Source organism: Streptosporangium sp. LJ11 (genome assembly GCF_051918945.1).
Classification (GTDB): domain Bacteria; phylum Actinomycetota; class Actinomycetes; order Streptosporangiales; family Streptosporangiaceae; genus Streptosporangium.
In genome coordinates, this window is the sequence record NZ_JBPXMB010000025.1 from 57,672 (window position 1) to 115,342 (window position 57,671).

Below are 57,671 nucleotides of genomic sequence, written 5' to 3' on the forward strand. Positions count from 1 at the left end.
TTTGAATTCAGGAAATCCTGTACTTTGGAGGTGTGCTGACGATCGCCTCCGAGATCGAGGTCTTGACGCGTTTCGGCCGCGCGCTGGCCGATCCGATTCGCTGCCGGATCCTGCTCGCGCTGCGCGAGGCTCCCGCCCACCCCGCCAACCTGGCCGACCTCCTGGGCATCTCCCGCACCCGGCTGAGCAACCACCTGGCCTGCCTGCGTGACTGCGGCCTGGTCGTCGCCGTCCCGGTCGGCCGCCGCACCCGCTACGAGCTGGCCGACCCCCGGCTCGGCCACGCCTTGGCCGACCTGAGCAGCGCCGTCATCGCGGTCGCCGCCGACGCCGAGCGCACCTGCGCCGACGCTGATGAGAAGGGCTGCTGCTGATGACCGCCATCACGCTCGGCCCCACCCCGGCCCGCCGCGCCGCGCTGGCGCGCCGCATCCGGCTGCTGGTGGCCGCGACCATCGCCTACAACGTCATCGAAGCCGCCGTGGCCATCACCGCCGGCACCGTCGCCTCCTCGAGCGCCTTGATCGGCTTCGGCCTGGACTCCATCGTCGAGGTCGCCTCCGCCGCCGCGGTCGCCTGGCAGTTCTCCGCCACCGACCACGAACGCCGAGAGAAGACTGCGCTGCGGGTCATCGCCTTGTCGTTCTTCGCGCTGGCCGCCTACGTCACCTTCGACGCCGTCCGGGCCCTGCTCGGCACCGGCGAGGCCGAGCACTCCACCCCCGGCCTGATCCTGGCCGCCCTGAGCCTGGTCGTCATGCCGTTCCTGTCAGCCGCCCAACGCCGCGCCGGCCGCGAGCTCGGCTCCGCCTCCGCGGTCGCCGACTCCAAGCAGACCCTGCTGTGCACCTACCTGTCAGCCGTGCTGCTGGTGGGCCTGGCGCTCAACAGCGCCTTCGGCTGGTCCTGGGCCGACCCGATCGCCGCCCTGGTCATCGCCGCCGTGGCGGTCAAGGAAGGCCGCCAGGCCTGGCGCGGGGACGCCTGCTGCGCTGTCCCCTCCGCCACCCTGTCCGGCGGCACGGTGTCCGGCGGCACGGTGTCGGAGACCGACGGCTGCGCGGACGGCTGCTGCTCATCCATCCAGGACACGCCGAAGGGCACGTGATGATCGGCCGTCTGATGCCCGTACCGGTGCGGGCCGCCTACCGCGCCGAGATGCGCGCCGCCCGCACCACCACCAACCCCGACGACCGGTGGCGGCATCCGGAGCGGGGCATCTCATCTCCCAGCCCTGGCCCTGGCCGCACACGGCCGACCACATCGCCATGTTCGCCCTCGCCGTGCGCCGGCGCGACCGTCGCGAAGCGTTCGGCCAGGTCGTGCGCATCATCGTCGCCGCGCCCGGCCCGGCGCTGGGCCACTACCCGCAAGGCGACACCGGCCGCGCCCGCGCCGGCCTGACCCGGCCCATGCCCGTCCCCGGAGATTCGGCCACGCCGCCGCGGGCCGGCCTGTGGGCGGCCACCGTAAGCCGTAACAGAGCACCCATGCCATGACCTCCGCCTCTCCACCGGGAGGCGTTCACCTCCATCCTCACTGTCAGACGAGCTTCCAGTCGTGGCGTTCCAGGAAGGCGCGCCCGCCGGTGGCGTACTCGGTGAAGGCCTCCTGGACCGCCCCCAGGTCCGGGACGTGCGTGCGGAACATCCGGTTCCTGACGCTGTCCTTGTACTCCAGCTCGTAGCCCGAGATCTCCGGGGAGCTCTGGACGAAGTGCTCGCCGAAGACGACCAGGGCCGTGAACGGGTTCTGCGGGGACATGGTGGCGAGCGCGTCGGAGATGAGCCGGAGGTCGGGGCCGACCACGATCATCCCGTCGCCCGTCCGCATCTCCATGCTCGGGTAGACGCCTCGCGGAGACAGGTTGTGCACCAGACCGCGCTGCGGGTCGTAGCAGACCAGTCCGCACTCGGCGGCCAGGGCGAAGACCTCGGCGGACACCTCGTCGGCCCGCTCCGGGTCCACGCTGACCAGGACGTGGTCGGGGGAGAGCCACTCGGCCCCGGGCAGCCGATCGGCGAACGCCGTCACCCCCGGGTGCGCCTCGGCGTCCTCCCGCTCCTCGGGACGGGGATCCTCGCCATGCGGGAGCGTCGTCTCCGGCTCCCCGGGGGGAGGCGTTCCAGGGTCCTCCGAAGCCCCGCGGTGGAGGGACCGGAAGACCTTCTCCGCGTGTTCCCTGGTGATCGGTTTGGGCTCGTACCAGACGGCCAGTTCGAAACTCACGGCTCCATTGTCCTCCGGGTGCCTCTCCCGGTGGAAAGGGCCGGATCGATCGGGTGATCGACCCGGAGGACGCGCCGGTGGTCTGAGGGCTCACGATGCGCGGGAAGGGTCAGCCCCTGTGTGACCCTGCCAGAGATGAGCCCGCCGTACCCGCTCATCCTCGTACGGATCGTGAAGCCTCGAACGACCACATGATCTCCTGCCATCCGGACGCTACGGAGCCGCTGCATATTTTCCGCATATGCCGGACAAGCCGATCAGGGGCAGCCGGTGATCGACGACCCGAGGAGTCCGGCCAGGTCGTCCGCCTTCGTCCCGTCCCCGATGACGGTGAAGAGCTCGTGGGCCTCACGCCAGCATCTGAGGGCCCTCTCCCTGTCGCCGGCCGCCGCGTGGGCGAGGCCGAGGCTGCGGAGCGCGCCTCCCAGGTACGTCGTCCAGCTGCGGGTCCGCCACAGCGCCACGGACTCCGTCAGGCGCTCGACCGCCCGCGCGTGGTCGCCGTCGGCACGGTCGAGGTCGCCCAGGATCCAGAGGGCGTCGGCCAGGTGGTGGGTGAGGTTGTAGCGGCGGCTGAGCTCCTCCACGGTGACGGCCGTGGGGCGCGCCCGCTCGTCGCCCTCGCCGCTGTAGAGCTTCGCCAGCGTGACCAGGGTCATCGTCTCGGACGCCGGGTCCCGCGCCACCCGGGACATGACGAGGGAGCGGTTGAGACACCGCTCCGCGGGTTCCGGCTGGCCGGTCTCGACGTACGCGAGGCCGAGGAACTGCAGGGACGTCGCCTCGAAGCGCGGGTTTCCCATGGTCTCCGCCACTTCCAGCGCGCTCACCAGGTGCGGGATCGCCGAGTGGACGTCCCGCTGGCCGTGCGTGATACCGAGCGCCAGGTGGGCGCGCGCCCGGCCGCCGAGGTGGCCGGTCTCCTCCGCGAGGCGCAGCGCCGTCTCCGCGGACTCCACGGCCGGTTCGACGAATCCCTGCGCGGCCAGGCCCCAGGCGCACATCACGTGGGCGTCCGACAGCCCGCGCAACTCGCCGGCCTCGGTGAACATCTCCGTGAGCCGGACGGCGTTGGTGTGCAGCGCCACCATGGCGCCGCCCTCGTGCTCGACACCGGTCCAGGTGGTCACGTCGAGCAGCCCGCGCAGCATGACGGCCTCGCCGAGCAGGTTCCCGGCCGTACGGCAGGCCAGCATGGCCCGCTCGTTGAGGCGCCGGCACTCGGAGAAGAACCCGTGGGAGTCGAAGTAGCGTTCGAGGCATCCGGCGAGGTCCCAGGCGAAGTCGTCGAGCTCCAGGACGCAGGCCTGCTCGACGAGACCGGCCAGCGCGGTCCGCTCGGCGTTGAACCAGGCGAGGGGGTCGCGCAGGAGGGACGCGGCGACGTCGCCGGGCAGTGCCCGGCGTGGCGCCGGGCCGTGGAGCACGGCGTAGCAGGCGCCGTGGACGTGCTCCATGGCCTGTTCCGCCAGCCAGAGCCACGCGCCGAACGCCCGGGTCGTCGCGAGCAGGAGTTCGGCCGGTTCCTCCTCGGCCTCCGCGCGCTCGCGGGCGTACAGCCGGACGAGGTCGTGGAAGCGGTAGCGGGCCTGCCCGGTGGCGTCGACCCCGGAGATGGTGACGAGCTGTGCGTCCACCAGCGACTCCAGGTATGTCTCCCCCTCCTCGTGCGGGCGGTCGAGCAGCGTGGCGGGGACCCAGCTCGCGAAGCCGGGGACGTCGAGAAGGCCGAGCAGCCGGAAGGCGCGCCGCGCGTCCGCGGGGAGACCGACGTAGCTCAGGGCCAGGCTCGCCCTGACCGCGCGGTCGCCGACGACCAGCTGGTCGAGGCGCCCGCGCTCGTCGCCGAGCCGCCCGACGAGCCAGGCGATGCTCTGCCGCGGGCGGGCGGCCAGCCGCGCGCCCGCGACGCGCACGGCGAGCGGGATGCGGTCGCACAGCCAGACGAGTTCGGTGGCGGCGGAGAGCTGCGCGGCGACGCGGTCGTGTCCGATCAGCCGCGAGAGCAGCTCCACGGCCTCCTGGGTGCTCAGGACGTCCAGCTCGACCGCTCGCACGCCCTCCAGGCCGGAGAGCCTCGCGCGGCTCGTGACGATCACCGCGCAGCCGGAGACGCCCGGGAGCAGGGGTCTCACCTGCTGCTCGGACGCCGCGTTGTCGAGGACGATCAGGACGTTCGCGCGGGCCAGGCGGCTGCGGTACAGCGCGGCACGGGCCTCGACCGACTCCGGGACGCTCGACCCGGGTACGCCCAGCGCGACGAGGAACCGCCCGAGCACGTCGCCGGGGTGCTCCTGCTCCTCTTCGTGCGCGCCGTGCAGGTCGACGTAGAGCTGTCCCCCGGGAAACCTGTCGGCCAGTTGGTGCGCCACGCGCACCGCCAGGGCCGTCTTGCCGATGCCGCCCATTCCGGTGATGACCGAGACGGTCGTCGCGGAACGGTCGTCCAGCCGCGCGACGAGTTCCCTGACGTGCTGCTCGCGCCCCGCGAAGTCGGCGATGTTCATCGGCAGCTCCGCGGGAGGCTCGCGCGGCTCGGCCGGCCCCCGCTTCGTTCTCGGCTGCTCGTCCCGGTCGTCCTTCGCGAGCACGCTCGCGACGTGCCCGGGGCTCGCCCGCTCCCCGGCCAGGATCAGCCGGTGCAGGTCGCGCAGCCGGTCCCCGGGTTCGACGCCCAGTTCCTCGTTCAGCAGGCGCCGGGTGTCGGCGTACACCGTCAGCGCCTCGGAACTCCGGCCGGCGCGGGTGAGCGCCACCATCAGGTGCGCCCGCAGGCGCTCGCGGAGCGGGTGCGCGTTCACGTGACCGGTGAGCTCGGCGACGAGTTCCGGCTGGAACCTCACCGCGAGGTCGGCCTCGACGCGGTTCTCCAGCGTGGTGAGCCGCAGCTCCTCCAGGCGCGCCGCCTCGCCCGACAGGTCCTCGACGAACCGCAGATCGCCGTAGGCGGGGCCGCGCCACAGCCGCAGGGCCTGGTGGAGGAAGTCCGCGGCCTCGTGGTGGTCACCGTGCAGGAACGCGTCGCGGCCGTTCTTCGCCAGTGACTGGAATCGATGGAAGTCCAGCTCACCGGGGTGCACGACCAGCAGGTAGCCGCCGTGCCGGCGCAGGACCCGCTCGTGGCCCAGGCACTGGCGGAGGCGGGAGGCGTACAGGCGCAGGTTGTTGTCGGCCGTCTTCGGCGGGTGCTCGCTCCAGAGCGCGTCCACGAGCAGGTCGTCGGCCACGGACCGGTTGGCGTGGTGGAGCAGCATCGCGAGCAGGGCCCGCTGCTTGCGTCCGCCCAGGGGAAGCGGCTGGTGGTCGGCTCTCACTTCGACCGGCCCCAGGACGGAGAAGTCCATACCACTCCCCTGGAAGGTTTCGCAGTGGCCAAGTTTGCCCGACCTCCCCCCGACCGTCAATGATCGTTAACGATTCCCGGGGGTCGGAACGGGCCGCGGAACCCGGGAATCCAGGGGGATCCCGCTAGGCGGGCGCTAGGCGGGCGGCCGGTCGGCGGCGGCGACCCGCGACAGCTCCACGGTGCAGAACGCGCAGCGCTTGGCGTCGATCGGGATGTCGCTCAGGCACTCCGGGCATTCCTTCTCGGTGGCCTTCTTGTTCCTGTCGAAGAAACCGATCAGCCGGGTCATCGGCATCACGACCAGCCAGTAGATGACCGCGGCGATGATCAGGAAGCTCAGCAGGTGGTTGATGAAGTCGCCGTACATGAACCGGGAGCCGTTGATCGTGAACACGTACTGCGAGAAGTCCGGATTCCTGCCGCCCGTGATCGCTCCGATCAACGGTGTGATGAGGTCCTTGACCAGTGCCTGCACCAGCCCGCTGAAGGTCGCCCCGACCACGACGGCCACGGCGAGCTCGACGAGGTTGCCCCTCAGCAGGAACTTCTTGAATCCGCCCATCACTCATGTCCTCCACTCGTGAGGACGGTCGGACTACCCCCCTGTCGACGGCCAAACTTCCGTATTTTCCGGGTGTTCCGCAGAAAAGGGACAGTGCCGGAACGTCGCCGCGCGGGGGTGGACGGGCCGGGCGGGGCGGTGAACGCGGAAGGCTACCATCGGCTCAGTTCGTGAGCGAGGCGGTCGGATGGACTTTCGTGTGCTGGGCCCCGTCGGGGTGTTCGCCGACGGAGGGGCGGCGCTGGACATCGGCCCCTACCAGCAGCGGCTGGTGCTGGCCATGTGCGTCCTCGCCGCCCCTCGGCCGGTCGGCCCGAACCGGATGATCGACGCGCTCTGGGAGGGCGACCCTCCTCCGGGGGCGCTCAACACCGTGCAGGCGTACGTCTCCAAGCTCCGCCGCGTCTTCGAGCCGGGCAGGACGAGGAACGTGCCCCCGGTGGTCCTGGTCAGCAGGCCGGGGGGCTACGCGCTGGACGTTCCCGGCGGCGCAATCGACCTGGGCAGGGCGCGGGGGCACGCGGCCGGAGGCAGGAGCCTGGGGGCCGGGGGCGACCACGAGGGAGCGGTCAGGGAGCTACGGCTGGCGCTGGGGGAGTGGAACGGGGAGCCGCTCGCGGACCTGCCGGACACCTCCTGGGCGGTGGAGGAGAGCGCGCGCCTGGCCGAGCTGCGGCTGACGATCGAGGAGGACCTGGCCGAGGCGGAACTCGCGCTCGGCCGGGGGGCGGCGCTGACGGGCGGGCTGGTCCACCTGGTCGGCGCCCATCCGTTCAGGGAGAGGCTGCGCGTGCTCGCCGCCCACGCGCTCTACCAGGCGGGACGGCAGGCCGACGCGCTCGGCGTGCTCGCCGAGGGGCGCCGGCTGCTGATGGAGGACATGGGGCTGGACCCTGATCCCCGGTCGAGGGAGATGGAACGGCGCATCCTCGGCCAGGATCCCGCGCTGGCGCCCCGCCTCGCGGCGGGGGAGGGACGGACGGCGGCGCGGGAGGAAGAGGAGGAGAAGGGCACCGGGCTGGTGGGCAGGGACGCCGAGGCGGAGGTGCTGGAACGGGCGGTCGCCGGTGACGGGCACCGGGTGGTGCTGCTCGCCGGGGAGCCCGGCATCGGCAAGACCAGCCTGGCCGAGCACGCCGCCGAGGCCGCGCGGGCCCGCGGCCACCGGGTGGTGTGGGGCCGCTGCTGGGGCGGCACCGGCGCGCCGCCCTTCTGGCCCTGGACGCAGGCCGCGCGGGACCTGGTCGGCAGGGACGGTGAGCTGGCGCGGCTGGCCGGAGCCGGACCCGGACCCGCTGGGCAGGCTGGGCAGGCTGGGCAGTTCGCGTTGTACGAGGCGTTCGCCCGGCTGCTGAACGAGCACGGCCGGGTCCTGGTGGTCCTCGACGACCTCCAGTGGGCGGACACCTCGTCGCTGCGCCTGCTGGAGTTCCTGGCCTCCACCCGGCTCTGTCCCGAGCTGACCGTCGTGGCCACGTACCGCGACACCGACGTACGCCCCGGCGAACCGCTGGAGCACGCCCTCGGCGCGCTGCTGCGGCTGCCGCACGTGCGGCGACTCCTGCTGCGCGGCCTGGCGGAGGAGGAGATCCGCGAGTATCTGGGACGTGCGGGCGCCGACCCCGCGCTGGCCGCGGAGATGGGCAGGCTGACCGCGGGCAACCCGTTCTTCCTGGGGGAGGTGCTGCGGCTGGGGGAGACCCCCGAGGCGCTGTCGGACGTCGTGCGCGGCCGGATGGCCGGTCTGCCGCCCGGCACCGAGGAGGTGCTGACCGTCGCGGCGCTGCTCGGCAGGGAGGCGGCGACCGACGTCCTCACGCGCGTGGCGGGACTGCCCGAGGAGCGGGTCCTCGACATCGTCGACGCCGCCGTGGGGGCCCGGCTGCTGGTCGAGGGGGACGGGCCGAGCTGCCGCTTCGTCCACGACATCGTCCGCGACGTGCTGCGCGAGGCGCTGCCGCCGCTGCGGCGCAGGAGGCTGCACGCGCGGATCGCGGAGGTGCTGGAGGAACGGAGCGGGACGCGCCTGACCGAGATCGCCCACCACTGTCGCGAGGGCCTGCTGAACTCCCGGATGGCGGGCAGGGCCATCGGCTACACCCGGCGCGCGGCGGCCCAGGCGAGCGCGCAGTTCGCCCACGAGGACGCGGTGGAGGGCCTGGAGAGGGCGATCGCGATGATCGACCGGCTGCCGGAGCCCGACGACGCGCTCCGCTGCGACCTCCTGCTCGACCTGGCCGAGGCGCAGGCCGCGGCGGGGATGAGCGCCGCGGCCCACGCCTCGCTGGAGGCCACCGCGGAGATCGCCGAACGGCTCGGCGACGACAACCGGCTGGCCAGGGCGGTGCTGGGGTTCTCCGACCCGATCTCTCTGGCCATGTACGAGGAGATGACCGGCATCGACCGGCTCGCCGGGCGCATCGACCGGGTCCTCGCCTCGGACCTGGCCGCGGACTCGCCGTGGCGGGCCCGGTTGCTCGCCGCCGCCGCGCTGACCGGCTCCACCGTACGGCCCGTCGAGCGGAGCGTGGAGACGGCGGGGGAGGCGGTGCGGCTGGCCCGGCTCGCCGGTGACGAGCCCACCCTGGCCAGGACGCTGATCGTCCTGGAGATCCTGCTGCGCTCCGGCCACGACCACGAGCGCCGCGAGGCGGTCGCCGGCGAGATCGTGGAGATCGGCCGCCGCACCGGTGACCCGGCCGTCGAGTGGATCGGCAGGGAGAACGAGTACGTCGAGCTGACCGCCAGGGGAGCCGCCGGGCGGGCCGCGGAACTGCTGGACCGGCTGCGGGAGACCGCGGAGCGGCTCAGGCTTCCCTCGATGGTCAGCCTGGCCGCCTGGCAGGCCGCGGTCCGGGCCTACCTGTCCGGGAGCTTCGCCGACGCGCTCGCCGCGGCCGACGCGTCCGGCGCGGCCCATCCCGAGGGGGCGCTGGGCCGGGACGACGCGTCGCTGCGGCGGGAGGTGTTCCGCTTCCTGTCCCTGCGGGCGGCGGGCAGGGGCCACGAGCCGGATGCTCTTCATGAGCCGGGTGGGGTTCACGAGCAGGGCAGGGCGGGGGAGGCGCTCGCGCTGGCCGACGAGATGCTGGCCCGCCGTCCGGGCCAGAAGCCCTGGCGGATCCTGCGCTGCCTCGCCCTGATCGACCTGGGCAGGACGGCCGAGGCGCGCGACGCCTTCGCCGAACTCGCCCGCGACGGCTTCGCGGCGATAGGTCCCGAGCTGGCCTACCGGTTCGTCCCGGACGCCGTCAGCGAGATCTGCGCGGCGCTCGGCGACGAGGCGGCGGGGAGCGTCCTGTACGGCAGGCTCGCCCCGCACGCGGGCCGGTTGCTGGGCTGGTCGCTGACCGACCTGTGCCTGGCCAGGCTGGCCCTGCTCGGCGGCGACGCGGACCGGGCGCAGGCCCATCTGTGGGCGGCCGAGGCGTTCGCCGCCGGGGCGGGGCTGCGCGTCTACGGGCCCGCGCTCCGCGCGCTGGGCGAGACGCTCCGCCCGCCGGGGGCGTGATCGGCCGCGACGCCCCGCGGCCCGCGCACCGGCGGGCACGTTTCGCCTGCGACGAGAGGGTTAGGTGGTAAAGGCCTGAGGGCGTCCGTGGCCGGGGGGCCAGGAGGAGCGAGGAGCGTGCATGGCCGTCAATCGTGTGGTGACCGACATCCTGTCCGGCGGTCCGGCCGGGACCACGGTCGTCGCGCCCCCGCGCGACCGGTTCCGTGGCCGGCGCGGCCGCCCGCCGCTCGACCCCGGCGGGCCGGTGGTGGACATCTCCACCCCGGTCTGATCTACGCTCGGTCGACGCACGTCATCGCCAGGATCTGAGATCACCGTCACAGGAGTGGGAATGTGCGCATGGCCACGCGAGCACGGGGCATATTCCTGCACCGCTGGAAGGCGGCGCGTTGACATCCTCCCCCCATCGGCCGAGTTCGCTCAGACTTTCGAGAGAAATCCGCAGTACGGCGTCGTGCCGTGTTCTCTCCTCCGCCTCAAGGCGGAGGTCTCCACGTTCAAGAGGGACTGATGATCGAGATTTGGCCGGGTGACCCCTATCCTCTCGGGGCCACTTACGACGGCGCGGGAACCAACTTCGCGCTTTTCACCGAGGCCGCGGAACGCGTCGAGCTGTGCCTGTTCGACGAGGAGAACAAGGAGACCAGGGTCACCTTCACCGAGTGTGAGGGCTTCGTCTGGCACGGATACCTGCCGGGCGTCGGCCCGGGGCAGCGGTACGGCTACCGCGTGCACGGCCCGTACGACCCGCCCAGAGGGCAGCGGTGCAATCCCGCCAAGCTCCTGCTCGACCCGTACGCCAAGGCGGTCGAGGGGGACGTGAAATGGGACGAGGCGGTGTACGGCTACCGCTTCGGCCATCCGGACAGCCGCAACGACGCCGACTCCGCCGAGTTCGTGCCGCGCTCCATCGTGATCAACCCGTTCTTCGGGTGGGGGCACGACCGGCCGCCGAGCACGCCGTACCACAACACGGTGATCTACGAGGCGCACGTCAAGGGCCTGACGATCAACCACCCGAAGATCCCCGAGCGGATCCGCGGCACGTACGCCGCGATCGGCCACCCGGAGATCATCGATCACCTGACCGCGCTCGGGGTGACGGCGATCGAGCTCATGCCGGTGCACCAGTTCGTCACCGACCACGTCCTCGCCGAGCGGGGGCTGACGAACTACTGGGGCTACAACAGCATCGGGTTCTTCGCGCCGCACAACGCCTACTCCAGCACGGGGCAGCGCGGCGGGCAGGTGCTGGAGTTCAAGGCCATGGTCAAGGCCCTGCACGAGGCGAACATCGAGGTCATCCTCGACGTGGTCTACAACCACACGGCCGAGGGCAACCACCTGGGTCCGACGCTGAGCATGCGCGGCATCGACAACGCCGACTACTACCGCCTGGTCGACAGCGACAAGCGCTACTACATGGACACCACCGGCACCGGCAACAGCCTGTTCATGCGCTCCCCGCACGTGCTTCAGATGATCATGGACTCGCTCCGCTACTGGGTCATCGAGATGCACGTCGACGGCTTCAGGTTCGACCTGGCCTCGACGCTGGCGCGCGAGCTGCACGAGGTCGACCGGCTGAGCGCCTTCTTCGACCTGGTCCAGCAGGACCCGGTGCTGTCGCAGGTCAAGCTGATCGCCGAGCCGTGGGACGTCGGCCCCGGCGGCTACCAGGTGGGCAACTTCCCCGCCAGGTGGACCGAGTGGAACGGCATGTACCGCGACACGATCCGCGACCTGTGGCGGGGCGAGCCCGCCTCGCTGCCCGAGTTCGCGTCCAGGCTGACCGGCTCCAGCGACCTCTACCAGGACGACAGCCGCCGTCCCGCCGCCTCCATCAACTTCGTCACCTGCCACGACGGCTTCAGCCTGCAGGACCTCGTCTCGTACAACAACAAGCACAACGAGGCCAACGGCGAGGACAACCGGGACGGCGCCGACGACAACCGCTCCTGGAACTGCGGCGAGGAGGGGCCCGCCTCGCTGGCGATCGAGTCCCTGCGCGAGCAGCAGAAACGCAACTTCCTGACCACGCTGTTCCTGTCCCAGGGCGTTCCGATGATCTCCCACGGCGACGAGTTGGGCCGTACCCAGCGGGGCAACAACAACGTGTACTGCCAGGACAACGAGCTGAGCTGGGTCGACTGGTCCGACATCAGGGAGAACTGGCTGCTGCTGGAGTTCACCCGGCGGCTGGCCAAGCTCCGTGCCGACCATCCGGTCTTCCGGCGGCGCCGGTTCTTCTACGGGCGGCCGGTACGCGGCTCGGAGGAGAACCTCAGCGACATCGCCTGGCTCACTCCGAGGGGGGAGAAGATGACCGACGCCGACTGGAACGTGGGGTACGCCAAGTCGCTCGCCGTCTTCCTGAACGGTGAGGCCATCACCGAGCCCGACCGCCGGGGCCGGCAGATCGTCGACGACTCGTTCCTGCTGCTGTTCAACGCCCACCACGACGTCATCAAGTTCACGCTGCCCAAGGACTACGGTGAGATGTGGCTGACGGAGATCGACACGGCCATGCCGATCACGGTCGACACCCGGGTCTGCCGGGCCGGAGAGAGCGTGCCGGTCGTCGGCCGCTCGGTGAGGGTGCTGCGCCGTGTCTGATCCCGTGACCCAGCCCGTCCCCGAGCCCGCCCCCGAGCCCGTTCCGCTGGAGCCCGCGCCCGGGATCGTCCCCCCGGAGTCGGTGCCCGAGCCGGGCCCCGCGCCGGGACCCGGGCCCGGCATGCCGCCGGACCCGCTGCCGGAGATCTCGCCCGAGACCCCGCCCGGTGTCGTCCCGCCGCAGGTCGCCCATGAGGAGATCCTGCCGGAGTCCGTTCCCGGGACGAGGACCGGCGTGGACGTCCCCGACCCCCGGGCCCTTCCCGAGGAGGTGCCCGCGCCCCCGCCGCCGCCGGGTTCGTACGCGGTGCCGGTCTCGACCTACCGCTTCCAGCTCACCCCCGACTTCGGGTTCGAGAAGGTGGCCGAGCTGGCCCCGTACCTGCGGGACCTGGGCGTCAGCCACGTCTACCTGTCACCGATCCTGCAGGCCGTGCCGGAGTCGCGGCACGGCTACGACGTGACCGACCACTCGCGCGTCCGCGAGGAGTTCGGCGGCGTCGAGGGGCTGCGGGAGCTGTCGGCGACGCTGACCCAGCACGGGATCGGCATCGTCGTCGACATCGTGCCCAACCACATGACGATCCCGGTGCCCGAGTCGGGCAACGCGCAGCTGTGGTCGGTGCTCAGGGACGGGCGGGACTCGCCGTACGCGTCGTGGTTCGACATCGACTGGTCCGTCGAGGACGGCGAGGACGATGACGTCGGCGGTGTCGGCGGCGGCAAGGTGAACATGCCGGTGCTCGGCGACTCGGGCGAGGTGGTGGCCGACGGCGACGTGCTGCGCTACCACGACCACGAGTTCCCGCTGCCCGACACGCACTACCGGCTCGTCGACTGGCGGCGCGGGCCCGGCTACCGCCGGTTCTTCGACGTGTCCTCGCTGATCGGGGTGCGCGTGGAGGACCCGGAGGTGTTCGACGCCACGCACGCCGTCATCCTCTCGCTCGTCAAGGAGGGGGTCATCCAGGGGCTGCGGGTGGACCACCCCGACGGGCTCGCCGAGCCGCGCGGCTACCTGTCGCGGCTGCGCGAGAAGTCGGGCGTGTGGACCGTGGCGGAGAAGATCCTGGTCGGCTCCGAGCGGTTTCCCGCCGACTGGGAGTGCGACGGCACCACCGGCTACGAGACGCTCAACCGGATCACCGGGCTGTTCGTCGACCCGGCGGGCAGGGAGCCGCTGGTCGAGCTGTTCGCCCAGCAGACCGGGGTGCGGGACGACTACGCCACCGTGGTCCGCGAGTCCAAGGCGGAGGTGCTGAACCTGTTCTTCGGCGCGGAGATCGACCGGCTGCACGCCGTCGTCGGCTCCGACCGGCAGACGCTGGTGGAGCTGCTCGCCGCGATGCCGGTCTACCGGGCCTACGCGGTGCCGGGCGAGCCGGTGCCCGAGACCTCGATCAGGATCGTCGAGGAGGCCGGGCGGGTCGCCGCCGGGCGGCTGCCCGAGGGCGCCCCGGTGGCGGAGGTCGTCGAACGGGTCCTGAACGGGCCCGCCGAGGCGGTCACCCGCTTCCAGCAGACCTGCGGCCCGGTGATGGCCAAGGGGGTCGAGGACACCGCCCTCTACCGCTGGTACCCCCTGTCCTGCCTCAACGAGGTGGGCGGCGAGCCCGACCGGTTCGGCGGGTCGGTCGAGGAGTTCCACGCGTTCTGCCGGGAGATGTCGCCGGGCACGATGACGACGCTCTCCACGCACGACACCAAGCGCTCCGAGGACGTACGGGCCCGGCTCGCCGTGCTGTCCGAGCTGCCGGGGGAGTGGGCGGCGGCGGTCGGCGAGTGGTCCTCGAAGGTCTCCTTCGACCCGGCCCTCGACTACCTGGCCTGGCAGAACCTGATGGCCTCCTGGCCGATCGGGCCCGGCAGGTTCTTCGACTACCTGTTCAAGGCCGCCCGCGAGGCCAAGACCTCGATCTCCTGGGCCACCCCCGACCCGGCCTACGAGCGCGGCATCCGCGACTTCGTCGGCCGGGCCGTCGAGGAGTGCGGCGCCTCGGTCGCGGAGTTCGCCGCGAGGATCGAGCCGTACGCCAGGTCCAACTCGCTGAGCCAGAAGCTCGTCCAGCTCATGATGCCCGGCGTGCCCGACCTGTACTGGGGCAACGAGATCACCGACTTCTCCCTGGTCGACCCGGACAACCGGCGCCCGGTCGACTTCCCGCTGCGCCGCCGGATGCTCTCGTCGGCCCAGGCCCACGCGAGCCAGGCCCACCCGGACGAGCCCCACCCGAGCCCCGCCGCCACCGGCAGCCTGTCGTGGGACGAGGCCAAGCTGGTGGTCACCGCCCAGGCCCTGGACCTGCGGCGGAGGCTGGACCCCGAGGCGCCGTACGTCCCGATCGAGGCCGGGGAGCACGCGATCGCCTTCGCCAGGGGGGAGCGGGCCGTGGCGGTGGCCACCCGGTTGCCCGTCGGCCTGGAGCGGCGCGGCTGGGGGAGCACCACGCTCACCCTGCCGCACGGCACGTGGCGGGACCTGCTGTCGGGTGCCGAGTACACCGGCCGGATCCCGCTGGCCCACCTGCTGTCCATCCACCCTGTCGCGCTGCTGGAAAGGGGCTGACCGATGTTCGAGGTATGGGCACCGCGGGCGACGGCGGTGGATGTGGAGATCGGCGAGGTCCGCTACCCGATGTCGTCCGCCGGAGGCGGCTGGTGGACGGCGGAGGTGCCCGGCGCCGGGCACGGGACCGACTACCGGTTCCGGCTGGACGGGGGCGAGGCGCTGCCCGACCCCAGGACCCGCCGGCAGCCCGAGGGGATCTTCGGGCCGAGCCGGGTCTACGACCACGACCGCTTCGAGTGGGGCGACGCCCTGTGGAAGGGCCGTGACCTGCCGGGTTCGGTCATCTACGAGCTGCACATCGGCACCTTCACCCCCGAGGGCACCTTCGACGCGGCGATCGGCAAGCTGGAGCACCTGGTGGAGCTCGGCGTCGACTTCGTGGAGATCATGCCGGTGCCGCCGGTGCCCGGCGGGCGCAACTGGGGCTACGACGGCGTGGACCTGTGGGCCGTCACCGAGAACTACGGCGGCCCCGACGGGCTCAAGCGCCTGGTGAACGCCTGCCACCGGCGCGGGCTCGGCGTGATCCTCGACGTCGTCTACAACCACCTCGGCCCCTCGGGCAACTTCCTCGCCCCCTTCGGCCCGTACTTCCACTCCAGCGCCTCCTCCTTCTGGGGGCAGGCCGTCAACCTGGACGGTCCCGGCTCCGACGAGGTGCGCGCCTACTTCGTCGGCAACGCGCTGCAGTGGCTGCGCGACTACCACATCGACGGCCTGCGACTGGACGCCGTGCACGCGCTGCACGACGACCGGGCCGTGCACCTGCTGGAGGAGATCGCCGTCGAGACGGAGGCGCTGTCGGCGGCGGTGGGCAGACCGCTCACGCTCATCGCCGAGTCCGACCTCAACGACCCCCGGCTGATGACCCCGCGTGAGGCCGGCGGGTTCGGCCTCGCGGCGGCCTGGAACGACGACGTCCACCACGCCCTGCACGTGGCGGCGACCGGTGAGCGGCACGGCTACTACGACGACTTCTACGGCGCCCTGCCCAAGGTGCTGACCCGCGCCTACTACCACGACGGGACCTACTCGTCCTTCCGGGGGCGTTCCCACGGCCGCCCGGCGTCCCACGTGCCCGGCTACCGCTTCGTCTGCTGCGCGCAGAACCACGACCAGATCGGCAACCGGGCCGAGGGCGACCGGATGGCGCCCGAGGCGCTGCGGCTGGCCGCGGGGCTCCTGCTGACCTCGCCGTTCACGCCCATGCTGTTCATGGGGGAGGAGTGGGGGACGCGGGCGCCGTTCCTGTTCTTCACCGACCACGTCGAGCCGCAGCTGCGCGAGGGCGAGGGCGAGCGGCGGCGGCGGGAGTTCGTCGGCTTCGGCTACGACGACTGGGCGGACAAGGCTCCCGATCCGGGCGAGGAGCTGACGTTCCTGCGCTCCAAGCTCGACTGGAGCGAGCTGGACGACGACGCCCACCGGGCCCACCTCGACTGGTACCGCGCCCTGATCGCGCTGCGCCGCGCCCACCCCGAGCTGACGGACCCGAGGCTGGATCGGGTACGGGTCGACCACGGCGAGTCCTGGCTGGTCGTGCACCGGGGAGGGCTCAGGGTTGCGGCCAACCTCGGCCCGGTCGCGCTCACGGTCAAGCTGGGGACGGGCCGGTTCGCGCCCGGCCACATCCTGCTCGCCTCCGACCCGTCGGCGACCGTGGAGGGGGAGGAGCTGTTCCTGCCTCCTCGCTCGCTCGCGGTGGTGAGGCTGGATCCGGCCCTCTGAGCTTTCCCCGGCCGCTCCCTCGCGGCGGTGAGGGGGCGGCCGTCCGCGGGGAGCCTGTCGTCCGGGCCGGCCGCGGGCTCAGGCCGGCACGTGGTTGCGCAGCCGGAGGTCCTCGGGGTACGGGGAGAAGTACGTCTGGTCCCGCACGTAGCCGGCGGCCAGGCCCTGGGCGTGGTGGCGGATCAGGGTCGCCGGTACGCTCAGCGCCACCCGCCCGGCCTGGTAGGAGGCGATGACCTCGGCCAGGTCGGCCCGGCGCACCGGGTCGAGCGCGTCGCCCACCATGCCCACGCAGTGCTGCAGGACGTTGACGTGCCGGCCGATGCTGGCCTTGGCGGCGAGCGCCGTGCCGAAGACGCGGGCGTAGTCGGCGGCCAGCTCCTCACGGGGCCTCGTGCCCGCCTGGGCCACCACCCTGCCCGCCTCCCGGAAGGCCGCGGGGTTGTGGGCCAGCAGTTGCATCTTGTGCCGGGCGTGGAAGGACACCAGGTCACGAGGGCGCCAGTCGCTCTCCAGCAGCGCGCGGAGCCGGGCACGGGCGAAGACCCGTTCCACGAAGGTCTCGCGGAGCAGGGCGTCGTTGAGCCGTCCCTCGTCCTCGACGGGCAGCAGCGGATGGGTGCCGAGCACCGCGGCCGCGAACACCCCCGTGCCCTTGTGGTCCACGGTCGTGCCCCCGGCGTGGACGGGGATGCCGTGCACCCCGCAGCTGGGGCTCCTGGACTTGAGGACGTAGCCGTCCACCTCGCGCAGGGCCGGAGCACGTTCTTCGGCGAGGGCGGTCATCCTGTCGGTGAGGTCCACCCGGCTCTTCCTGGAGACCAGCCGCGTACCGTCCGGTGAGAGCTCCAGGCGGAGGGTCTCGCGCGGGCTGCCGAGGCCGATCTCCATCTCCGGGCAGATGTGCACCCACTCGACGTGTCTGTCGAGCTCGCCGTTGAGGAACCGGTTGCGGCTGTGCCCGCCGTCGAACCGGACCGGCTCGCCCATCAGGCAGCTGGACACCGCGATTCTCGGTCTGACGACCTGCTCGCCCGTCTCGTCGATCCGGCCGGTTCCGTGCATGGTGCCCACCTTGTCCATCGCGCCGATCGCGCCCGTACCGTCCGCGCCACGCGCGGCGGCCACTTCACCCCGGCGGGGTCCGGCGTGCAGGCCGCCCGTCGAGGCCGTGCCGAGGATGCCGGACAGGCGGCGCAGGCCGCGTGCCGTACGTGCCTTGATCGTGCCGAGCGGGACGCTCAGCCTCTCGGCGATCTCCCGCTGGGTCAGGTCGCCGTAGTAGGCGAGCTCGATCGCCTGGCGCTGCGGTGCGGGCAGCTCGGCCAGCGCCCGCTGCACCTGGTCGCGCTCCGCCAGCCCGTCACCGTCGGTCCGGCCGTCGGCTCCGGTGCGGTCCGCGACGACGTCCAGCGGCACCGTTTGCAGGGTGCGGATCCGCAGCTGGTCGACCGCCCGCTTGTGGGCGATGCCGAGCATCCAGGCGGGGAGGCTGCGCGCCGGGTCGAAGCGGTGCCTGGAACGCCAGACCTCCACGAACACGATCTGCTGAAGATCGTCGACATCCTGCGGGCGAACGAACCGCCGCAGGTAGGAACGGACGAGGGGTCCGTGGACCTGGAAGCACTCGACCAGCGCCGCCTCGTCGCCCGCGGCGAACCGGGTGTTCAGGGGGTCTGTCATGATGCCTCCTCTTACCGAGAAAAGCTACTCAAAACTTATTCATACTCGCTCAACGGCCGTGATCGCAAGCGAGCGGCACGGAGGTGCCCGCAGGTGCGTGGGCGGGGAGAGGTGGCGCGAGACGGCCTGGGACGGCCTGAGGCGGCGGGGGCCGGGCAGGCGGAACGGCGGGGGGAGCGGGCCCGGGGGCCGGTGGTGCGCCTGGCCGATCGGGAGAGGAGGAGGCGCCCTTCAGGAGGGTCGGAGGTGTGCCGGGAGGGGCGAGGCGTGCCGGGAAAGGATCAGGCCAGGGCGGCGGCCGTGACGCGGGTGATCGCGTCCTGGAACGACGCGACGCGCGGGATGGACGCGGGCAGGCCCTCCCGCCAGCCCGTGCCGCCGGCGACGACCAGGCTCGGCGGGCGGAGCACGGGCAGCGACACGAGCGGGGCGGGGTCCCCGGTCTCGGGCAGCTGGGACCAGACGAAGACCACCGAGGGCCCCAGCCGCCGCATCGCGTCCGCCAGCGCCGGGTACGGGGTCCGGGCGCCCAGCACCCGGGTCTCCACCTGATGTTCGATGGTCAGCGCGGCGGCGAGCGCGTAGATCGGCAGGCTGTGCAGGTCGTTCTCGGCGCAGGCGAGCAGCACGGGACGCGGGCCGGCCGGCCGGGCGGGACGTTCGGTGAGCCCGATCAGCGCGGCCATCAGCCGGTCGGAGAACAGGTGCTCGACCTCGATGCTCGCCCCGCTCTCGGACTGGCGCCTGCAGATCGTCTCGAAGACCGGCATCACCAGGCGCTCCCAGGTCCACAGCACGCCGTGCCTGGCCAGCGCCGCGCCGATCCAGTCGTGCACGGCCCCGCTGTCCAGCATCATCGCCGCCCGCGCCAGCATCGCCACCGTCGGCACGCCCGGCCGCCGATCGGCCGTGAGGGACGGGATCCCCTTCGGGGTCGGCCACTCGGGTTCCCGCTCCCGCTCCCGCTCCGCAGGAGGCGCGGGGGGGACGACCTCGATCCGCAGGACCCTCCGTGCCGCGTCGGAGGCCGGAATCCCGCTCCTGATGAGCCGGTTCATCTCCTCCAGACGCCACAGGTCACGGGCGTCGTAGCGCCGGTGTCCCCCCGGGCTCCGGCGGCTCGGGCCCACGCCGTAACGTAGGTTCCAGGTCCGCAGCGTGGGGGCGGGTACTCCGAGGCGCCGTGCGACGGCTCCGATGCCGTATCCGGGCTCCTCGTCGGCTACCACTTGACGCTGCTCGTCCATCTCATCCCATTTCGAGCCTGCTATGTGCGGTACCAGCGTGACAGGCGAGGGGAGCGGTCGCTCCCTGAACGTTCTTTCGAGTTCCGGGCCTTTGGCGGACGCAACCGACGGAGCGTTACCGGGCGAAGGAAAAACGTGACCGATACTGTGATCGTTTTGTTCAGCCGCGACCTCCGGGTGCACGACCACCCGGCGCTCGCCGCGGCGTGCGAGCGCGCACGTCATGTCATACCGCTCTTCGTCTCCGACCCCGCCATTCCCTCGGGAAACCGCGGGGGGTTCCTCGCCGAATGTCTCGCCGACCTGCGTGGATCGCTCCGCGAGCGGGGTGGCGAGCTGGTCGTGCGCCACGGCGACCCGGTCGCCGAGACGATGCGCCTGGCGGAGGAGACGAAGGCCCAGGCCGTCCACACCAGCCTGGACGTCAGCACCCTCGCGCGACGCAGGCAACGGCGCCTGGCCGAGGAGTGCGAGCGCCTCAGGACGGCGTTCCGGATGTTCCCCGGCCTGACGATCGTACCCCCCGACGCCCTGAGACCGACGGGCGGAGGTGACCACTACCGGGTCTTCACGCCCTACCTGCGGGCCTGGGCCCGGCAGCCGCGCAGGGAGGTGCTCAAGGCCCCCGACATGGTGCACGTCCCCGGCGGCCTGAGGGCCGGGAAGCTGCCCGAGCCGGGGCGTGAGCCGTACGAGCTGTTCAGGGGCGGCGAGAAGGCCGGGCGCCGGAGGATGGAGCAGTGGCTGAAGCACTGCGTGGAGGACTACGCCGACGGCCACGACGACATGGCGGGCAACCGCACCTCCAGGCTCAGCCCCTACCTGCGCTTCGGCTGCGTCTCGCCGCTGGAGCTGGAGGCGCTCGCCAGGGAGGCGGGGGGCGCGGGTGACGCGAGGGACGTGGGGGAGGTGGAAGAGGAGGGCGAGGACCGCAGGGGGGCCGACGAGTTCGTCAGGCAGCTGTGCTGGCGTGACTTCTTCTACCAGGTGACACGGGCCTTCCCGCGCGTCAACCGGGACGACTACCGGCCGCGCGGGCACGAGTGGCGCGACGACGACCACGCGGCGCAGGCGTGGAAGGCCGGCATGACCGGGGTTCCGATCGTGGACGCCGGGATGCGGCAGTTGCTCACCGAGGGCTGGATGCACAACCGTGCGCGCCTGATCGTGGGCTCGTTCCTCGTCCGGCGGCTGGGCGTCGACTGGCGCGTCGGCGCCGACCACTTCTTCGACCTGCTGCTCGACGGCGACGTCGCCAACAACTACGGCAACTGGCAGTGGGTGGCGGGGACCGGCAACGACACCCGGCCCAACCGGCCCGTCAACCACATCCGGCAGGCCAAGAGGTACGACCCGGACGGCGAGTACGTCCGCCGTCACGTCCCCGAACTCGACGCCGTGCCCACGCGGATGATCCACGAGCCCTGGAGGCTCCCCTCGGGCGTCCCGGGCTATCCGGCGCCCCTGGTGTCCATGGGCTGAGCCCGGCCGGGCGGGGGCCGTGAGCGATGATCCGGGGAGGTTCGGAACGAATCGTCCTCCCCGCGCGTCGCACAGGTGTGACCCCCTATGACAACGCCGCCGACGCCCTGCTCGCCGCCCGCGAACGGGTGCGCCGGCTCGAACAACTGACCAGCAGGCGCGAGGCGGTGGCCGTGCAGCTCGACGAGGTCGGGGCGCTCCTGGGCGACCTTGAGGAGCAGCTCGCCAAGGAGGAGCGGGACGTCTCCAAACTGGAGGGCGGCGGCTTCGCGGCCCTCCTGTCCGGGCTCACCGGGTCCAGGGAGGAGCGGCTCGCCAGGGAGCGCGCCGAGGCGCTGGCCGTACGGCAACGCCTGGACGGCCAGCGCAACCGCCTCGAATGGCTGAACGCCGACCGGGCGGCCGTCGACGAGGGGCTCGCCGGGCTGGGGACGGCGCGGGAGGAGTACGACGCGCTGCTGGAGCGGGAGGAGCGCCGGCTGGTCGCCTCCGGCGCCCACGAGGGTCGTGAGCTGGTCGAGATCGGCAACCGCCTCGCCGACACCCGCGCCGGCCTCGTGGAGCATCAGGAGGCCCACCAGGCCGGGGTCGACGCGCTCCACGGGGTCGGCGAGGTCCTGCGCTGCCTCGGCGGCGCCCGTGGCGCCTCCAGGTGGGACATGCTGGCCGGGGGCGGCTTCGCGGACATGGTGGAGCACGGCCACCTGCGCAACGCGGACGAGGCCGCCTGGCACGCCCAGCAGCTGCTGGACACCTTCTCCAGGGAGCTCGTCGACATCGGCGTGCACGTCACCCCGAAGCTTCCCAAGGTGGACACCCGCTGGTTCGCCGACATGTTCTTCGACAACATCATCACCGACGCGATCAAGCACCACCGGATCGCGGAGACCGGCGCGGCCGTCGCGGACGTCGCCGAGTGGGTGAGGCGCACGGTCGACGGTCTGGACCTTCGCCTCGAAGAGCTGGCCCGGCAGCGGGACGCCCTGGTGGCCCGCCGCGAGAAGGTCATCGTCACCGGCTGAGGCGCGGGCCTTCCCGGTGGGCCCCGGCGGTGAAGAGCCCCGGCAGTGAAAAGCCCCGGCGGTGATCGTCTCAGTGCCGTGGTCTCAGTGCCTGTGGTCGTGACCCGCGTGGTCGTGGCCCGCGTGGTCGTCGTCCTCATCCTCGTCCGAGGGGCCGTCGGAGGGCTCGACGCCCAGCACGGCCTCACGGGGCTCGATCTGGTCGACGTGCTCGATCAGGCCCAGGACGTGGTCCGGCTCGATCAGCCACTGCAGCGCGCTGGCGCCGGTGTCGTCGGCCGAGACCAGCTCGGCCTGCTCCTTACGCTCGTCGTCGTCCAGATCGGCGTCAGGGTGGTTGATCTCCTTCAGCGCGGCGGTTTGCAGGGCGGCGAGGTCCTGCACCTCCACGGTCAGCTCAACGGTCAGACGCAGATAGCGTTCGGTGCCCGATACATCACTCATGGTGTAAATCCTAGTGCCTGGGTGGGGTGAGAACTGCCTAGGGGAGCTTCCACTCCACGGGGCCCGCGCCCTGCTGCTCGAGAAGCTCGTTCGTCCTGCTGAACGGGCGGGAGCCGAAGAAGCCGCTGCGGGCCGACAGGGGGCTGGGGTGGGCCGACTCGATGGCCGGGGTGGATCCGAGCATCGGGCGCAGATTGCGGGCGTCGCGCCCCCACAGGATCGCCACCATCGGCTTGTCGCGGGCGACGAGGGCCTTGATGGCCTGCTCGGTGACCTCTTCCCAGCCCTTGCCTCGGTGCGAGGCGGGCTTGCCCGGCATGACGGTGAGCACCCTGTTGAGCAGGAGCACGCCCTGCTCGGTCCAGGGGGTCAGGTCGCCGTTGCTCGGCATCGGCAGCCCGAGGTCCTCGGTGAGCTCCTTGTAGATGTTGCGCAGGCTGCCCGGGATCGGGCGCACGTCCGCGGCCACGGAGAAGCTCAGGCCGATCGGGTGCCCCGGCGTGGGGTACGGGTCCTGGCCCACGATCAACACTTTGACCTGGTCGAAGGGCTGCTGGAAGGCCCGGAGCACGTTGGCGCCCGCGGGGAGGTACTGCCGGCCTTCCGCCACCTCCTTCCGGAGGAACTCGCCCATCTCGGCGATCTTCTCGGCGACGGGTTCGAGGGCCTTGGCCCACCCGGCTTCCACGACTTCGTTCAAGGGGCGTGCGGCCATGTGCAGGACCCTATCGAGGTTTTAGGCCCGGTACGGCGCGTGCTGGAAAGTGTTGGAAATCAGCGTGTCGCACCGGGCCTGCCCCTGTGACTCACTTCACCGAACCGGCCATCATCCCCTGGACGAAATACCGCTGGAAGGCGAAGAAGAGGATCAACGGGATGATCAGCGACAGGAAAGCTCCTGGCGCAAGAATGTCCACGTTGGTCCCAAACTGCCGCATCTGGGACTGCAGGGCCTTGGTCATCGGCTGGTTCTCGGTGTTGGCGAAGACCAGCGAGACGAGCAGGTCGTTCCAGACCCAGAGGAACTGGAAGATCCCGAGTGAGGCGACCGCCGGCTTGGCCAGCGGGAACACCACGGTGGAGAAGATCTTCCATTCCCCCGCGCCGTCCATCCGCGCCGCCTCCAGCAGCGAGCGTGAGATGCCCGCGAAGAAGTTGCGGAGCAGGAAGATGGCGAAGGGGAGTCCGAAGGCGACGTGGAAGAGCACCACGCTCACGATGGAGCCGAAGATCCCGGCGGAGCCGTACAGCTTCGCGATCGGGATGAGCGCGATCTGGGTCGGCACCACCAGCAGGCCGACCACCACCAGGAACAGCGCGTCCCTGCCGGGAAACTCCATCCAGGCGAACGCGTACGCCGCCATGGCGGCGATGCCGATCACCAGGACGGTCGAGGGCACCGTGATGAACACGGTGTTCCAGAACGACGCGGTGAACCCGGTGGCCAGCAGGTCGGAGTAGTTCTTGAAGGTCAGCTCGGCCGGCTTGGTGAGGACCGTCCACCAGCCGGTGGAGTTGTTGGCCGTCTCGTCGCGGATCGAGACCACGAACAGGCCCAGGGTGGGAACCAGCCAGAACAGGCCGATCACCACCAGTACCGCCTGGACCAGGCCGCCGCCCAGCCGGTCCACGATCCTGCCGAGGGCGCTGCGGGGCGGGGCGCCAAGGGTGGAGGTCGTCACTGGTTGTCCCTCCTGAACCGGCGGATGTTGATGATCATGAAGGGCAGGACGAGGACCAGCAGGAAGATGGCGAGCGCGCTGCCCAGCCCCTGGTTGCTGCCCCCGCCGAACGAGACCCGCCACATCTCCAGCGCGATCACGTTGGCCTGCGGCTGCACCGATCCCGGCGCGATGACGAAGACCAGGTCGAAGACCTTCAGGGTGTTGATGATCATTGTGACGAACACGACGAGCAGCACCGGGGCGAGCAGCGGAACGGTGATCTTGCGGAACACCTGCCACTCGGTGGCGCCGTCGATGCGGGCCGCCTCCAGCGCGTCCCGCGGGATGGCCGCGAGCCCGGCCGCGATCAGCACCATGGCGAACCCGGCCCACACCCAGATGAACGCGCCGATGATCGCCGGGGTGATCAGCGTCGGGCCCAGCCAGGGGATACCGCCGAAGGCCGCGTCGAAGTTCGACTGCGGCAGCCGCACCTGGTACTCGCCGGGAGCGAGCCCGGTGAAGCGGAAGGTGCCGTCGGCCCCGCTGGTGGCGGTGGCCTTGACGGCGCCGTTCTGCACCGCCTCGACCGTCATCCCGGCCAGGGCCTTCTCGGTGCCGTCCACCTGGTTGGGCGCGCCGCCGCCGCCCTGGGTGAAGTCGAACCAGACGGTCCCGGCCAGCTCGCCGGGGCCCGGCTGGGCCGCCTTCGCCGTCGAGGCCGAGGCGAGGGTGGCGGGCTTCACGCCCACGAGCGGCAGGAGCACCGCCTGCCCGGGCTGCGCGGGCCGCTTGGCCACCACCCCGCCGCCCTGCCCGGGGGCGACCGGGGACTGGTCGTTCTCCCTGGGACGGGCGTCCGGATAGCCCTGGTCCGAGCCGAAGAGACCGGTCACCGAGGTGATCACGGCGTTGGCCACGCCCCGGTCGGGGGCCTGCTCGTAGACCAGGCGGAAGATGACGCCGGAGGCCATCAGCGAGACGGCCATCGGCATGAACACGACCAGCTTGAACGCGGTCGCCCAGCGGATCCGCTCGGTCAGCACCGCGAAGATGAGACCGATCACGGTGACCAGGGCGGGAGCCACCGCGACCCAGATCAGGTTGTTCCTGATCGTGGTCAGGGTGGAGGAGTCGCTGAAGATCGTCGCGTAGTTGTCCGCCCCGACGAAGGTGCCGCCGCTGGCGTCGTAGAGGCTCCGGAAGATCGAGTAGATGATCGGGTAGATCACCATCACGCCGAGCACGAGCGCGCCCGGCAGCAGGAACCAGAGCGCCAGCGTCGGCGGAGGCCCCAGCCGGGAGGCCCCGGCGGGTATCACCGCCGGCGCCGCCGCGGGCGCCGCGGCCCCGGCGGTCGCGAGCTCCGGCTCGGCGACGGGCTCGGCGACCGGCGCGGCGGGGTCGTCCGACCTGACGTCGGCCAGGGCCGGGTGGCCGTCCCCCTCGCCGGAGGCCGTCGCCCCGGAGGGCTCAGGGGCCTCCGGGGCCGCGGCGGCTGGAGTGCCGGTCGTACGGGGCTCCGGGGTGGGTTCCGGAGTGTGGGCGGGGCCGGCGTCCTGCGCCGGCCGCTGGGTGTCGTCCGGTCCGGAGGAGGGGTCGCGGGCGGCGTCGCCGCCACGCGAGCCCTGCGGGCCGTCTAACCGATCGGTCACGGCCGCTCCCCCTTACTTCCAGGCCTGCTTGGCGGCGTCTTCGAGCTTGGCCTGGATGCCCTTGACGTCCGAGGGATCGCGGACGAAGTCCTGCAGGTACTTCCACTCGGCCTTGCCGTCGGTCCCGCCGAAGGCGCTGGGCGCGAGGTCGGACATGTCATAGCGGACGGCGTCGCCGGCGGCGATGATCGTCTCGGCGAGCTTCTTGGTCAGCTCGTCCGGGTAGTTGTCGGGCGAGACGTTGCGGTTGGGAGAGAGGTAGCCGGGGAGCTTCGCCCAGACCTCGCCGCCCTCCTTGGAGGCGAGGAACTCCAGCAGCGCCATCGCGCCCTTGGAGTCCTTCAGCGCCACCGCGATGTCGCCGCCCAGCACGACCGGCTCGGTCTCACCGGCCTTCGGGAACGGGAAGTACTTGGCCTCCTCGCCGAGCTTCGCGCCCGACTGCTCGGCCGTGACGCCCACGAAGTCGGCCTCGATGACCATCGCCGACTTGTCCTGGCCGTAGACCTGGGTCACGCAGGTCGGGAAGTCGGTCTGCAGGGCGCCGGCGGAGCCGCCGAGCAGGAACTCCTTCTTGCCGACGAGCTGCGCGATCTTCTCCAGCGCGGTGGTCACGCTGGGGTCGGTCCACGGGATCTCGTGCTTGGAGAGCTTGGTGTAGTTCTCCGGGCCCGCGGTGGACAGGTAGACGTTCTCGAACAGGTCGGTCAGGGTCCAGCCGGAGGCGCCGCAGAGGGAGAACGGCGGGGTGCCGGAGTCGGCGACCGTCTGGGCGGTCTTGATCAGGTCGTCCCAGGTGGCCGGCGGCGTCGCGCCGGCGTCCTGGAAGGCCTGGTCGCGGTACCAGATGAGCGACTTGTGGGCCGCCTTCACCAGCACGCCGTAGGACTGGCCGTCGGCGGAGCCGAGTTCCTTCCAGTACGGGGTGTAGTTGTCGTCGATCTGCTTCAGGACCTCGGCGGTGAGCGGCTTGAGCGCCTTCTGGTCCGCGTACTGCTGGACCAGGCCGGGCTGGGGCAGGATCGCGACGTCCGGCGGGTTGCCGCCCTCGATGCGCGGGCCGAGGTAGGCGCCGGTGTCCTCGCCGGTGGAGGCGTAGGTGACCTTGGCGCCGGTCTTCGCCTGGAACGCCTTGAGCACCGCCTCGAAGTTGGCCTGCTCGGCGCCGGTCCACTTGGCGGCGACCTCGACGGTCACCCCTTCGAGGGTCTTGGCGGCGGCCGGCGCCGACGCGGACGCGCCGCCGCTCGTGGTCGGTGCCGGGGTGGCCGACTCGCCGCCGCCACACGCGGCGAGTGCCAGAGCGAGTCCCGCCGTCGTCACCGCGGCAATGGTTCTGCGCATGCTGAACAGACCTCCTGAGACGTTGAGGCAGACAATGGAGCGATATATGGGACGAACAAGCAGCCGAAATGGGGATGACGGCTTGTGCCGGGGGCCGGCCCGGCGTCATTGAGCCCGGATGATCTCTTCGAGTTGGCCCTTCATGGAGGAGACGACGTCCTCGCTGTCGTGCTCGGTGAAGGGCGGTGTGAGGGCGTTGGAGACCGCGCTGGCGATCACCAGACTCACCTGGTCGTAGTTGGCGCTGGCGGGCCTGGGCCGGGCGGAGAGAATGCTCTGCTTCAGGACCGGCAGGTAGGGAAAACGCTTGATCAGGCCGGGGTCGTCGTACAGCTCGGCCCACACGGGCGGGAACGAGCCGTCGGCGAGCACCCGCCGCTGGTTCTCCAGGCTGGTGAAGTAGCGGATGAACTCGGTGGCCGACTTCTGCCGCTTGGAGAAGGCGCTCACCGCGAGGTTGTAGCCGCCGAGCGAGCCGGTGCCGGGGCCGTCGAGACCTGGCAGCCGGGTCACCCCGAACTTGCGGGCGACCGCCGAGGTGGTGGCCGGTCCGTAGGCGTGCGGCCAGTTGCGGGCGAAGGCCAGCCGCCCCTCCTCGAAGGCGAGCTGCGCCTCGTCCTCCTTGAAGGAGAGCGACTCCTGCGGGATCCACCCCTCCCGGAACCCGTCCACCAGGAAGTCCAGGCCGGCCTTCGCCCTGGCCACGTCCATGGTCACCTTGGTGCCGTCCGGGCTGAGGATCTGCCCGCCCGCCGACTGCACGGCCTCGGCGAAGTTCACGGTCAGGCCCTCGTAGGCCAGGAACTGCCCCGCGTAGCCGCCGATGCCGTACTTGTCGTGCAGGACGCGCGCCTGGGCGCGCAGTTCCTCCCAGGTCCTCGGCGGCCTGAAGCCCTCCTTGGCCAGCAGGTCCTTGCGGTAGTAGAGGAGGCCGGCGTTGCTGGTGTACGGGACCGCCCAGAGCTTGCCCCGGTAGACCGCCGTGTCGACGACCGGCGGCAGGAACCGGCCGAGCGGGAACATCGCGCGCTCCAGCGGCAGGATCCAGCCGGCCTCGGCGAACTCGGCGGTCCAGATCACGTCCAGCCCGATCACGTCGTACCGGTCGCTTCTGGCCTGGAGGTTGGCGACCATCTGGGCCCGCTGCTCGTCGGCCGCCTCGGGGAGTTCGAGCAGGGTCGCCCGCTCCCCGGGGTGGGTCTGGTTCCACCGGTCGAGCAGCGGCTGCAGGTAGGCGGTCGCGGGGCGTCCGATCACCAGGGTGAACGGACCGGTCCCGCCGAACCGTTCGCCCTCCCGCTCGCCGGCCGCCGAACACCCCGCCCCGAGAAGCCCGAGAAGCACGGTGAGCGCGACGGGGATGAGTCGGCGCACCATGACCTCCCGGTTTCCAGTTGGTTACATACGTGTTAGGTAGATGCATGCATGTTATGCATAGCGATAACATCACCGTCAACGGATAACCCCGTAACGCTCACGTAACGAGCTCTCCGAGGAGGTGGGGCGTGCGGCTGACGCTGCTGGCGCTCCTCGCGAAGGAACCTGCCCACGGCTACGAGCTCAAACAGGCACTTGAACAGATCTTCGGCAGCGCCTACCCTTCACCGAACATCGGGCAGATCTACGTCACGCTCGGCCGTCTGGAGAAGGACGGCCTGGTGCGTGCCGTGGACGTCGAGCAGTCCAACCGGCCGAACAAGAAGGTCTACTATCTGACGGCCGCCGGCCGCGAGATCCTCGACACGTGGGTGGACGAGCCCACCGAGGGGCCCAGGGTCCGGGACGAGTTCTTCATGAAACTCGTGCTGGCCCCGATGACCGGCATCGCCGACAGGATGGCGATGATCAACCGCCAGCGCCGTCACTACCTCGGACTCATGCGTGACCTCAACGAGCTCGCCGAGCGGACCGACCCGGACAACCGCGTCGCGCTCCTGCTGGTCGAGGGGGCCATGCTGCACCTCCAGGCCGACCTCGACTGGCTCGAACGCTGCCAGGAGGAGCTGAGTTGACGTCTCCCGTGGTTCCCGTGGTCGAAACCGTCAACCTCGTCAAGATCTACCAGGACGGCGGGATTCCGGTGCCCGCGGTGCGGGGGGTCGACCTGCGGGTGAGCCCGGGGGAGTTCGTGGCGGTCATGGGCCCGTCCGGCTCCGGCAAGTCCACCCTGGTCCACATGATCGGCGGCCTCGAGGCCAGGACCAGCGGCGAGATCTGGCTCGACGGGCAGCGGGCCGACACGCTCAACGAGAGCGCCTGGGCGCTGCTGCGCCGCCGGAAGATCGGTTTCGTCTTCCAGTTCTTCAACCTCGTCGCCAACATGACGGTGGCCGACAACGTCGAGCTGCCCGCGCTGCTGGCCGGCGCCTCCACGCGCGAGGCCCGCCGGCGCCGCGAGTACCTCCTCGGCGAGCTCGGCCTGACCGCCCGCGCCGACGCCGCCCCCTCCCAGCTCGCCGGGGGCGAGCAGCAGCGGGTCGCGCTGGCCCGCGCGCTGGCCAACGAACCGAGCCTGCTGCTCGCCGACGAGCCCACCGGGAACCTCGACAGCCGCAACACCCGCGACGTCCTGCGCCTGCTCGGCGAGGTCCACCGCGAGGGCCAGGCCGTCATCCTGGTCACCCACGACGCCAGGGTGGCCAGCCTGGCCGACCGGGTGGTCTCCCTCCTGGACGGCCAGATCGTCGACGACGGCGGCGCCGGGCTGGCCCGCCGCCGTCCCAAGGGCAGCGCGGGCGACGTCGTCGAGCTGAGAGGCTGACGGTGCGCTTCCTGCCTTCCCCGCCCGCGACCGCGCGAATTCCCCGGCCCGCGGCCGCGCGGGCCTCACGGGTTTCACGAGCCGTGCGGGGAGCGTCGCGGTGAGCACCGTACGCGCCTCCGTCAGGTGGATCCGGGCCGACCTCAGGGCCCGCAGGGTCCAGGCGCTGCTGACGGTGCTGGCCGTGGCCGGGATCGTCACCGCGCTGATCACCTCCGCGACCCTGCTGGAGGACGGCACCAACCCGTGGCGCGGGCTGTTCGCCGAGTCCAGGGGCGCGCACGTGTGGATACACACCAAGGACGCCCCCGACCGGACCGCGCTGTCGAGACTCCCGGGCGTGGTCCAGGTCGCCGGACCCTACCGGTCGGCCCCGGTCACCCTCACGCTGGACGGGAAGAAGTCACCGGTCGCGCTGAGGGAGATGTCCGCGACGCCGCCGCGGGTCGCCGTCCCCCTGATCCGCGAGGGGCGCCCGCTGCGCCCCGGCGACACCGACGGCGTGGTCGTCGAGCGCTCCTTCGCCAGGGCGCTCAGCCTGCGGGTGGGCGGCACCTTCCCGGTGACCGCGCTCAACGGCGCCACCCACCCGCTCGTCGTGGTCGGCCTGGCCGACACCGCCGACCAGGGTTTCTACCCCGAGTGGACGCCCGGCCTGGCCTGGACGCTCGCGCCCGTCCTGGCCAGGGTCGAGCCCGCGCTGGGCCGCAGCGAGTCGGTCACCGGGCTGCGCCTGTCCGACGGCGAGGCCACGCTGCCCGCCGTCCACGGCGCCGTCACCCTCCTGGAGGGGCAGATCCAGCGGATGTCCACCTGGCGCGAGGTCCGCGCCTCGATGGAGCTGGACAACCGGCTGCTCGGCCTGCTGCTCGCGCTGTTCGGGATCACCGGGCTGGTCGCCGCCGCGCTCGCCATCGCCAACGCGGTGGGCGGCCGGGTGCTGAGCCAGACGCGCGACATCGCCACCCTCAAGTCCCTCGGCTACACCCGGGGCCAGGTCTTCGGCGTGCTCATGGCCGAGCACGGGGCGCTCGGGCTGCTCGGCATCGTCATCGGGCTGGTCTGCGGCCAGGTCGCCGCCTCGTTCGTCCTGGACGGGGTTCCGATCCTGCCGCTCTCCCCGGTCCCGCTGCTCGCCATCGCCGGCGGCACCGCCGCCGTGGTCCTGGTGGCGGTGGCCCTGCCCGCCTGGCGGGGCGGCCGCACCCCGCCCGTTCCCGCGGCCCCCGCGGCGCCGCCCAGGGGGCACCTGTCGCGGCTGGCGCGCCTGGCGCTGCTCGTACGGCTGCCTCCGGCCCTGGTCCTGGGCACCCGCGACGCCTTCACCCGGCGCGCGCCGGCGTTCCTGAGCATCTTCGGCGTCGCGGTCCCGATGATGATGATCACCATCGGGCTCGGCTGCTGGGCCACCCTGGACGACTTCCTGCGCCACCCCGAGCGGGTCGGCCAGGCGGCGGCGCTCACCGTGCGCCCGGACAAGCTCCCGGCCGACGACGCCCTGCGGATCGCGAGGGCCGATCCGGGGGTGCTCACCGTCTACCCCGGCACCGAGGTGCCCGCGCTGGAGCCCGAGCAGACCAGGAGCGTGCTGGCCCGCGCCGCCGGAACCTCCGCCGAGCCGTACCCCTTCTCGGTCGTCGAGGGGCGGATGTACGCCGCCAGGGGCGAGGCCGTCGCCGGGCAGGGGCTGCTCGACCTGCTGGACGTGAAGATCGGGGACCGGGTCCGGCTCACCGTCGGCGGCACCCCGCTGATCGTGCACCTCGTGGGCCGGGTGGTGGAGCCCGACCAGGACGGCGAGGTGCTCTCCTTCGGCATCGACAGCCTCGCGGCCAAGGACGCGGTGCCGCCGCAGTTCTACAGCCTGGTGCTCAGGCCGGGGGCCGACCCGGCGGAGGTCAGGGCGCGGCTGCTGATCGCCTCGGGCGAGGCCCTGGAGGTGCAGCGGGTGGTCAACCCGGCGGAACGGCTCGCGATCATCCGCGTGGTGATCGTGGCGCTGATCGTCGTGCTCGCCCTGCTCGGCCTGGCCAACCTCCTGACGGCGAGCGCGCTGGGCCTGCGGGACCACGCCTTCGACCTGGCGGTGCTCAAGGCCATGGGTCTCACGCCCCGGCAGGTGGCCGCCACCCTGGTCACCGGGACCGGTCTGCTGATCGTGCTGGGCGTGGTCGCGGGCGCCGCGGCCGGTGCCTCGCTGGCCGGCGGGCTGATCGACCTGCAGGGGCACACCAGCGGCGTCGGGGCGGGGATCGGCCGTACGCCCTCGGCCCTGACGCTCGCCGTCGCGATGCTCGTCGCGGTCGGGACCGCCCTGCTGGTGACGCTGATCCCGGCCGGGCGCGCGGCCCGCGCCCAGGTCCCGGTCACCGCGCGATAGCCCCGGGACGGTGGCCGTCCCGGGGCGCTCCCTCTCAGGAGGGGCTCAGCCCTCGACGCCGGGGATGTCGGCGTTCTTGAGCGAGAACCAGTAGAAGCCGTGGCCGGGCAGGGTCAGCAGGTACGGCAGGGTGCCCACGGGGGGGAACCGCACCCCGCCCCTGGCCTCGACCGGGATCATGCCCGCGAAGCGGCGCAGGTCGAGCTCGACCGGCTGCGGGTACTTCGACAGGTTGTTGACGCACAGCATCAGGTCGTCGCCGTCCTCGCGGACGAAGCTGAGCACCGCCTGGTTGCTGGACCACAGCTCGTTGTAGACACCGGTGCCGAAGACCTGGTGGTCACGGCGGATGGCCAGCATGTTCCTGGTGAAGTGCAGCAGCGACGCGGGGTTCTTCTGCTGCGCCTCCACGTTGATCGCCTGGTAGCCGTGGATCGGGTCCATGACGACGGGCAGGTACAGGCGCCCGGGGTCGGCCTTGGAGAAGCCCGCGTTGCGGTCGGGGCTCCACTGCATCGGGGTGCGGACCGCGTCGCGGTCCTCCAGCCAGATGTTGTCGCCCATGCCGATCTCGTCGCCGTAGTACATGACCGGGGAGCCGGGCAGCGACAGCAGCAGCGCGGTGAACAGCTCGATCTGGTCGCGGTCGTTCTCCAGCAGCGGGGCGAGACGGCGCCGGATGCCGAGGTAGGCCCGCATGCGCGGGTCCTTGGCGTACTCGGCGTGCATGTAGTCGCGCTCCTCCTCGGTGACCGTCTCGAGCGTCAGCTCGTCGTGGTTCCGCAGGAAGATGCCCCACTGGCCGCTGTCGGGAAGCTTCGGCGTCCGCGACATGATCTCGGAGATCGGCTCGCGGCTGCCCTGCCGCACCCCCATGAAGATGCGCGGCATGAGCGGGAAGTGGAAGGCCATGTGGCACTCGTCGCCGCCGACCGAGGGGTCGCCGAAGTACTCGACCACGTCCTCGGGCCAGCCGTTGGCCTCGGCGAGCAGCACCCGGTCCGGGTAGAGGCGGTCGACCTCGGCGCGGACCTTCTTCAGGTACGCGTGGGTCTCCGGCAGGCCGGAGCAGTCGGTGCCCTCGCGCTCGAAGAGGTAGGGCACCGCGTCGAGCCTGAAGCCGTCGATGCCCAGGTCCAGCCAGAACCGCAGGACCTCCAGCATGGCCTCCTGGACCGCCGGGTTCTCGTAGTTCAGGTCGGGCTGGTGGTGGAAGAAGCGGTGCCAGTAGTACTGCTTGCGGACCGGGTCGTAGGTCCAGTTGGACTCCTCGGCGCCGACGAAGATGATCGGCGCGTCGGGGTACCCGGCCGGGTCGTCGGACCAGACGTAGAAGTCGCCGTACGGACCCTCGGGGTCGTGCCGGGACGCCTGGAACCAGGGGTGTCTGTCGCTGGTGTGGTTCATCACCAGGTCGGTGATGATGCGCAGGCCCCGCTTGTGCGCCGACTCGATCAGCTCCACGAAGTCTCCGAGGTCGCCGAAGTCCGGCAGGATCTTCATGTAGTCGGAGATGTCGTATCCGCCGTCACGCAGGGGAGACTCGTACAGCGGGAGCAGCCACAGGCAGTCGACGCCGAGCCACTCGACGTAGTCCAGCTTCTCGATGAGGCCGCGCAGGTCGCCGGTGCCGTCGCCGTTGGAGTCCTTGAACCCGCGGACCAGGACCTCGTAGAAGACCGCACGCTTGTACCACTGGGGGTCCGCCGAGACGAAGTCCTCGGCCACGGACTCTTGGGAAGGGGAGGGGAGGGGGGATGGGGTCATCGTGTTCTCGCTCACGGTGATGGAGGGCAGGACGAAGTCACCGGATGCTCCGGCTGATGATGTTTGGTGACCGCGCCGGCGGGAGCCGTCATCCCCACGAGCTCCATGCTCTCGGGCGGACCGAATTTGTGATTCTGTGCCGTCCCTTGTGGCGCTTTCTGGGCCGAACACTACCAGCCGTCCGACGCCGTGGAACCCCCCTTGGCGTGGGACGTCGCCACCGCCCCACGGAATCGCCGCGCGCATCGCGTCGAGGCCGCGTAATCGTGGCGTCGCTCACCGTTTTCACAGGCGAAACATGGGACGCCCCGAAAGAACGGTCTCGTGCTGTGCCCGCAGGTCAGGCCCGTACGCGCGGTGCCCGGAGAGAGTACGGGCCGGCCCCCGGTTCAGGGGTTCCAGACCCGGCCCCCGGAGGCGTCGCGAGGCTCCGCCGGACCACGTCATAGGGGTCCGGCGGGTGGGTCACAGGGGCCGGGCCGAGCCCGGGGCGGGGTGGGTCGGGCCCGGGCAGGGGTGGGTCCGGGGCGGGGTGAGCCGGGCCTGGAGAAGGGGAAAAGGGGGTGGGTCCGGGGCGGGTGGGTCAGGCCCAGGGAGGGGTGAGGTCGGGGAGGTCGTCCCGGTAGTCGCCGAGCCAGGCGCCGAACAGCACCAGGCCGCGTACCCAGAAGCGGTCGTTCCAGCCGTTGAACCGCGCCAGCCCGTCGGGACCCTCGGCGATCACGGCGTGGAGCTGCTCCGACAGCAGCGAGGGCACGGTGCCGGCGACCCGGCTGAGCATCCGGTGCCCGTACTCCCTGGCGGGCGCGGCGGCCGAGCGGAGCGGGACCCGCTGGAGCGGCTGCTTGACCACGTTGGTGGAGGGCAGCGCGGCCACGCGGGGGTTGGCCGCGTACAGGATCTCGCGGTAGAAGCGCCCCTGGTCCTTGCGGTGCACGCCGACCGAGAGCGCCGCGTCGAAGAAGGCGGGGTGGATGAACGGCGCCGCGAACGAGGCCTCGGGGCCGACCAGGTTGACCGGCGAGCGGGCGATGCCCCGCGCGGTCCTGGTGTGCAGGACCGACAGCGGCAGCTCCGCCCGGTGGCCGTTGAGCATGGCGGTCGACTGGGTGAAGGCGTGCCCGACGCTGTCGGTAATCCAGGCCTCGGCCTCCTCCGACAGGAACGGCACGGACGGGGAGCCCAGCGTCAGCGAGCCGAGCAGCGCGGCCTTGCGCTCGGCCTGCGTGGAGGCGTCCAGCGCGGCCCCGCTGACCATGAAGTTCTTCAGCAGCGGCCCCCCGGCCAGCCCGTCGACCAGGGTGCGTCCCGCCCGGTGCACCTCGCGGGCGAACGGGGTGTACCAGGCGTGGTGCGGCGTGAGGAACTCCAGCCGCCGCGCCGCGGCCAGCGCGTCGTCGGGGTAGGCGGCGGCGTCCTGGGGGATCACCCGGTGGCGCACGCCCAGCTCGCGGGTGATCGCCTTGGCGAAGACGATGTCGGTGTCGGTGCCGTCGTCGGGGCTGGTCGTCCACGACTCCACGTCGGCCCCGCGCGCCACCGCCACCGAGCACAGCAGCCGCGAGTCGTAGCCGCCGCTGACCGGCACCAGCAGCGGGCGCCCGTCGAACTCCTTGTAGACCTCGTGCAGGATCTCCAGGATCTCCCCGGCGGTCCGGCCCGCCTCGTAGGGCTCCTCGCGCAGCCACCTGGGCAGCATCCGCTCGACGCCGACCCGGCCCGCCGCCCGGTCGAAGACCAGCGCGCTCGCCCCCGGCAGCCGTCTCACCTGCGTGTACGGGGTGTCGTCGCGCAGCGGGAAGGTCATCTGGATGATCGAGGCCCAGGCGTCCCAGTTGATCTCGTACGGCGTGCGCGCCAGGGAGAGCAGCGGTTCCAGCAGCGAGGAGAAGTAGACAGCCCCGCCGTGGGACAGGTAGTAGACGTCGACGAGGCCGAGACCTCCGGCGTGCAGCGTGATCCGCTCGCCGTCGTCGATCAGGCCGGGCGTCTCGTAGGTCTCCGCCACGGTGATCCACGGGGCCGCCCCGCCGGGTTTGCGCTCCCCCCAGGCGAAGGCCCAGGTGCGCTCGTCCCGCTGGTAGGGAGGCAGCGGGGAGGAGCTGAACAGGGCCGCGTTCCCGGCCTGGACGGCCGGCCTGACCCGCGGCCCGGCCCCGCGCAGCGTCTCCAGGACGGCCTCGTCGAGGTGCCCGATGCCACCGCAGACGTACGGCCTCACATTGAACGTCGGCCACTGCACCGTGCTGACTCCTCTGTGTCGCGATTGACCAAAGGGTATCCTTTCGCCCGGCTCACGAAACGGAGGACGGCGTGGCGGGCGAGCAACTCGAAAGCACACGACAGGCGTTGCGGGAGGCGGTGGCGCACGCGGAGAGGGCTTCCGAGCTGGCCCGCCTGCTTGACGCGGCACAGGCAAAGATCGCCGATGCGGAGCGTGCGGCCGAGGAACTGCGCGGGGTGAAGGAACTCCTGAGCGAGACCGAGGAGCGGCTGGAGGCCGCGAACGCGGCCGAGGAGAAGCTCCGCAAGGACCTGGCGGAGCAGCGCTACCAGGCCGAGGTCGCCAGGTGGAAGCTCTCCTCGGTGCAGGTGGCCCGCTGGTCGCGGCTGGGTGACGCGATCAAGACGGGTAAGAGCAACCCGGTGCGGCTGGCGCGCGGCCTGCGCGGGGCGGCCAAGCCGGCCAAGCGCCCGACCGCTCCCAAGCGCCAGCCGGTGCCGCGCAAGGCGGGGGACAAGGCGCCCGTCCCCGGGGCGTCCTTCCAGGCCACCAGCTCCGTCAGGACCGTCGGCGGCAGGTCGGTGAAGCTCAAGCCGTACCGCGTGCCGACCGGCCCGAACACCCGCCCGCACCTGACCGCGGCCGTGATCGCCGCGCCGCACGGCGAGGCGCTGCTGCGCTACGAGTGGCGCCAGACCACCGGCTTCACGCCGAGGGACTTCGCCCGGGTGCTGGCCGCCGAGGTCCCGCACCTGCTGCTGGTCGAGTCGGTGACCGAGGGGCCGTGGGCCGCGGAGCTGCGCAGTCCCGACCAGGGGCTGCGGTCCCTGCTGGCCTGGTGCGCGGAGCGGGGCATCCGCACCGTCTTCTGGCACACCGAGGGTGAGCCCGGCGAGTTCGTCGCCGCGGCCAGGTTGTTCGAGCACGTGGTGACCGCGCTGCCCAGGTCCGTGGGACCGTGGGGCGCCGCGCTGGCGGCCCAGGAGCCCGAGCAGGGACGCCGGGCGCCCTCGCTGGGAATCCTGCCCTTCGCCGTCCAGCCGCGCGTGCACAACCCGCTGCCGCTGGCCGGGGACCGGTTCGGGCGGGTGCTCTCGCTGGAGGAGCTGCTTCCCGGGCACCTGTCGTACCCGGACGTGCTCACCTCCTACCGCTGGCCCGTCGCGGTCGACTGCCCGCCGGGCACGGAACCCTGGCGGATGGCCGAGCTGGCCGCCTGCGGCACCCCCATCGGCACCGAGCCCGACCCGCGCCGCGCCCACCTGGCGCTCCGCCAGGCGTACGCCTCGGGCACGATGACCGACAAGGTCGACGACCTGCTGGACGCGATCGGCCTGCCCAGCGGCAGGGCCACCCTGAACATCTCGGTGATCATGATCGACCGGGGCGACCTCGACTACGCGCTGGCCCAGGTCGCGCCGCAGAAGGGCGTCGTCCAGCTGGTGCTGCTGTCGGACGCCCCGGACGCCGTCGTCCGGGCCCGCGAGGCGATGCCCGACGGGGTGGACGTCGCGGTGCGCCGCTCCGACACCGAGCTGACCACGGGCGGCCTGCTCAACCGCGCCCTCGACCTGTGCCAGGGCGACCTGGTGGCGGTGATGGACGCCCGCGACCGGTACGGCGAGCACTACCTGTCCGATCTCAGCCGGGCCTTCCTGTTCGCCAACGCCGACATCGTGGGCAAGGCGGCCTACTACGCCCACCTGCGCGACGTCGCGGCGACCGTGCTGCGCCAGCCCTCGGCGGAGTACTCCTACCTGCCCGACGTGGCGGGGGCCACCCTGCTGGCCCGCCGCGCGGTCCTGCGGGGCATCGGCTTCGCCGACGTCTCGGACAACTGGGCCGACGTGCTGATGCGCCAGTGCCGCGCGGACGGGATCAAGGTCTTCTCCGCCGACCGCTTCGGATACGTCTGCCTCCGCGACCGTGACCGCTGGCTGCTCGGCTCGGCCCAGCTCGTCGACTACGGCCCGGCCGACCCGCACGCCCTGATCTGAGCGCGTCCTCGGGTGCGCGTTCTTCGCCGTGACGGCGGCGGACGGCCCGGCCGGCCCGCACGCCCCGGTCCGAGCGCGGGCCGTCCGGGGGTCGTTAGGCTGCCGGGATGACGCCCGGCGCGCTCGGCGAGGTCCTCGGCCTGCCACCGATCCCCAGGGGGACGTGGGCCGGGGAGGCGCTCTACGTCTCCCCGGCCGCGCTGCGCCGGGGCGAGGACCCCGAGGAGACGGCCGGCCGGCTCCGCGCGCTGCCGGGGATCACGGCCGTCCGGGTGCGGCCCGGCGGTTTCCTGGAGATCGTGGTGGCGGTGCCCGGCGAGCTGGTCACGGAGATCGGCGCGGACGCTCCCGCCGTCACGGGCGGGAGCACGGGCGCGGCCGGGGTCATCGGCGCGGGCGGAGTCGCGGGCGGAGTCGCGGGCGGGGTCGCGGGCGGGGTCGCGGGCGCGGCCGGGTCCCCGTGGGAGGACCTGCCCAGGACGTGGGCCAACCCCGGGTTCGTCGTCAGGTACGCGCACGCGCGGGCGGTCGCCGTACAGCGCTGGGCCGCGGAACTCGGCGTCGGCGGGGACTTCAGGCCCGAGCTGCTGGAGGACCGCAGGGACCGGGCGGTGCTCAGGCTGCTGGCCGAGGTGCACGGCAGGCGGGTGAGCCGGGACCCGGGGTGGGCCGCCTACGCCGAGCAGCTGGCCCTGGCCTACCACGACGCGTTCGAGGGGGCCGCCGCGCTTCCCTCGGGGGACGAGGAGCCGTCGGAGCTGCACGCCGCCCGGGTGCGCCTGGCGCGGGCCGTGCGGGACGTGCTGGCCGAGGCGTTGGCGGCACTTGGCGAGACGGCGCCCGACAGATTGTGATAGACCCTCCCAAAGAAGCTTAAAGAGATCAGGGGAGAGGTGAATGGCCGGGCCCCGGGACTGGGAGGCGCGCGAGCCGCGCCGATCCGGGATGGTCCGGCGGGTGCTGCCGACCCTGCTCGCCTTCGCCGTCGTCCTCGGCGGGCTCGCCTATCTGGGCGGAGACCTCAGGGAACTCCTCGGGACCGCCCCGGGCTCGTCCCGCTCGGCCGCGGCGACGCATCGCCTCTACCAGGAGACCCGGCCGGTCGACGGCCGTTGCGGCACGCTTCCCCGGGACCTCGACGCCGACCTCACGACGTCGCTGGAGGCCCTCGGCGGGTGCCTGGACCGGATGTGGGCGGCCACCCTGGCGCGGGCGGGCATCGACTACGAGCCGCCGGAGGAGGTGCGGCTGGTCGACGCCCCCGAGGAGGCCGCGTGCGGGATCGACGACTACGACTGGGCCGGGATCTACTGTCCCGAGCCGCGCGTCGTCAACGTGCTGGTCGAGGGTGAGCGGGCCTTCCCGATGATGTTCACGCTCGCGCACGAGTACGCCCACCACGTCCAGGAGGTCAGCGGGATCGCCGACCGCAGAGGCTCGGAGGCCTTCGACGAGGCGTGGTCGCGGCGGCTCGAACTGCAGGCGGACTGCCTGGCCGCGGTGACGCTGCGCGCCGCCGCGCCGCGCCGGCTGGAGAGCCTGCGCCGTCTCGCCGGGCGCGGTTCCGGCGCCGACGAGGGCGTCGAGGCCGGCTACCGGCAGTCGCACGGCTCGGGGGCCAGCAGCGCCGAGTGGATGCGGCGTGGCCAGGAGGGCGGCACCGTGGGGTCCTGCAACACCTGGGCGGCTCCCGCCGAGTCGGTCTCCTAGGCTCGCCCGGGTCTCCCCGGAGCGGGTTCGCTCCGGTCTCTCCCGAAGATCATGCCGCCGTACGACGTTAAAATATGTCGCCAAAGTGGCACATAACGTAAAAAGTTCGCGTGTTCGAGGTGGATCGCGTCTCGATAGGTGGGCAATCGTCTCAGGGGGATCACCGGGTCCGATAGCCTCGATCGGGTGAGTCGATTCGCCCACCCCGCCGGTGACCGGCATGCAGAAGTGCTGCCCGAGGAGCGCCCTCCGCACGCACCTGCCGATCTGAACACGCTCGACCCCACCATCTGGCCGCGAACGTCGAGCCGCGCCGACGGCTCGATCACGATCGGCGGCGCGGATGTCAGGGACCTCGTCGAGGAGCACGGCACCCCGCTCTACGTGGTGGACGAGGAAGACTTCCGCTCCCGCTGCCGCGACTACGCGAGCGCGTTCTCCGGGGGCGAGGTCCATTACGCGGGCAAGGCGTTCCTGTGCCGCGAGGTCGCCCGCTGGATCATGCAGGAGGGTCTCGGCCTCGACGTCTGCAGCGCCGGCGAGCTCGCCGTCGCGCTCAGCGTCGGGTTCCCGCCCGAGCGGATCACCATGCACGGCAACAACAAGTCGCTCGCCGAGCTGGAGAAGGCCGTCGAGGCCGGGGTCGGGCACATCGTGGCCGACTCCTTCGAGGAGATCGCCCGCCTGGGCTTCCTCGCCGACAAGCACGGCAGGCGTCCCAAGGTGATGATCCGCGTCACCGTGGGCGTCGAGGCCCACACCCACGAGTTCATCGCGACCGCCCACGACGACCAGAAGTTCGGCTTCTCGCTGAGCAGCGGCGCGGCGGCCGAGGCGGCCAGGCGGATTCTCGCCCTGCCCCAGCTGGAGCTCGTCGGCCTGCACTCCCACATCGGCTCCCAGATCACCGACACCGCCGGGTTCGAGGTGGCCGCGGCCCGTCTGGCCACCCTCCTGGTCAAGATCAAGGACGAGCACGACGTCGTGCTGCCCGAGCTGGACCTCGGCGGCGGCTACGGCATCCCCTACGTCGAGGGCGACACCGCGCCCGACGTCAAGGAGATCGCCGACAACCTGCGGGAGATCGTCAGCAAGGTGGCCAGGTCCGCGGGCCTGCCGGTGCCCAAGCTCACCGTCGAGCCGGGCAGGGCCATCGCCGGGCTGGCCGGGGTGACGCTCTACGAGGTCGGCACGATCAAGGACGTCGAGGGCCTGCGCACCTACGTCAGCGTCGACGGCGGCATGAGCGACAACATCCGCACCGCCCTGTACGGGGCCGACTACACCGCGCGCCTGGCCTCCCGCGAGAGCGCCGCGAGGCCGATGCTCTCCCGCCTGGTCGGCAAGCACTGCGAGAGCGGCGACATGGTCGTGCGCGACCTGTGGTTCCCCGCCGACCTGGCCACCGGCGACCTGATCGCCGTCGCGGGCACCGGCGCCTACTGCCGCTCGCTCGCCAACAACTACAACTACCTCCCCAAGCCCGCCGTGGTCGCGGTCAAGGACGGGGTGTCCCGCGTGATCGTCCGCCGGGAGACCGAGGACGACCTCCTGAGAGGACAGCTGTGAAACGACCCGGAGCGGCGGGGAAAGCCCGTAAGGCGGAGAAACCCGTCCACAGTGTGAGCGACAAGGGGGCGTGACCGCATGGCACTGAAAGTCGCACTGCTGGGATGCGGCGTCGTCGGCTCCCAGGTGGTCAGGCTCATGCACGAGCAGGCCGACGACCTCGCCGCCCGCATCGGGGCGCCGCTGGAGCTCGCCGGGGTCGCCGTGCGGCGCCTGGGCCGCAGGCGGGACGCCGACGTGGACCCCGCCCTGCTCACCACGGACGCCGAGGCCCTGGTCACCCGGGACGACATCGACATCGTCGTCGAGGTGATCGGCGGCATCGAGCCCGCCAGATCGCTCATCCTGGCCGCGCTGAACAACGGCAAGTCGGTCGTCACGGCCAACAAGGCGCTGCTCGCCGAGGACGGCGCGACCGTCCACGCCGCGGCGAGGGCCGGCGACGCCGACCTCTACTTCGAGGCGGCCGTCGCGGGCGCCATCCCGCTGATCAGGCCGCTGCGCGAGTCGCTCGCCGGAGATCACGTGCACCGGGTGCTCGGCATCGTCAACGGCACCACCAACTACATCCTCGACCAGATGGACTCCAGCGGGGCCTCGTTCTCCGACGCGCTCGGGGAGGCGCAGGCGCTGGGCTACGCCGAGGCCGACCCCACCGCCGACGTGGAGGGCTTCGACGCCGCGGCCAAGGCCGCGATCCTCGCCGGGATCGCCTTCCACAGCCGGGTGACGGCCGCCGACGTGCACCGCGAGGGCATCACCGAGATCACCGCGACGGACGTGGCCAGCGCCAAGGCCATGGGATACGTCATCAAGCTGCTCGCGATCTGCGCCCGTTCCGACGACGGCAGGTCCTTCGGCGTACGGGTGCATCCGGCCATGATCCCCAGGACGCACCCGCTGGCCGGGGTCCGCGAGGCCTACAACGCGGTGTTCGTCGAGGCGCGCTCCGCCGGGCAGCTCATGTTCTACGGCGCGGGCGCGGGCGGCGCCCCGACCGCGAGCGCCGTGCTGGGCGACATCGTGGCCGTGGCGCGCAACGTGCTGGCGGGCACCCGGGGGCCCGAGGAGTCCACGTACGCCGACCTGGTCGTGCACCCGATGGGTGAGACCGTCACCCGCTACCACGTCTCCCTGGACGTCGCCGACAAGCCCGGCGTGCTCGCCAGGGTCGCCGACATGTTCGCCAAGCAGGACGTCTCCATCCAGACCGTCCGGCAGGAGGGGCACGGCGCGGACGCCCAGCTGGTGCTGGTCACCCACCGGGCCAGCGACGCCGCGCTCTCCGCCACGATCGAGGGCCTGCGCGAGCTGGACATCGTCCGCGACGTGGTGAGCGTCATGCGCGTCGAGGGCGAGGACACCCCCTAGCGCCGCCCGGCCGGGCCGGTCCGCGCCGGTTCGGTGTCGGCCCGTCGGTCTGCTTGGTCTGCTCGGCCCGCGCCGGTTCGACGCGGGCGCGTCCCGCCGTCGCCGGCACTGTCAGGGGACTCGGTCGCGGCCCTCGCGGCGATCGTGCCATGCCGGCTCGGCATCGGGTTCCTGGGCATTTGGTAACAGATTATTTGGTGGCCTCTATCGGCTTATAAGGTGTTTTCATGCTTTATTTGCCGTTCCGCGAAAGAGGGCTCACCGGGAAGGTCTTTCGCCGGGCGGCGGCGTTCGCCACGGCGCTGGCCGTCGTGGCGGCGCTGGGCCCGGCCGCCCACGCGGCGGCCGGGCGACCCGCGAAGAAGGCCAGGACGGTCGTCGCGCTCACCTTCGACGACGGCGACTCCTCCCACCCCGCCGTGGCCCGCATGCTGGAGAAACGCGGCATGCGTGGAACGTTCTACGTCAACACCGAGACCGTCGGCGGCGAGCAGAAATTGACCCGCCGCGGGCTCGCCGGGATCGCCAGGAAGGGTCACGAGATCGGCGGTCACACGCTGACCCACGTGCGTCTCACCGAGCTGACCCGCAGCGAGCAGGAGGGCCAGATCTGCGACGACCGCAGGACGCTGGTGGCGTGGGGGTACCGGCCCGCCACCCTCGCCTACCCGTTCGGCGCGGTCGACTCCGACGCCATGGCGGTGGCGCGGCGGTGTGGTTACGACGCGGCCCGCGGGGTCGGCGGGCTCAAGGAGTGGGGGTGCCCCGGCTGTCCGGCCGGTGAGACTCTGCGCCCGAAGAACCGCTACGACATCCGCACGCCGGGCTCCATCCGCGAGGACACCCTGCTGCGGCACATGAAGCAGCAGGTGCTCAACGCCGAGAAGAACGGTGGCGGGCTGGTCCCGATGGTGTTCCACCGCGTCTGCGACGACTGCGGCCTCTACTCGACGACTCCCGAGCTCATGGGCCAGTTCCTCGACTGGCTGGTGAGCCGCAAGGCCCACGGCACGGTCGTGCGGACCCTGCAGAGCGCCGTCGGCGCCCGATACCGCCCCCTGCCCAGGCAGGAGTGACCGGGCCGCCGAGGACGCCCGGTGTCCGGGGCGTCCTCGGCGGCAGGGCGTGGCGGCAGGGCGTGGCGGCAGGGCGTGGCGGCAGGGCGTGGCGGCAGGGCGTGGCGGCAGGGCGTGGCGGCAGGGCGTGGCGGCAGGGCGTGGCGGCAGGGCGTGGCGGCAGGGCGTCAGGAGCCCTCGGTGAGTCTGCGGAGGCGGCGGGCGGCGCGGGCGAGCAGGGAGCGCTGCTGGGCCTGGCGCAGGGCGACGGCCTCCAGGCGGCGCTGCTCGGCCTTCTCCTTCCACCTGACGGTGTCGCGGCTGCCCTTGGCGGCCTTGGCGCGCAGCTCCTTCAGCTCGGCCTTGAGTGCGGCGACCTGCCGCTGGGCCCGCTCGGCCTCCCGCGCGCGCGACTCGGCCGCGGCCTTCCAGCGCGCGGCCTCCCGGTTGCGGTTCACGGCCCAGTAGGGGTAGGCACGGGCGGCGGGCCGCATCTTCCACGACTCCGCGTCCAGCCAGGTCGCCCCGTGCAGGTCGGCGATCACGTCGTCGAGCCGCTCGCCCTCGCGGAGCACGCGCGTCGCCCTCGCGACGGCGGAGGTCCGCTCCAGGCGGGCGGCCAGCACTCCCGACTCGTCCTCGTCCAGCGCCACGAGCAGCAGGCCCTCGTCGTCCTTCTCCGCCTGCTCGATCAGCCTGGCCAGCGAGTCCGCCCCCGGTACCCACCCGGCCGGGCAGACCAGGCGGAACGGCGCGGGCGCCGAGGTCGAGGGGACCCGCTCGGCGAAGGAGACGCGGCCGTCGTGGGCGTACTGGCCGCGCAGCAGCCGCAGGTCGAGCAGCGGGTCGTCCAGCGGTGCCGGGCGCTCGCCGGCCAGTGACGCCCACGGCCCGGTCAGGGTGACGTGCACGTCGGGCAGGGTGCTGGCCAGCGCCCCGTCGACGCTCGCCCTGACGTCCTCGAAGGAGGCGCCCCCGGCGTCCACCACGACGTCGACGTAGGGGACCAGCCACTGCCGGCCCGCGTCGGTGCGCAGGTGGCGACGGTACGGGATCCGGTCGGCGATGAACGGGTCGTTGTGCCGCCTGACGTCCGCGGGCCTGCGCATGGCCGTCGTCGTGCCCAGATGCCAGCTCAGCGCCTCGGCGTCGGGGACGAACACCGCGCCCGTCTGGGTGAGCCGGTAGCCCAGCTCGGTGTCCTCGCCGAGGGCCAGGGAGGTGTCCAGCCCTCCCGTCTCCCTCAGCAGGGCGGCCGGCAGCGAGACCGTCGCGCCCACGTGGACGCGGTGCAGCAAGGAGCTGGGCGCGTCGCGGAAGTCGCGGTGGGCGGCGACGAGCTCGCCGATCCAGTCGTGCCCGTGCTCGGGATCCTCCTCGAAGAGGAGACCCGCCCTGTCCTTGGCGACGGCGATCTGGACCTCGGCGGGGGAGGGCGGGATGCCGGCCATCGCGGTGAAGCGCAGCGTCCCCATCACCACCAGGTAGCCGGCCAGGTGGTGCCAGCGCATGTGCGCCTCGACGTGCTCACGGTAGGAGACGATGTCGGCGTCCATCCGGTGGATCACCTGGCCGTCCGCGACGGCCGTACCGGTCTCCACGGCCCGGGCGATGCCCCGGCGGCCGGAGGCGTCGCCGACGATCCGGGTGTGTTCCGGGACGATCTCGGGGAGTCGCAGCGGGGGCGAGCTGCCGTCGTCCACGACGATCACCTCTAGGAGGTGGGAGGGGTAGGTCTGGGCGGCGAGCGCGGCCAGCGTGAGGTCGAGCCTGTCCTGCCGTCCCTTGGCGGGGATCACCACGCTCACCGTCAGGCGCGGCTCCCACGTGCCGGGGGCGGGCACGGCCAGCACCCCGTAGTCGTTGCCCGGGATCCGCGGGATGTTCACGTCGCCTCCGGCCGGGACCGGCGGGATGTTCACGTCGCCTCCGGCCGGGACCGGCGGGATGTTCGCGCCGCCTTCGGCCGGGACCGGCGGGATGTTCGCGCCGCCTCCGGCCGGGACCGGCGTCGCGTACGGCGCGTCAGAGGGGATCCGCGACGTGCTCACGGTGCCTCCGGGGGGAGTTCCATGAGCGCGCTGGGCCGGAAACCGCGCCACTGGCGCTTGTTGCGCCGCAGGAACGTGCCGATCGGCTCGCGCCAGGTGTGGTTGGCGACGTTTCCACGCCGCAGGATGTAGCCCAGACCCTGGGTCCGGTAGATCTGCCCGCCCGCGGCCTGCACGGCGTGCTGGAACTGGGCGTCGATCGTGCCGGGCATCGGACGGAAGCCGCCCACGGCCTCGAAGGCGGAGCGTTCGGAGAAGATGGTGCCCCCGGCGATGAAGTTGGTGATCTGCTCGGTGATCTGCTCGCGGTGGACGGTCACCCCGATCGAGGCGAGATAGACGAACTCGGGGACCATGCCCACGACCTGGGCGCCCGAGTAGGAGTGGGCCAGCAGCAGATCGGAGATGAAGTCGGGCCCGTACCAGTCGTCGTCGTCCATCTTCAGCAGGAACGACCCCGACGCCCTGGCCGCGGCCTGGTTCAGCACGGTCCCGAAAACGGTCCCGCCGTCGGCCTCGACCACGGTGACCGGCCGCTCGAAGGACGCCAGGGCCCCGGCCACGCCGGGATGCGTCGCGGGGACGCCGTGCAGGGCGAGGATCACCTCGAACTCGGCGCCGCGCTGCCTGGACAGCTGCTCCAGCGCGAAGCCCACCATGTCCGGGCGGCGGGTGACGAGCAGCACCGAGACCGTCGGCACGGGCGCCGCGGGGGCGCCCAGCTGCTCCCAGCGGGCGCGGACCCCGTGGAGGCGCAGCGCCTCGCGGCGCAGCCGGATGCTGTGCTCCTCGCGCTCCAGGTCGTCCTTGAGCGCGGGCCCGCCGACCGAGGTGATCAGCCTGGCCAGCTCGGGGCCGAGGGCGCCCGCCCAGCGCGGTACGGCCTCGGAGACCAGGGGCACCCCGGCCGCCGCCAGTCCCGTGACGACCCGCAGCGCGGCGGCCGGGCCGGTGTGGCTGCGCCGCCAGTCCACCTGTACCGCTCTGACCTGCCTGATCCGGTTGACGTCCACGTCCGTGACGCGGCCGGAGGCGTCGAAGGAGGTGAGCGTCCTGCCCTCGCAGGTGATCGTCCAGCGGCCGGACTCGGCGGACAGATCGGCCGTGCCGAGGGACGGCACGGTGACGAAGTTCATGGGGTTGACCGAACGGTCGTCGACGGGGGGGATGGTCCAGGGCTCGGACAGGTCGCCCAGGCCGTTCTCCAGGATCCTGCCGCCCCCGGGACGGCCGAGCCTCTCCCAGGTCATCAGCCCGGCGGCCGGGCGGTCGATCGAGGTCTCCGCGCCGGTCCACGGCGGCGGCTCCTCACCGACCGTCCGCACGACCAGGTCGGCGCCCCGGGCGCCGAACCTGTCGGGGACGGGCCCCGTCAGGGGGGCCGGGGCCGCGTTCGGGTCGCCGGGGCGCCAGTGGGCCGCTCCCGGCCCCGCCAGGCCGGCGACGGGCCCGGCGACGGCGTCCATCCGGTGCCCGCCGAACGCCCTCGCGGCCGCGGCGAGCGTCCGACCCGCCGGCACCGGCTTGGAGAAGCTCGCCTCGACCACCCAGGCGTGCTGTTTCGGCTGGTGGACGCGGAGCTCCACGAGAGCGCGCCAGCGGTGGGCGGGGGTGGGGGAGATCACCGGCGCGGTGTACCAGTGCGGCGTCTCCCGCACGGCGACCACGACCCGGGGGGCCATGGGCAGCAGCGACTGCAGGCTCGCGGCCCTGCGGACGTCGGTCGCCGTGCGGGCGAGCACCAGGATCTCCGCGGCGCCCTCCTCGGCGCGCGGGATGCCGTCGAGGTCGCCGTCGAGGTCCATCGCCCCGTACGGCTCCAGCTCGCCGAGCGTCTCGAAGCCCGCGCAGTAGACGAGGACGCGTCGCTTGCCGCTCCGCTCCAGGGCGGCGCGGACCAGCTCGATCAGAAAGGACATCAGCCGGTCCTCCCCCGACGCCTGGCCATGGAAGTGATCCTTCCCAGCGGGCCGCGCCGCCGCTCGGCCGCCAGGCGCGCGGCCTCCGCCCGCAGCCGTTCCGTCTCGGCGCGCAAGCTCTCCACCTCGTCCTTCAGGCCCTCCGCCTCGCGCTTCCAGCGCGCGGAGTCGGCCCGCCACTTCGCGGTGTCCCCGGCGACGGGCTCCGCCTCGTCGGCGGTCGTCACGCCGACCTCCGCGGCGCTCACCCAGAGCGAGCCGAACATCTCGTGGACGACATCGTCGAGGTCGGCTCCGGGGTCGTCGCCGGGATCGCCGTTCACCAGTGCCGCCCTGGCGAAGGCGGCGGTGCGCTCGAACCTGGCCGCCCTGACCCCGGAGGCCCCCTCGTCGAGCGCGGCGCTCAGCAGCCCGTACTCCTCACGCTCGGCGAGTTTGACCAGCTCGGCCAGGCTGTCGGCGCCGAGCGCCCACCCGGCGGGGAAGGTGAGCCTGAACGGCGCGGGAGCGGAGCCCGCGGGCACCTCCTCGGTGAAGGAGACGCGCGGCTCGTGGACGTACAGGTTGCGCACCAGGCGCAGGTCGAGCAGCGGCTCGTCGAGGGAGGGGCGGCGTCCGGGGGGAAGGTCCGACCAGGGCCCGACCACGGTGACGGCGACGTCGACGAGGGTGCCCGCGAGCGCGGAGTCCACACTCGCCCGCACGTCCTCGTAGGAGGCGCCGCGGGCGTCGACGACGACGTGCACGTACGGCACCAGCCAGGCCCTGCGCGGGTGGGTGCGCAGCCAGCGCAGGTCGGGGATGAGGTCGGGCAGCACCGACCAGTTGTGCCGGTGCACCTCCTTCTCCCGGATCATGACCGTGGACGGCCCGAGGTGCCAGGCGCGGGCCCGCGGGTCGGGGACGAAGACCGCGCCCGCCTGCGCGAGGCGAAAGCCGAGATCGGTGTCCTCACCCATGTTCAGCGTGGTGTTCACCCCGCCGACCGAGCGCAGCAGCGCCACGGGGACCGAGGTGGTGGCGCCCGAGTGGAGCCGGTAGGCCCCGGCGCCCGCGTCCCGCAGCCACCGGGTCTCCTCCAGCACCCCGGCCCGCCACTCGTGCGGTGCGGACTCGTTGAACAGCTTCTCCGCGTCCCCGGCCTCCACCGCGGAGAAGACCTCCCCGGCGGAGGGGCCGGTCCCGCCGGGGGTGAAGCGGACGTCGCCCATCACGACGGCGTAGGGGGCGAGATGGTGCCAGCGCATGTGCGCCTCGACGTGATCCCTGTCGAGGATCATGTCGGAGTCGACCCAGTGCAGGATGTCGCCCGCCGCCGCGGCGGCGCCGGTCTGGCGGGCCCAGCCGCGTCCCCACCGGCCGTCGGGCACCCGGACGAGCCTGGTGTTGGCCGGGGTGATCTCGGGGACGCGCAACGGCGGGTCACTGCCGTCGTCGGCGACGACCACCTCCATGAGGTGCGCGGGGTAGGTCTGCGCGGCCAGCCCGGCGAGCGTGCGCTCCAGGGCCTCCTGGCAGTCGTGCGCCGGGATCACCACGCTCACCCTGAGCCGGGGCTCCCATCCGCCCAGGTCGGGCGGGAGAAGCGACCCGTAGTCGTTGTGCCTGATCCTGGCGCGCGGGACAGCGGCGCGGCCGGCCCGGTCTCCCCGATCGGCCCGGTCGTCGCGCGGGCGGGCGGACGGGGCGGCGCCGGAGGTGGCGAAGCCGGTTCCGGTCACGCTCTCTCCTCCGCGGCCCGTTCGGTCCCGGCCTCCTCCGCGGCCAGGCGCGGCAGCAGGTCGTGGACGATCTCTTCGATCTCCTGGCGCCGGGGTACGGAGGCCAGGCGGTCCTCGCCCAGGGAGACCAGGATCGCCTGCAGGTCCTCGTCCCGCTTGCGCTCGTGATCCTTGAGCAGCTCGACGATCTCGTCCAGCCGCCGGTCCAGCCGCTGGGTGGCCGTCTTGACCGTGGCCAGCTCCGCCTCGTAGCGCTTGACCCGGGCGTCGATCCGCTGGGCCTTGCCGTCGACCCTGCGTACGGTCGCGACCGCCAGCACCTGGACGGCGAGTACCGTCGCGATCGCGCCGAGCACGATGGCCGCCGTGACCGAGATGATCCCGGTGCTCGCGAGCAGCGTCAGCGCGATCAGGAACACCGGGCCGAGGATCGCCGCCAGAAGCGTCAGTTTTCGGGGCGTGGGCATCCGCGCTTACCTTCCGTGCCGCTCTGTCTTTACCTGTCCTTGTGGGTGGTAAATGAGGTTATCGGCTTCTCAAGTGCAGATACGTCGATAAATAGGAAATTCGAAGGTTCCTGTGACCTGTGTGACAGCTGTGAGTGTTCGGTGGTGATCCTCGATGTCAAGTGTGATGTGCGGCGAGAAGGGATCTTCTCACCTCGCTATCCTTCGCTCGTGCCCGCGCAGCCGACCGCCCTTCCCCCGCCCCCTCCCGCCACCCCGGTGAGCCTCCCGCGGCCGGTGCCGGGGACGCGCGCCCCCGGGGTCCACGGGGGCCGCGGCGCCCACGGTTCTCGCCGCCCGGCCGGCACCGAGCACACCCGGCGGCTCTCCCCGGCCCGTTTCCCGCGCGTCGCGCCGAACCGGTGGCGCGGCCCCCGTCCGAGCCCGATCCTGGAAGCGCCATGACAGCACGGATCGCCGGTAACGACTACCGGAGCCTCACGCCGCCCGCCCTGGGCTCCTGGACCCCCTCGCTCCGGGTCAGCGTCGTCGTTCCCGCGTACGGCGACCAGGAGAAACTCGACCTGGCGCTCGCCGGGCTGGCCGCGCAGACCTACCCGGCCGCGCTGACCGAGGTCGTCGTGGTCGACAACGGCAGCAGCCCGCCGCTGCGCCTGCCGGCCCTGTGCCCCGCGGACACCCGCCTGATCGTCTGCCCGGTCCCCGGCCGCGCCCACGCCCGCAACGCCGGGCTGGCGGCCGCCACCGGCGACGTGATCCACTGGCTCGACTCCGACGTGGTCCTGGACCGCCGGTCGGTCGAGGCGCACATGCGCTGGCACCACGCCGCCCCGTACCTCGTGGTGACCGGCTACCTGCGCTTCACCCCGGCCGGGCTGCCGGCCCCCGAGGTGGTCGCCGCCGCCGACGACCTGGCCAAGCTCTTCGAGCCCGCCGAGCCGCACGCCTGGCTGGTCGACCTGGTCGAGCGCACCGACGGCCTCACCGCCAACCCGCACCGCGCGTTCAGCCTGCACGTCGGCGGCGCGACCTCGGTCAACGCCGCGCTGCTCGCCGCCGCGGGGCCGATGGACACCGACCTGATCCTCGGCCAGGACACCGAGATGGGCTACCGGCTCGCCCAGGCGGGCGCCGTCTTCGTGCCCGAGCCGCTGTCGCGCGCCTTCCACCTGGGCCCGACGATGCGCATGCGCGACAAGGCCCCGATCGACCGGGTCAGCCACGCCTTCGTGGCCGACCGGATCCCGTCCTACCGCTGGCTCCGCTCCCACCCGGCCCGGCAGTGGAAGGTGCCGTACGTGGAGGTGGTCGTCGAGCCCGCGGGGCGGCCGGGGAAGGGCTACACCTACGACGAGGTCCGCGCCACCGTCGACGCCGTGCTCGCCGGCACCCTGCCCGACGTCGCGGTCACCCTCACGGGGCCGTGGGACCGCGTCGGCGCCGAGGGGCGCGCTCCCCTGAAGAACCCCGACCTGGACCTGGTGCTGATCCGCGGCCACTACGCCCACGAGCCCAGGGTCCGCTTCGCCGACGAGGTCTCCGCGGCCTCCGCCGTCCCGGCCGTCCCCCCCGACCGGACCGACGGCTCCGCCGCGCCGGGCCCCGCCTGGGCGGTCCCGTACCGTCTGCGGCTGCCCGCCGGATGGGTGCCCGGCGAGGACACCCTGGCCCGCCTGCTCGACCTGGCGAGGGACGAGGGGTACGGTCTGGTCTCGGTGCTGCTGGCCGAGGAGGACGACGCGGCCGGTGGGGACGGCGGCGCGGACGGCGCGGCGGACACGGCGGGCGCGGCGGGCGCGGGCCCGGGGAGGACGGTCGTCAGGGCGCGGCTGGAACGTGCCGCCGCGTTCGCGCGCGCCGCGATCGTGCTGGAGGAGGGGGAGGATCTCGACGACGCCGTGGACGACACCTTCGGCGTGATCTGGGTGGACGGCGAGACCTACGGGTTCGCGCCCGAGGCCGGTGTCCTCACCGGCCGTCGCGGCGCCTACCGCGCCAGGGCCGAGGCGGCGGCCGAGGTGGCCCGTCTCACCAAGGAGACGGAGCGGCTCCGCGAGCAGGTGGCCAAGTGGCGCGACGAGGCGGGCCGCTGGCGCAGGAGCACGGTCGAGCTGCGGCGCGAGGTCGGCACCCTGCGAAGGGAACTGGCCGCCGCCAGGAAGGTCGTCCAGTACGGGCTGCTGTCCTCGGTGAGGCGGGTCATCACCCGCCGTCGCTGACGACGCCGACGCCCCCCAGGAAGTAGGAGCCGATCCCCCGGTAGGGCACGGCGGTGCCGGGCGCCGGCCGCCATTCGGGCAGGTTGACGATGCCGGGCTCGACCATGTCGAAACCGTCGAACAGGCGGACGATCTCCTTGCCGGTACGGGTGACGAAGGGGGCGGAGGCCCGGTCGTAGACCTGGGCCACCTCGTCCGCGGCCTTCGGGCGGACGTCGGTCGCGACGTGGGACAGGACGAGGTGGCTGCCGGGGGCCATGGCCCGGCGCAGGGTGGCGATGATGCCCAGGGGGTCGTCCGCGTCGGGGACGAAATGCATGATCGCCACCAGGAGGATCCCGACAGGCCGGTCGAAGTCGATCGCCGCGCGCACGTCCGGGTGCTCCAGGATCTCCCCGGGCCGGCGGACGTCCCCCTCGACGATGGTCACGTTCTCGTTCTTGCCGAGGATCGCCCTGCCGTGGACCAGGACGGTCGGGTCGTTGTCGACGTAGACGACCCGGGCGCCGGGAGCGACCTGGTGCACGTTGTTCCGGGTGGGCAGTCCGGCGCCGAGGTCGAGGAACTGGTCGATCCCCGACTCGGCGAGGAAACCGACCGTCCGGCCCAGGAACGCGCGATTGGCGCGGGCACCCTGCCGCATCTCGGGGACGATCTCCAGGGCCCTCTCCGCGGCCTGCCGGTCCGCCGGAAAGTTGTCCTTGCCTCCCAGGTAGTAGTCGTACATGCGCGCGACGTTGGGAATATGCGTCTGGACACCCTTGGGTATCTGGTCGGCCACGTGCCGCTCCCAGGTAATGAAATTTTCAGAATTGCATAGATCGTAGCCACTCATAACATTGGGGAAGCCCTTAACGGACGAGCGAGATCGCGTCATGGCCGGCCTCCCCTCGCGCCGCCCCCCGGCCTCCCTCGCGCGGCGCGCGTCCGGCCCCGGCCGGCGGCATGCGCCCGGCCTCTGTCTCGCGAAGCGCGTGTCCGGCCCCGGCTCGCGCCGTGCGCCCGGCCTCCGGCTCGCCGGCGGCGCCGGCCGGCCTTGACCGTCCCCGGGCACCCGGACGCCACTGGGCCGCCGCTCAGTTCCTGAGGGCGGTGCGGAGCCTGCCGAGGAGGGAGTCGCGCCCCTCCTGGCGCCTCCCTTCCCCCCGCTTCTCCTCCTGGCGCCGCTGCTCCTGTTCGGGGACCCGCTCCGCCGCGGGCCTCGCGGCCTCCCGCCCCTGGGCCTTGGCCCCGGGCGAGGCCGGAACCCGGGCGGGGGGCGGAGTGGAGGCCGGGGACGTGGGCCCGGCCGGCCAGAACTCCGGCCGGTCGCCACGCCGCACGCCGTGGGTGGTCTCGATCGACGCGGCGACGTCGTCCGCGCCGAGCAGCCTCGCCCGGCCCAGCGCCTCGGTCCGCTCCAGCGTCGCCTCGCCGTCGCCGCCGAGCCCGACGACGAGCATGCCCGCGCGGTCGTCCTGCATCACGCGGATCATCCGCTCCAGCGTGTCGCGTCCCAGCGGGACCGAGACCGGGCCCGTGTAGCGGAACGGGATCGGGGCGGGGGTGGCGGAGACCTCGTCGGCGAACCGCACCCGCTCGTCGTGGGCGAAGTGCTCGCGCAGCAGCCGCAGGTCGAACAGGGGGTCGTCCAGCACCGGCCGGCGGTCCCCGGACAGTTTCGACCACGGGGCGACCAGGGTGACGATCACGTCGCCGAACGACCCGTCGAGCGCGGCGCCCACCGCCTCGCGTACCCGCTCCTCGGGCCCGTCGACGTGGAGCGCCACCTCCACGTACGGGACCAGCCAGTGGCGTCCCCGGTCCCTGCGCAGGTCACGGCGGAGCGGCACCCGGTGGGCCAGGTAGGGGGCGACGACGCGCACCGCCCGCTGCGGGTCGCGGCGCTGGGCGGGAAGCCCCAGATGGACGGCCTGGGCGGCCATGTCGGGGACGAAGACCACGCCGTGCGCGGCCAGCCGGTAGGCGAACTCGGTGTCCTCGCCCCGCAGCACACCGGGATCCACCCCGCCCACGGCGTGGAAGATCTCGCGCCGCATCGACACCGTCGGCCCCGTGCACACGTGGTAGGGGTTGCGGCTGGCCCGCAGGCCGTCGGTGCGGGAGATCGTCTGCTCGGTGGAGCTGGGCAGGGCGCCCGACAGGTCGAAGAGGGAGCCCAGCGAGCCCGCCCGCACGCCCTCGTGCACCTGCGCGGCCGTCAGCGACGGCTCCTCGACGAACTTCTTCGCGCCGATCGTGACCAGGTACCCGGCCAGGTGGTGCCATCGGGCCAGTGCCTCGATGTGCTCGCGGCAGACGACCATGTCGGCGTCGAGACGCTGGATGATCCGCCCCTCGGCGAGGGCGGCGCCGGTGTTCACCGCGTGGGCGATGCCCCAGCCGGAGGAGCCGGCGGTCACGATCCTGGTGCCACCCGGGGCGATCTCCGGCAGCCGCAACGGCGGTTCGCTGCCGTCGTCGACCACGATCACCTCCATGAGGTGGTCCGGGTAGGTCTGCGCGGCCAGCGCGGCGAGGGTGAGGTCGAGCCTGTGCTGCCCGCCGTGGGCCGGAATGATCACGCTCACCGGGAGCTCCGGATCCCACTCGCCGAGTGCGGGCGGGTCCAGGGGCGAGTAGTCGTTGTGCCGGATCGGTGGCAGGTCCGCCGCCGTGCCGCCCGTCATGATGTGACACCCCTTGTCGTGTTCCCCGTCTGTCAAGCTCTGTCAAGCCCCGCAGACCATACCGGTCGATCCTTAGAGTTCCCTGGAGACAGGACGCCCGGCTTGTCCATTTGGTGGACAACGCATCCCAGAGCCGAACGTGTTGCCCGTAGACTCGTTTTCCAATACCGCAGGTAGCACGCGCACGGACCGGCCGCGCGCGGTGAGGAGCAATCATGACCAGGGCGTGGCGTGGCCTCATCGAGGAGTACCGTGACCGACTGCCGGTGAACACGGCGACGCCCGTCGTCACGCTCCTGGAGGGCGGCACCCCGCTCGTCCCGGCGAACCGGGTGTCGGCGCTGACCGGCTGCGAGGTCTACCTGAAGGTCGAGGGCCTCAACCCGACCGGAAGCTTCAAGGACCGTGGCATGACCATGGCCATCAGCAAGGCCGTCGAGGACGGGGCGAAGGCCGTCATCTGCGCCTCGACCGGCAACACCAGCGCCTCCGCCGCCGCCTACGCGGTCCGCGCGGGCCTGACCTGCGCCGTGCTGGTGCCCCGGGGCAAGATCGCGATGGGCAAGCTGGCCCAGGCGCTGGTCCACGGGGCCAGGCTGCTCCAGGTCGAGGGGTCCTTCGACGACTGCCTGGAGATGACCAGGAAGCTGTCGGAGAACTACCCGATCGCGCTGGTCAACTCGGTGAACCCGTTCCGGCTCCAGGGCCAGAAGACCGCCGCCTTCGAGATCGTCGACACGCTCGGGGACGCCCCCGACATCCACTGCATCCCGGTCGGCAACGCGGGCAACATCTCGGCGTACTGGATGGGCTACACCGAGTACGCCCGGGACGGCGTCGCGGCGAGGACGCCGCGCATGTTCGGCTTCCAGGCCAGCGGCGCCGCGCCGATCGTCAACGGCGCGCCGGTGACCCACCCGCACACGATCGCCACCGCGATCCGCATCGGCAACCCGGCCTCGTGGCAGCTCGCCGAGGCCGCCCGCGACGAGTCCGGCGGTGTCATCCAGGCCGTCACCGACCGTCAGATCGCCGCCGCGTACAAGCTGCTCGCCCAGGAGGAGGGCGTGTTCGTCGAGCTCGCCTCCGCCGCCAGTGTGGCGGGCCTCCTGCAGGCCCACGCGCAGGGGCTGGTCGAACCTGGGCAGCGTGTCGTGTGCACGGTGACCGGAAACGGTCTCAAGGACCCCGACTGGGCCATCTCGGGCGCGCCCACCCCGGTGACGATCCCGATCGACGCGCACGCCGCGGCCACCGCCCTCGAACTCGCCTAGTGGATCTCAGGAGAAGCGACGTGCCCCCCACGGACCACACGGCCCCCACGGGACCCCGATGACCGGCGGGGCGAAGGCGACCGTCCGGGTCCCCGCGACGTCGGCCAACCTCGGCCCCGGATTCGACACGCTGGGACTCGCCCTGGGCCTGCACGACGAGATCGAGGCCGAGATCTTCGAGTCCCCCGGCATCGACATCGCGGTCGAGGGCGAGGGGGCCGGCGAGCTCGACCTGGGCGAGGGGCACCTCATCGTCACCACGATGCGCGCGACCTTCGACAGGATGGGTCTCCCGCAGCCGCGCGGCATCCGGTTGCGCTGTCTCAACCGGATCCCGCACGCCCGCGGCCTGGGGTCCTCCTCCGCGGCGATCTGCGCCGGGATCCTCGCCGCCCGGGCGCTGGCCACGACCCCGTACGCGCCCTCGTCCGAGCACGGCTCCCACCCCGGCCGGGATCATCCGCCCGGGCTGACCGACGACGGCGTCCTCGCGCTGGCCACCGAGATCGAGGGCCATCCCGACAACGTGGCGCCGTGCCTGGCGGGCGGGCTCACCGTCGCGTGGACGGACGCCGGAGGCGTGCCGCACCTGGTGCGGCTCCTCCCGCACGAGGCCGTCAGGCCCGTGGTCCTCGTCCCCGCGCACCGGCTGTCGACCGAGACCGCCCGCGGGCTGCTGCCCAAGGAGGTCCCGCACGCCGACGCCGCCGCGAACGCCGGCCGGGCCGCCCTGCTGGTCGCGGCGCTGACCGCCAGGCCCGAGCCCGGCCTGCTGCTGGCAGCCACGGAGGACCGCCTCCACCAGGACTACCGCGCGCCCGCGATGCCGCACACCGCCGACCTGGTACGACGGCTGCGGAGGGCGGGAGTGGCCGCGGTCGTCTCGGGTGCGGGGCCCACGGTTCTTGCGTTGTCAACGATGAATACGCAGGATTTGATCGCACCGGAAGTGGGTAATGACTGGCACATCCAGCCACTGGAAGTCGAAACCAGGGGCGCCCGCGTTGTTTCTCTTGAGACACGCTGACGACTCTTCGACCTTCAGGGAATAGCTGTGTGCGCTGGTGATGTTAGGCTGATAGCCGCACCAGGTGCCCCGCGTTGGGTGCGTGCTTGTCAGCCACACATCGCTGCATCATGTCTCACCTGGTGAGACATGAGCGCCGCAGTGGCCTCCCCGAATCCGTCGCCTCCGAATGCTCCAGATTTCGGTTGGGGCAACGAGAAGCGGCGTTTTAGGGGACATGCGCGTTCGATCTACCTCGACATCTGGTTGCCGGTAGCAATCCGGGGGGGTGTCCTCCAAGTCCCACCGTCGGCGATTCGCGATGGTGACGGCCTGGATCCGCCCTTCTCCGACAGTGGCGGCGGCTCTCCATGGGCCGCCGAGGATCGCGACGTGCAACCCGACC

Annotated in this window: 41 protein-coding genes and 1 pseudogene; 22 read left to right on the plus strand and 20 right to left on the minus strand. The window is 72.3% G+C overall.

Features of this window, described 5'->3' with window-relative positions; all coding sequences use genetic code 11:
- The first annotated feature begins 32 nt into the window (after nucleotides 1-32).
- The 3 genes from ACTOQ3_RS32105 to ACTOQ3_RS32115 all read left to right on the plus strand — a co-directional run bounded on the left by ACTOQ3_RS32105 (nucleotide 33) and on the right by ACTOQ3_RS32115 (nucleotide 1,499).
- Nucleotides 33-374 (plus strand): ArsR/SmtB family transcription factor, encoded by a 342-nt coding sequence (locus ACTOQ3_RS32105; RefSeq protein ID WP_440087197.1) that lies wholly within the window; start codon nucleotides 33-35, stop codon nucleotides 372-374.
- Entirely contained in the window at nucleotides 374-1,108 is a 735-nt protein-coding gene (locus ACTOQ3_RS32110) for a cation transporter (RefSeq protein WP_440087198.1), read from the plus strand. Before ACTOQ3_RS32105 ends, ACTOQ3_RS32110 begins: the two co-directional genes overlap by 1 nt.
- A gap of 88 nt (nucleotides 1,109-1,196) precedes the next feature.
- Nucleotides 1,197-1,499 (plus strand): DUF3703 domain-containing protein, encoded by a 303-nt coding sequence (locus tag ACTOQ3_RS32115; protein ID WP_440087199.1) that lies wholly within the window; start codon nucleotides 1,197-1,199, stop codon nucleotides 1,497-1,499.
- Nucleotides 1,500-1,542: 43 nt separating this feature from the next.
- Here ACTOQ3_RS32115 and ACTOQ3_RS32120 read toward each other — a convergent pair whose 3' ends face one another.
- From ACTOQ3_RS32120 to mscL, 3 genes are all read right to left on the minus strand, one after another.
- Entirely contained in the window at nucleotides 1,543-2,229 is a 687-nt protein-coding gene (locus tag ACTOQ3_RS32120) for a hypothetical protein (RefSeq protein ID WP_440087200.1), read from the minus strand.
- Between the two features lie 257 nt (nucleotides 2,230-2,486).
- Nucleotides 2,487-5,573, minus strand: coding sequence for an AfsR/SARP family transcriptional regulator (locus ACTOQ3_RS32125; RefSeq protein WP_440087201.1), 3,087 nt, complete (start codon nucleotides 5,571-5,573; stop codon nucleotides 2,487-2,489).
- Between the two features lie 135 nt (nucleotides 5,574-5,708).
- The gene (mscL, locus tag ACTOQ3_RS32130) at nucleotides 5,709-6,137 is read right to left on the minus strand and encodes a large conductance mechanosensitive channel protein MscL (protein WP_440071879.1); all 429 of its coding nucleotides are present in this window, start codon (nucleotides 6,135-6,137) and stop codon (nucleotides 5,709-5,711) included.
- A 187-nt stretch (nucleotides 6,138-6,324) separates the two neighbouring features.
- On the opposite strand from mscL, the gene ACTOQ3_RS32135 reads away from it, so the two are divergent.
- From ACTOQ3_RS32135 to treZ, 5 genes are all read left to right on the plus strand, one after another.
- Complete coding sequence (locus ACTOQ3_RS32135; RefSeq protein ID WP_440087202.1) at nucleotides 6,325-9,648, plus strand: BTAD domain-containing putative transcriptional regulator; 3,324 nt, start codon at nucleotides 6,325-6,327, stop codon at nucleotides 9,646-9,648.
- A gap of 121 nt (nucleotides 9,649-9,769) precedes the next feature.
- Complete coding sequence (locus ACTOQ3_RS32140; protein ID WP_440087203.1) at nucleotides 9,770-9,922, plus strand: hypothetical protein; 153 nt, start codon at nucleotides 9,770-9,772, stop codon at nucleotides 9,920-9,922.
- Between the two features lie 239 nt (nucleotides 9,923-10,161).
- Nucleotides 10,162-12,267, plus strand: a complete 2,106-nt coding sequence (gene glgX / locus ACTOQ3_RS32145) for a glycogen debranching protein GlgX (RefSeq protein WP_440087204.1) — start codon at nucleotides 10,162-10,164, stop codon at nucleotides 12,265-12,267.
- Nucleotides 12,260-14,833 (plus strand): malto-oligosyltrehalose synthase, encoded by a 2,574-nt coding sequence (gene treY, locus ACTOQ3_RS32150; protein ID WP_440087205.1) that lies wholly within the window; start codon nucleotides 12,260-12,262, stop codon nucleotides 14,831-14,833. The genes glgX and treY overlap by 8 nt, the downstream gene beginning before the upstream one ends.
- 3 nt (nucleotides 14,834-14,836) lie before the next feature.
- A complete protein-coding gene (treZ, locus tag ACTOQ3_RS32155; RefSeq protein ID WP_440087206.1) occupies nucleotides 14,837-16,564 on the plus strand; it encodes a malto-oligosyltrehalose trehalohydrolase in 1,728 nt (575 codons plus the stop codon).
- Between the two features lie 78 nt (nucleotides 16,565-16,642).
- Here treZ and ACTOQ3_RS32160 read toward each other — a convergent pair whose 3' ends face one another.
- From ACTOQ3_RS32160 to ACTOQ3_RS32170, 3 genes and pseudogenes are all read right to left on the minus strand, one after another.
- Nucleotides 16,643-17,629 (minus strand): YbgA family protein, encoded by a 987-nt coding sequence (locus ACTOQ3_RS32160; protein WP_440087284.1) that lies wholly within the window; start codon nucleotides 17,627-17,629, stop codon nucleotides 16,643-16,645.
- 132 nt (nucleotides 17,630-17,761) lie between these two features.
- Nucleotides 17,762-18,247, minus strand: a pseudogene (locus tag ACTOQ3_RS32165) (RNA polymerase sigma factor); the annotation flags it as partial.
- Between the two features lie 281 nt (nucleotides 18,248-18,528).
- Entirely contained in the window at nucleotides 18,529-19,494 is a 966-nt protein-coding gene (locus ACTOQ3_RS32170; protein ID WP_440087207.1) for a MerR family transcriptional regulator, read from the minus strand.
- 135 nt (nucleotides 19,495-19,629) lie between these two features.
- On the opposite strand from ACTOQ3_RS32170, the gene ACTOQ3_RS32175 reads away from it, so the two are divergent.
- Together ACTOQ3_RS32175 and ACTOQ3_RS32180 are read left to right on the plus strand one after the other, a co-directional pair.
- Entirely contained in the window at nucleotides 19,630-20,976 is a 1,347-nt protein-coding gene (locus ACTOQ3_RS32175; RefSeq protein ID WP_440087208.1) for a cryptochrome/photolyase family protein, read from the plus strand.
- A 77-nt stretch (nucleotides 20,977-21,053) separates the two neighbouring features.
- Nucleotides 21,054-21,998 (plus strand): hypothetical protein, encoded by a 945-nt coding sequence (locus tag ACTOQ3_RS32180; protein WP_440087209.1) that lies wholly within the window; start codon nucleotides 21,054-21,056, stop codon nucleotides 21,996-21,998.
- Between the two features lie 84 nt (nucleotides 21,999-22,082).
- Here ACTOQ3_RS32180 and ACTOQ3_RS32185 read toward each other — a convergent pair whose 3' ends face one another.
- From ACTOQ3_RS32185 to ACTOQ3_RS32210, 6 genes are all read right to left on the minus strand, one after another.
- Entirely contained in the window at nucleotides 22,083-22,442 is a 360-nt protein-coding gene (locus tag ACTOQ3_RS32185; protein WP_362863939.1) for a hypothetical protein, read from the minus strand.
- 37 nt (nucleotides 22,443-22,479) lie between these two features.
- Nucleotides 22,480-23,157, minus strand: coding sequence for a uracil-DNA glycosylase (locus tag ACTOQ3_RS32190; RefSeq protein WP_440087210.1), 678 nt, complete (start codon nucleotides 23,155-23,157; stop codon nucleotides 22,480-22,482).
- Nucleotides 23,158-23,248: 91 nt separating this feature from the next.
- Nucleotides 23,249-24,124, minus strand: coding sequence for a carbohydrate ABC transporter permease (locus ACTOQ3_RS32195; protein WP_440087211.1), 876 nt, complete (start codon nucleotides 24,122-24,124; stop codon nucleotides 23,249-23,251).
- Nucleotides 24,121-25,761, minus strand: coding sequence for an ABC transporter permease subunit (locus ACTOQ3_RS32200; RefSeq protein ID WP_440087212.1), 1,641 nt, complete (start codon nucleotides 25,759-25,761; stop codon nucleotides 24,121-24,123). The genes ACTOQ3_RS32195 and ACTOQ3_RS32200 overlap by 4 nt, the downstream gene beginning before the upstream one ends.
- Before the next feature lie 12 nt (nucleotides 25,762-25,773).
- Nucleotides 25,774-27,105: an ABC transporter substrate-binding protein gene (locus ACTOQ3_RS32205; RefSeq protein ID WP_440087213.1), complete on the minus strand. Its 1,332-nt coding sequence runs from the start codon at nucleotides 27,103-27,105 to the stop codon at nucleotides 25,774-25,776.
- A gap of 105 nt (nucleotides 27,106-27,210) precedes the next feature.
- The gene (locus tag ACTOQ3_RS32210) at nucleotides 27,211-28,482 is read right to left on the minus strand and encodes an ABC transporter substrate-binding protein (RefSeq protein ID WP_440087214.1); all 1,272 of its coding nucleotides are present in this window, start codon (nucleotides 28,480-28,482) and stop codon (nucleotides 27,211-27,213) included.
- A gap of 128 nt (nucleotides 28,483-28,610) precedes the next feature.
- Between ACTOQ3_RS32210 and ACTOQ3_RS32215 the strand changes: the two genes are divergently transcribed.
- The 3 genes from ACTOQ3_RS32215 (at nucleotide 28,611) to ACTOQ3_RS32225 (ending at nucleotide 32,246) form a co-directional block, all read left to right on the plus strand.
- Entirely contained in the window at nucleotides 28,611-29,117 is a 507-nt protein-coding gene (locus ACTOQ3_RS32215; RefSeq protein WP_440087215.1) for a PadR family transcriptional regulator, read from the plus strand.
- Nucleotides 29,114-29,866 carry an ABC transporter ATP-binding protein gene (locus tag ACTOQ3_RS32220; protein ID WP_440087216.1) on the plus strand — a complete coding sequence of 251 codons (753 nt, stop codon included), beginning with the start codon at nucleotides 29,114-29,116 and terminating at the stop codon, nucleotides 29,864-29,866. Before ACTOQ3_RS32215 ends, ACTOQ3_RS32220 begins: the two co-directional genes overlap by 4 nt.
- 100 nt (nucleotides 29,867-29,966) lie before the next feature.
- Nucleotides 29,967-32,246: an FtsX-like permease family protein gene (locus ACTOQ3_RS32225; protein ID WP_440087217.1), complete on the plus strand. Its 2,280-nt coding sequence runs from the start codon at nucleotides 29,967-29,969 to the stop codon at nucleotides 32,244-32,246.
- Between the two features lie 45 nt (nucleotides 32,247-32,291).
- Here the strand turns inward: ACTOQ3_RS32225 and treS are convergent, their stop codons facing one another.
- Entirely contained in the window at nucleotides 32,292-34,013 is a 1,722-nt protein-coding gene (gene treS / locus ACTOQ3_RS32230; protein WP_440087218.1) for a maltose alpha-D-glucosyltransferase, read from the minus strand.
- Nucleotides 34,014-34,596: 583 nt separating this feature from the next.
- Nucleotides 34,597-36,255 carry an asparagine synthetase B family protein gene (locus ACTOQ3_RS32235; RefSeq protein ID WP_440087219.1) on the minus strand — a complete coding sequence of 553 codons (1,659 nt, stop codon included), beginning with the start codon at nucleotides 36,253-36,255 and terminating at the stop codon, nucleotides 34,597-34,599.
- Between the two features lie 71 nt (nucleotides 36,256-36,326).
- Here ACTOQ3_RS32235 and ACTOQ3_RS32240 point away from each other — a divergent pair, with 71 nt between their 5' ends.
- The 6 genes from ACTOQ3_RS32240 to ACTOQ3_RS32265 all read left to right on the plus strand — a co-directional run bounded on the left by ACTOQ3_RS32240 (nucleotide 36,327) and on the right by ACTOQ3_RS32265 (nucleotide 43,960).
- On the plus strand, nucleotides 36,327-38,234 hold the full coding sequence (locus tag ACTOQ3_RS32240; RefSeq protein ID WP_440087220.1) for a hypothetical protein: 1,908 nt from the start codon (nucleotides 36,327-36,329) through the stop codon (nucleotides 38,232-38,234).
- Nucleotides 38,235-38,341: 107 nt separating this feature from the next.
- Entirely contained in the window at nucleotides 38,342-39,088 is a 747-nt protein-coding gene (locus ACTOQ3_RS32245) for a DALR anticodon-binding domain-containing protein (protein ID WP_440087222.1), read from the plus strand.
- Nucleotides 39,089-39,131: 43 nt separating this feature from the next.
- A complete protein-coding gene (locus ACTOQ3_RS32250) occupies nucleotides 39,132-39,944 on the plus strand; it encodes a neutral zinc metallopeptidase (protein WP_440087223.1) in 813 nt (270 codons plus the stop codon).
- A 186-nt stretch (nucleotides 39,945-40,130) separates the two neighbouring features.
- Nucleotides 40,131-41,513, plus strand: coding sequence for a diaminopimelate decarboxylase (gene lysA, locus ACTOQ3_RS32255; protein ID WP_440087224.1), 1,383 nt, complete (start codon nucleotides 40,131-40,133; stop codon nucleotides 41,511-41,513).
- 78 nt (nucleotides 41,514-41,591) lie between these two features.
- On the plus strand, nucleotides 41,592-42,884 hold the full coding sequence (locus ACTOQ3_RS32260) for a homoserine dehydrogenase (protein ID WP_362679840.1): 1,293 nt from the start codon (nucleotides 41,592-41,594) through the stop codon (nucleotides 42,882-42,884).
- A gap of 227 nt (nucleotides 42,885-43,111) precedes the next feature.
- Nucleotides 43,112-43,960: a polysaccharide deacetylase family protein gene (locus ACTOQ3_RS32265; RefSeq protein WP_440087225.1), complete on the plus strand. Its 849-nt coding sequence runs from the start codon at nucleotides 43,112-43,114 to the stop codon at nucleotides 43,958-43,960.
- Between the two features lie 167 nt (nucleotides 43,961-44,127).
- Here ACTOQ3_RS32265 and ACTOQ3_RS32270 read toward each other — a convergent pair whose 3' ends face one another.
- The 4 genes from ACTOQ3_RS32270 to ACTOQ3_RS32285 are packed head-to-tail and all read right to left on the minus strand — an operon-like array spanning nucleotide 44,128 to nucleotide 50,097.
- Nucleotides 44,128-45,990, minus strand: coding sequence for a glycosyltransferase (locus tag ACTOQ3_RS32270; protein WP_440087226.1), 1,863 nt, complete (start codon nucleotides 45,988-45,990; stop codon nucleotides 44,128-44,130).
- Entirely contained in the window at nucleotides 45,987-47,909 is a 1,923-nt protein-coding gene (locus ACTOQ3_RS32275; RefSeq protein WP_440087227.1) for a glycosyltransferase, read from the minus strand. Before ACTOQ3_RS32275 ends, ACTOQ3_RS32270 begins: the two co-directional genes overlap by 4 nt.
- Nucleotides 47,909-49,630, minus strand: coding sequence for a glycosyltransferase (locus ACTOQ3_RS32280; protein ID WP_440087228.1), 1,722 nt, complete (start codon nucleotides 49,628-49,630; stop codon nucleotides 47,909-47,911). Before ACTOQ3_RS32280 ends, ACTOQ3_RS32275 begins: the two co-directional genes overlap by 1 nt.
- Entirely contained in the window at nucleotides 49,627-50,097 is a 471-nt protein-coding gene (locus ACTOQ3_RS32285; protein ID WP_440087229.1) for a hypothetical protein, read from the minus strand. Before ACTOQ3_RS32285 ends, ACTOQ3_RS32280 begins: the two co-directional genes overlap by 4 nt.
- A gap of 440 nt (nucleotides 50,098-50,537) precedes the next feature.
- Here ACTOQ3_RS32285 and ACTOQ3_RS32290 point away from each other — a divergent pair, with 440 nt between their 5' ends.
- Entirely contained in the window at nucleotides 50,538-52,316 is a 1,779-nt protein-coding gene (locus tag ACTOQ3_RS32290; protein WP_440087230.1) for a glycosyltransferase, read from the plus strand.
- On the opposite strand, the gene ACTOQ3_RS32295 is transcribed toward ACTOQ3_RS32290, so the two are convergent.
- Nucleotides 52,300-53,097, minus strand: coding sequence for an SAM-dependent methyltransferase (locus ACTOQ3_RS32295; protein ID WP_440087231.1), 798 nt, complete (start codon nucleotides 53,095-53,097; stop codon nucleotides 52,300-52,302). The genes ACTOQ3_RS32290 and ACTOQ3_RS32295 overlap by 17 nt on opposite strands.
- A 295-nt stretch (nucleotides 53,098-53,392) precedes the next feature.
- A complete protein-coding gene (locus ACTOQ3_RS32300) occupies nucleotides 53,393-54,985 on the minus strand; it encodes a glycosyltransferase (protein ID WP_440087232.1) in 1,593 nt (530 codons plus the stop codon).
- Between the two features lie 215 nt (nucleotides 54,986-55,200).
- Between ACTOQ3_RS32300 and thrC the strand changes: the two genes are divergently transcribed.
- Nucleotides 55,201-56,259 carry a threonine synthase gene (thrC, locus tag ACTOQ3_RS32305; RefSeq protein WP_440087233.1) on the plus strand — a complete coding sequence of 353 codons (1,059 nt, stop codon included), beginning with the start codon at nucleotides 55,201-55,203 and terminating at the stop codon, nucleotides 56,257-56,259.
- A 58-nt stretch (nucleotides 56,260-56,317) separates the two neighbouring features.
- Entirely contained in the window at nucleotides 56,318-57,286 is a 969-nt protein-coding gene (locus tag ACTOQ3_RS32310) for a homoserine kinase (protein WP_440087234.1), read from the plus strand.
- Nucleotides 57,287-57,671 lie beyond the last annotated feature (385 nt).

Coding starts and splice junctions, on each gene's coding strand:
- ACTOQ3_RS32110 (WP_440087198.1), top strand. CDS start 374: ATGACCGCCATCACGCTCGGCCCCACCCCGGCCCGCCGCGCCGCGCTG.
- ACTOQ3_RS32125 (WP_440087201.1), bottom strand. CDS start 5,573: ATGGACTTCTCCGTCCTGGGGCCGGTCGAAGTGAGAGCCGACCACCAG.
- mscL (WP_440071879.1), bottom strand. CDS start 6,137: ATGGGCGGATTCAAGAAGTTCCTGCTGAGGGGCAACCTCGTCGAGCTC.
- ACTOQ3_RS32135 (WP_440087202.1), top strand. CDS start 6,325: ATGGACTTTCGTGTGCTGGGCCCCGTCGGGGTGTTCGCCGACGGAGGG.
- ACTOQ3_RS32140 (WP_440087203.1), top strand. CDS start 9,770: ATGGCCGTCAATCGTGTGGTGACCGACATCCTGTCCGGCGGTCCGGCC.
- glgX (WP_440087204.1), top strand. CDS start 10,162: ATGATCGAGATTTGGCCGGGTGACCCCTATCCTCTCGGGGCCACTTAC.
- treZ (WP_440087206.1), top strand. CDS start 14,837: ATGTTCGAGGTATGGGCACCGCGGGCGACGGCGGTGGATGTGGAGATC.
- ACTOQ3_RS32160 (WP_440087284.1), bottom strand. CDS start 17,629: ATGCACGGAACCGGCCGGATCGACGAGACGGGCGAGCAGGTCGTCAGA.
- ACTOQ3_RS32170 (WP_440087207.1), bottom strand. CDS start 19,494: ATGGACGAGCAGCGTCAAGTGGTAGCCGACGAGGAGCCCGGATACGGC.
- ACTOQ3_RS32185 (WP_362863939.1), bottom strand. CDS start 22,442: ATGAGTGATGTATCGGGCACCGAACGCTATCTGCGTCTGACCGTTGAG.
- ACTOQ3_RS32190 (WP_440087210.1), bottom strand. CDS start 23,157: ATGGCCGCACGCCCCTTGAACGAAGTCGTGGAAGCCGGGTGGGCCAAG.
- ACTOQ3_RS32205 (WP_440087213.1), bottom strand. CDS start 27,105: ATGCGCAGAACCATTGCCGCGGTGACGACGGCGGGACTCGCTCTGGCA.
- ACTOQ3_RS32210 (WP_440087214.1), bottom strand. CDS start 28,482: ATGGTGCGCCGACTCATCCCCGTCGCGCTCACCGTGCTTCTCGGGCTT.
- treS (WP_440087218.1), bottom strand. CDS start 34,013: ATGACCCCATCCCCCCTCCCCTCCCCTTCCCAAGAGTCCGTGGCCGAG.
- ACTOQ3_RS32245 (WP_440087222.1), top strand. CDS start 38,342: ATGACGCCCGGCGCGCTCGGCGAGGTCCTCGGCCTGCCACCGATCCCC.
- ACTOQ3_RS32250 (WP_440087223.1), top strand. CDS start 39,132: ATGGCCGGGCCCCGGGACTGGGAGGCGCGCGAGCCGCGCCGATCCGGG.
- ACTOQ3_RS32260 (WP_362679840.1), top strand. CDS start 41,592: ATGGCACTGAAAGTCGCACTGCTGGGATGCGGCGTCGTCGGCTCCCAG.
- ACTOQ3_RS32265 (WP_440087225.1), top strand. CDS start 43,112: ATGCTTTATTTGCCGTTCCGCGAAAGAGGGCTCACCGGGAAGGTCTTT.
- ACTOQ3_RS32275 (WP_440087227.1), bottom strand. CDS start 47,909: ATGTCCTTTCTGATCGAGCTGGTCCGCGCCGCCCTGGAGCGGAGCGGC.
- ACTOQ3_RS32285 (WP_440087229.1), bottom strand. CDS start 50,097: ATGCCCACGCCCCGAAAACTGACGCTTCTGGCGGCGATCCTCGGCCCG.
- ACTOQ3_RS32290 (WP_440087230.1), top strand. CDS start 50,538: ATGACAGCACGGATCGCCGGTAACGACTACCGGAGCCTCACGCCGCCC.
- ACTOQ3_RS32300 (WP_440087232.1), bottom strand. CDS start 54,985: ATGACGGGCGGCACGGCGGCGGACCTGCCACCGATCCGGCACAACGAC.
- thrC (WP_440087233.1), top strand. CDS start 55,201: ATGACCAGGGCGTGGCGTGGCCTCATCGAGGAGTACCGTGACCGACTG.
- ACTOQ3_RS32310 (WP_440087234.1), top strand. CDS start 56,318: ATGACCGGCGGGGCGAAGGCGACCGTCCGGGTCCCCGCGACGTCGGCC.